This is a genomic window from Caballeronia sp. A2-2, from assembly GCF_057612605.2.
The window spans coordinates 115,343-172,678 of the sequence record NZ_CM173618.1 but is presented as its reverse complement, the minus strand read 5'-3'; the positions used below and the strand labels follow the sequence as shown (position 1 = coordinate 172,678).

Sequence of the window (57,336 nt, the reverse complement as noted above, 5' to 3'; positions counted from 1 at the left end):
GTTGAAATACCCTCCTCCCGAGTCATCCATACGCAAGGCAGAAACGTTGATCTAAAGAATCGAACGACACAGAGACCAAAGCGATGCGCGGCCCCGACGGCTATACCGAATCGATGTTTACGATGTCCAGACTGGACGATTTCGTTCCGGCCAATCATCCGCTGCGACCCATTCGCTTGTGGCTGAACGAGGCGCTCACGCGCATGGACGCGGTGTTTTCGCGCATGTACGAGAGCGAGGCCAAGGGCGGTCGCCCGAGCATCGCGCCGGAGAAACTGATACGCGCGCTGTTGTTGCAGGTGCTGTATTCGATTCGCAGCGAACGCATGCTGATGGAGCAAATCTCTTACAACATGCTGTTTCGATGGTTCGTCGGACTGGCGATGGACGATGCGGTCTGGGACCACTCCACCTTCAGCAAGAACCGCGACCGGCTGATGGTCCACGATGTCATGGTCAGCCTGTTCAACGAGACTGTCGAGACGGCGCGCGGGCGAGGTCACCTGTCGGGCGAGCATTTCAGCGTCGACGGCACGCTCATTCAGGCGTGGGCGGGGCACAAGAGTTTCGTGCCCAAGACGAAACCGGATGACGATTCGCCGCCTGAGGGCGGAGACGGCTCGCAGGAGAACTGGCGCGGCGAGAAACGCAGCAACGACACACACGAATCCAGCACGGACAATCAGGCACGACTGTTCCGCAAGAGTCGTGGCACGGGCGCGGTGCTTTGCTACATGGGTCACGTGCTGACCGATAACCGGCATGGTCTCGTGGTCAACGCGCAGGTCACGCAGGCCAGCGGCACGGCCGAACGCGACGCTGCCGCGCAGATGCTTGCGGATGCTGCGCAATGTGCCGGTACGACCATAACGGTCGGTGCCGACAAGAACTACGATACGGCTGGCTTCGTGGCGACGTGTCGCGCGAACAACGTGACACCGCACGTGGCGCAAAACGATGCACGCGCGGGCGGTTCCGCGATCGACGCTCGAACCACGCGATGGCCCGGCTATGCAATGAGTCAGTGCAAACGCAAATGCATCGAGCAGGTGTTCGGATGGGGCAAGACCGTCGGGCGGATTCGGCAGGCGATGTATCGAGGTCTGAAGCGAGTCGACCAACTTTTTCTGCTGACTCAGGTGGCGTACAACTTGACCCGCATGCGAACGCTTGCTGCTCGGGCAGCTTGAAAACGTAAGCGAGAAGCAAAGCGGCATTGGCAGCAGATGAATCAAAGAAAAGTTGGCGTCAATTCATTTGAAACACTGCATCGTGCTAGCTCTTGCGGATAAACGAGCGCGCGTTCATTCAGGGATATTTCAACGGGCTGTTAGTGGACCGCAGTCATTCTTTCGGCCATGCGCTACGCGCGCCGAGAGAGTAAGAACGGAATCCCGCAGCGTATTGGTGCCCAGCTACCTCAGGCAACATCGCTGTATTGCTATTCGGCCGTACCTTGGCTGGAGCGTGCGGTTGATAGGAAAGCATTTGTGAACATGCGCTCGAATAGAGCATAGAGTTTTCATGGAAGCGCTAGCGAGCGTAGGGCCGAATAACAAGTCTGTGGGGAGGTGTGATGTGGCAGGACACGAGCATGCTGCGGGATTCCGTTCTTACGTTCTCGGCGCGCGCAGCGCATGGCCGAAGGAATGAATGCGGTCCACCGCGCGTTGTTTATTTGAGAGCGTGATCGCGAGGTTGCCCACGCGCTTAACTAACCGAGGGAAGTCCTATTGCGGCCACTGCATGGTTAATCCAGACCAACACTTTCCAGCCATCGTGCATGGGGTAAAAAGCTGCTTTCTTTGGTGACTTTCTTTGCAGCAGCAAAGAAAGTTACCCCCCGCCGGGGAGGCGGCTACTGAATAAACAACACAAACACCAGCAGCCCTTTGCACGACAAAACGCAACCCCAAACACGGAGCAAAAAAGCAAACCCATGATCATCGACATCCACGGCCACTACACCACCGCCCCCAAGGCATTGGAAACCTGGCGCAACCAGCAAATCGCAAGCATAAGCAACCCAAAAGAAAAGCCCAAAGTCACCGACTTAAAAATCACCGACGATGAACTCAAAGAATCGATAAAAAAAAACCAACTCCGCCTGATGAAAGAACGAGGCCTGGATCTCACCATCTTTAGCCCAAGGGCCAGCTTCATGGCCCACCACATCGGCGATTACGAAATCTCGAGCACGTGGGCCGCGATCTGCAACGAACTTTGCCACCGCGTGAGCGAACTGTTCCCGCAACATTTCATCCCTGCGGCGATGCTGCCGCAAAGCTCCGGCGTCGACACGAAAACCTGCATCCCCGAACTGGTGAAATGCGTCGAACAATACGGCAATGTGGCAATCAACCTGAACCCGGACCCATCGGGAGGCCACTGGACCAGCCCGCCGCTGTCGGACAAATACTGGTATCCCATCTACGAAAAGATGGTCGAATACGACATCCCCGCGATGGTCCACGTCAGCACGAGTTGCAACGCATGTTTCCACACCACCGGCGCGCATTACCTGAACGCCGACACAACCGCATTCATGCAATGCCTGACCTCGGACCTGTTCCGCGATTTCCCCACGCTCAAGTTCGTGATCCCGCACGGCGGCGGCGCAGTGCCCTATCACTGGGGCCGTTTTCGCGGCCTCGCGCAAGAGCTAAAAAAGCCCTTGCTAAAGGATCATTTGCTCAACAACATCTTCTTCGATACCTGCGTCTATCATCAACCGGGCATTGATCTGCTGACACGCGTGATCCCCGTCGACAACATCCTCTTCGCGAGCGAAATGATCGGTGCTGTACGCGGCATCGACCCTGAAACAGGGCATTATTTCGACGATACAAAGCGCTATGTCGAGGCGGCCAGCATTGAGCCCGAAGCGCGCTACAAGATCTACGAAGGCAATGCGCGACGCGTGTATTCGCGGCTCGACGCAACACTCAAGGCACAAGGACGCTGATCATGGTCGAACTCGGTGTGGTCTATCGCAACATCAATCGCGCGGATGGCAACGTCGCGCAAAAACTCGCCGCGCTCGGCTCGGCGACGGTGCACGAAGCCATGGGCCGCGTCGGCCTCATGAAGCCCTACATGCGGCCCATTTACGTCGGCGCGCAGGCGGGCGGCACAGCGGTCACCGTGTTGCTGCAACCGGGCGATAACTGGATGATGCACGTCGCCGCCGAACAAATCCGTCCCGGCGATATCGTCGTGGCTGCATGCACGGCGGACAACACCGATGGCTTCTTCGGCGACTTGCTCGCGACGAGTTTCAAGGCGCGTGGCGCGCGTGGACTCATCATCGAAGGCGGTGTGCGCGATGTGCGCGTGCTGACCGAAATGAACTTTCCCGTGTGGAGCCGCGCGATTTCCGCGAAAGGCACCGTCAAGGCGACGCTCGGCTCGGTGAACATTCCCGTGGTGTGCGCGGGCGCGCTTGTGACGCCCGGCGATGTAGTCGTCGCGGATGACGATGGCGTCGTCGTGGTGCCATCGGCATCGGCGGAAAAGGTGCTGGAGAAAGCCACTGCACGCGAAGCACTCGAAGCCGACAAGCGCGCGAAACTCGCGGATGGCGTGCTCGGCCTCGACATGTACAACATGCGCGGACCGCTGGAAAAAGCGGGATTGCGCTATATCGACTGACCATGAGCGACGTTGCGATCACCGGCATTTCGTCGATGGCCACGCGACAGGTGTTGGCCGATATTACGGATGCCTATGCTTTGCGAACGGGCCGGCGCGTGATGATCGAATCCGTCGGCGGCGTGGCGGCGCTCAGGCGCGTGGAGGAGGGCGAGGCTTTTGATTTCGTCGTGCTCGCGTCGGGTGCTATCGATAAGCTTGCGGTTGGAGGTCGTATCGATGTGACCAGCCGCGTGGGGCTTGCGCGTTCGGGTATCGCGATGGCGGTGGCCGCGGGCGCGGTGCGGCCTTCGATCGGCAATGCAGCCGATGTCCGCGAGGCGGTGCTTGCGGCGCGCAGCATCGGTTATTCGACGGGACCGAGTGGCGTGCATCTTATGCAATTGCTCGAACGCTGGGGCATCAAGGAACGCGTCGTGGCGCGTATTGTTCAGGCGCCGCCGGGCGTCGCGGTGGGTACGCTGATCGCGCGTGGTGAGGTTGCGCTTGGGTTTCAGCAGATGAGCGAATTGGTGGGCGTGGGGGGCATCGAGATACTCGGGTCTTTGCCTGACGAGGTTCAGGCGATTACCGTGTTTCAGGCGGCGATTTGTACTCGGGCATGTTCGCCGTGGGCTGCGCGTGAGTTGTTCGGGTTTATGACTTCGGGTGAGATGGATGCGGTTAAGATTGGGCGCGGAATGGAAGCGGTCTAGAGAAGGGCTGCTTCTGTTTGTGTTGTTTATGCAGTAGCCGCCTCCCCGGCGGGGGGGTGACTTTCTTTGCTGCTGCAAAGAAAGTCACCAAAGAAAGCAGCTTTTACCCCTCCGCACGCTGGCTGGAAAGGGTGGTCTGGATTAACGATACAGTGGTCGCAATAGGACTTTCCACGCGTAACGAGTCGCTTAGGCAACCTAGCGATCACGCGCTCGAAGAATCAACGCTCAGTGGACCGCATTCATTCTTTCGGCCATGCGCTACGCGCGCCGAGAACGTAAGAACGGAATCCCGCAGCGTATCAGCGCCCAGCCACATCACACCGCATCGCACCTCTCCCATTGCGCCCTACCTTGGTAAGCGCTTCCGGGCAAATCGCGCACACCAACGCAAGTCACCTTTTAGTCGGAGCACTAACCAAGGTTGGACCGAATAGCAATAAAGCGGGGAGGCTTGATGTGGCTGGGCACGAGCACGCTGCGGGATTCCGTTCTAAAGCTCCCGGCGCGCGCAGCGCATGGCCGAAAGAATGACTGCGTTCCACTAACACTAAAGAATTCGAGCGCGAAATCGTCAGGTTGCCCAAACGCTAAACCAACCGAGTCAAGTCCTATTACGGCCATTGCATCCGTTAATCCAGACCAACCCTTTCCAGCCATCGTGCATGGGGGTAAAAGCTGCTTTCTTCGGTGACTTTCTTTGCAGCAGCAAAGAAAGTTACCCCCCCGCCGGGGAGGCGGCTACTGCAATAAAAGCCCAAACACCAGCAGCCCCTTGCACAAAAAAAGCCACACCTCAACTACCAGCCAATAAAGAACCTCAAGCCTCCTGAAGACGAAACGTCTGCACCGCACTCCGCAACACACCAGCCTGATCCTCAAGCGATTGCGCCGCCGCCGCCGCTTCCTCGACTAACGCCGCGTTCTGCTGCGTGACCTCATCCATCTGCGTGACAGCCCGCGCCACTTGCTCGATACCGCTGCTCTGTTCCTCGGATGCCGCAGCAATCTCACCCATGATATCCGTCACCCGCTGCACCGCAGTGCTGATCTCGCTCATCGTGCGGCCTGCTTCGTCCACCAGCGAAGCCCCCGATTGCACTCGCTCCACAGATGTATCGATCAGTTCCTTGATCTCCTTCGCCGCCGCCGATGAACGTTGCGCCAACGTGCGCACTTCACCCGCGACCACGGCAAAGCCGCGTCCTTCTTCACCCGCACGCGCCGCTTCTACCGCCGCATTGAGCGCGAGAATATTGGTTTGAAAAGCAATGCCCTCGATGATAGTGATAATGTCCGCAATCTTCGACGAGCTTTGATTGATCTCGCCCATCGTCGTGACCACCTGCGACACGACATGGCTTCCCTTGCCCGCGATATCCGATGCATTCGCCGCCAGCAAGCTAGCCTGACGCGCGTTATCCGCGTTCTGCTTCACGGTGCCGGTGAGTTGATCCATGCTCGATGCGGTCTGCTGCAACGCAGACGCCTGCTCTTCCGTGCGCGAAGAAAGATCGACGTTGCCCGCCGCAATCTGCTTGGTCGCGGATGCAATCGATTCGCTGCCCGAGCGCACCGAACGCACCGTATCGACGAGACTTGCTTGCATGGTCGCGAGGCCGCGCAACAACGCGCCCATTTCATCGTTCGAGGTGATCGTGATATCGCGGCGCAGATCGCCTGCTGCAATCACGCCGAATTGCGCCAGCGCGATATCGAGCGGACCCATGATTCGGCGGCGCAGCGAGAACCACGTGAAGAACGCGGCGACCAGACCGACCAGAATCGCGGCAATGCTCATGGTGCGGAACCACGCGAATTGCGCCTGACCGGCTTCGTACGCGGCCTTGCCTTGCTCGAACTGCATCGTGCGCAATTCGACGCCGGTTTTCGCGAGGTCGGTGAAGGCGGCCTGCATGGCGTTGGCATCGGCATTGATCTTCGCCTGATCCTTCGCGCGGATGTCGGCATAACCGCCGTCGATCAGCTTTTGCAGCGCGAGGCGTTGTTCGTTGAACTTGTCGGCGAGCGCTTTTTCATCGGCTTCCTGCGGCAAGGCGGCGTATTTCGACCAAGCATCGTCGGATGTCTTGCGCATGAGCGCGCCACGGTCGATGGCTTCGTCGGCGGCCGGCGTGCCCGTGTTCAGCGCTGCACGGTCGAAACTCAGACGCTCGCGCGCCGTGTACATTTCGGCATTGCCGACCGACACCGCGCTCGGCATCTGATTGGTGAAAAGCTCGTAAGTCACGCCGTTGGCGCGCGTCATGCCGATCAGACCGACCAGACCGATGCCGATGAGAAGCGCGCTCAGGAGCGCCATCGCCAGTGCCAGGCGGCCTTTGATTGTCGAAAACATAGGTATTCCGAAGTCTTTTCCGAAGTGGTTTGCGCAAGGCGCGGCGGCGCTGCGCCTGCGAAAGGTATATCGGCGGATGCGGCGGGGTCTTTAGAAGATGCTCAAAAACACGACGCCGGTGAGCATCGTCAGGACGCCGACGGCTTTGGCAATGTCCGCGCCATTCGGTGCGAGCCGTTCCGCATTTATGACGATCGTCATCAAAAGCATGATCCATGGGTTCATCGCGCCGGTGACGAGTAGAACGGCCGTAAGCGGCGCGCAGCTCAGAACGCAATGCAGGCCGTAAATAAAGCCTCCTTTTGCCGATGCAGCACGACAGCAAGCCAGCCGCCGCGCCTTCCATTCGCTCGCCTGTACAAAACCCGCCAATATGACCACGCTCATCGACATGAACGGAAGCAACGGCGCGCACGCGTACACGACTGCACCGAACGCGGCCCACACGCCGAAATACGCCATGCTCATGCGCACTCGCGCTTGCAAACCACGCACACGCAGCAAAACCGGCGCGAACGACGGCAACATCATCGCGGTCATCATGGCGATGAACGATGCCGCCCCGCGCAGCCACGAGCGGCCGCAGGGCTGCATCCACATCGGAGAAAATACGTAGACGGGCGGCGACATCGAATGAGCAAGCATGAACACGAGCACGGCGATCATGAAAATCACATGCGCTCGCCGAACGAAAAAACCGCAAACCGTCTGCATGATGCGTCCCTCGCCCGCAGGCCGATAGAAAACACGGTGTTAGATTAGGGCCGGGTTTATCCACCGAGGGAGTGACAAGTGTGACGGGAATCGCTTCATGGACTCGCTGATTACCGCAGCGGCGCGTGCGCTCGCCATGGGCGATCCGCTCGGCGCGCTGAACCGCGTCGCGCTGCGCGACGATCCGCCCGCGCTGGCGTTGCGCGGCATCGCGATGGCGCAACTCGGCGAATTCGCTCGCGCGAAAGCGCTCGTGAAGCGCGCGGCGCGTGCGTTCGGCGCGAAGGAAGCGGTGGCGCGGGCGCGTTGCGTGGTCGCGGAAGCGGAGATCGCGCTGGCCTCGCGCGAACTCGCGTGGCCCACGAAAGCGCTCGACCATGCGCGCATGACGCTCGATGCTCACGGCGATCATCTCAACGCGGCGCACGCGCGCGCGTTGGAAGTGCGGCGGCTGGCGTTCATCGGCAAGCTCGATGAAGCCGAACGCCTGCTTTCTCAACTCGATGCGAACGCGCTGCCGCCCGCCGCGCTGGCGGTGCAATCGCTGATCGAGGCGGGCATCGCGATGCGGCGATTGCATACGGCTTCGGCCCGCGATGCACTCACTCGCGCACACGCGGCCGCGCGGCGCGCGCGCATTCCCGCGCTCGCGGCGGAAGTGGCGCAGGCCGCAGCGCTGCTCGACGCACCCGCCGCGCGCGCGATCCAACGCGGTCAGGAACGGCTCCTCACGCTCGAAGCAATCGAAGCGTGCCTCGCGTCAAAAGCGTTCGTCGTGGATGCGTGCCGCAACGGCATCCACGAAACGGGCAACACGGTGTCGTTCGCGACGCGCCCGGTGCTGTTCACGCTGTTGCGCACGCTCGCCGAAGCATGGCCCGCCGATGCCGCACGCGATACGCTCATCGAGAAAGCATTCCGCATTCGGCACGTGGACGAGACGCATCGCGCGCGGCTGCGCGTGGAAATGGGACGGCTACGCGCCATGCTGCGTGCCTTCGCCACGGTGAATGCCACGCCGCGCGGCTTCGTGCTCGCGCCGCGTCATGCGGTGGAGGTCGTCGTGCTGGCGCGGCCCACGGAGGACGCCTACGCGCCGCTGCTGGCCTTTCTCGCCGATGGCGAAGCGTGGTCCAGTTCGGCGCTCGCGCTGGCGCTCAACGCCAGCCAGCGCACGGTGCAGCGCGCGTTGGAGGCGTTGTCATCGGCGGGCAAGGTGCAGGCGCTCGGGCGCGGCCGCGCGCGCCGCTGGATGATGCCGCCCATGCCCGGATTCACGACGGCCTTGTTACTCCCGGCGGCGTGGGCGGGCGAATAGCATGGAGCTTCGATCAAGCCAAAGGGAGAAGCCGACATGAAACACGTGAAGGCGGAGATCATCCGCGAATACGGACCGTTCGACGATATCGAAGGCGTGCACGGCGTGACGTGGGACGGCGAGCGCGTCTGGTTCGCCTCCGGCGATGCCCTTAACGCGCTCGACCCCGACACCGGCGAGCGGCCGCGCCGTCTGGATGTCGCCGCGCACGCGGGCACGGCCTTCGACGGCGAGCATCTCTATCAGATCGCGGAGAGCCGCATCCAGAAGATCGATCCGCAGACGGGCCGCGTGCTCTCGACCATTCCCGCGCCGGGCGGCGGCGCGGATTCGGGGCTGGCGTGGGCGGAAGGCACGCTGTGGGTCGGGCAATATCAGGCGCGCAAGATCCATCAGGTCGATCCGCGCGATGGCGCGGTGCTGCGCACCATCGAATCCAATCGCTTCGTGACGGGCGTGACGTGGGTCGAGGGCGAACTGTGGCATGCCACCTGGGAGAACGACGAGAGCGAGTTGCGGCGCATCGATCCCGAATCGGGTGAAGTCATCGAAAAGCTTGATATGCCCGAGGGCGTGGGCGTGTCGGGACTGGAAGCAGACGGTGCGACGCGGTTCTTTTGCGGCGGCGGACGTTCGGGCAAACTGCGAGCGGTACGCAGGCCGAAGCATGAATGAGCGCGCAGCGGGGTTTCAAGTCGGCGGCGTCCGTGCCGTAATAGCGGGCATGCGCACGAACGCGCTTTTTCGACGCGCTCAGGCGAGCGATTTGCTGCGTACGTCTGACAAACCGCTTCATCGCCCGAAACCCGCGAAATTCTTACCAAGGACGCCCGCTTTTGACACCCCGTTTCTCCGATCAACTCCAACTCGATTCATGGATCGGCGAAACGGCGCGCGCCATTCGTGGCTTCGACTGGCGCGGGACGCCGCTCGGCCCGATCGAACAGTGGCCGCAACATCTGCGTTCGGTCGTGCAGGTGATGCTGAGCAACGCGCTGCCGATGGCGCTGCTCTGGGGCGAAGAAGGCACGCTGCTCTATAACGATGCCTACGCGCGCTTCTCCGGCGCGCGGCATCCGCACATTCTCGGCATGCCGATTGCCAAAGCGTGGCCCGAAGCGGCGGATTTCAATCGCACGGTTGTCGAAGCAGGATTGCGCGGGGAATCGCAGTCGTATCGCGATATCAGCTTCGCCTTGGCGCGCAATGGTCAGCCCACCGAAGCGTGGCTCGATCTGCACTACAGCCCGGTTGCGTCCGATGAAGGCGTGCCGGTCGGGACGCTCGCCATCGTCGTGGAAACGACCGAACGCACGGTGCTGGAACGCAATCGCGCGGCGGCGGAAGCAGCGTTTCGCGAGGCCGATGAACGCTTGCAACTCGCGCTCAATTCCGGCGCGGTGCGCGGCGCGTTCGTGTGGGAAATTCAGGAGAACCGCGTGAAGGGCGACGAGCGTTTCGCACGCACGTTCTCTTTCGACATGCGCGAGGCCGAGATCGGTTTTCCGATCGAGCGCGCGCTCGCGGTGATTCATCCCGATGACGTGGAGCGCGTGACGGCGCTCATCGCGCGCACGCTGGAAAACGGCGCGCCGTTTCGCGCGGAATACCGCGTTCGTGCCGAGGACGGCGACTGGCTGTGGATTCTCGCCTCGGGCCGCTGCGAATACGACGCCGAACGCCGCCCGCGCCGTTTTCCCGGCGTGATCGTGGATATTCACGATCGCAAGATCGCCGAGGAAAGTCTCAGGGAACTGACGCGCGGGCTGGAAGGCAAGATCGCGGAGGCGGTGGCGGCGCGCGTCGCGGTGGAGGCGCAACTGCGCCAGAGCCTCAAGATGGAAGCGCTCGGCGCGATGACCGGCGGCGTCGCGCACGACTTCAACAACACGCTGCAGGCGATCAGCGGCAACCTGCAACTGCTGCAATATCTGCCGCCGACCGACCCGCGCGTGCCGGAGCGCGTTCACGCCGCGATGGAAGCGGTGCAGCGCGGCGCGAAGCTCGCCTCGCAACTGCTTTCGTTCGCGCGGCGGCAGCCGCAGTCGCCCGTGGTCATCAATCCGCGACGGCTGTTCGACGAACTACACGAACTCTTGCAGCACGCGCTGGGCACGCGCGTGGGCATCGCGACCTTGCGGCCCGATCAGCCGTGGAATTTCCGCGTGGACCGCAATCAACTCGAAAACGCGCTGCTCAATCTCGCCATCAACGCGCGCGATGCCATTCGCGGCGAAGGCAAATTCACGCTCGTCTGCGCCAACGAAACGCTCGATGCCGCCGCCTGCGAGGGCAAGGACATCCATCCCGGCGATTACGTGCGGCTCTCCGCATCCGACACCGGCACCGGCATGGCGCCCGATGTGCTGGAACGCGCGTTCGAACCGTTCTTCACGACCAAGCCGGAAGGCCACGGCACCGGACTCGGCCTGTCGATGGTGTTCGGCTTCGTCAAGCAGTCCGGCGGGCATATCGCGGTGTCGAGCACGGTCGGCGTGGGCACCACGGTGGAGATCCTTTTCCCCCGCAGTTTCGACGATGAAACCGCGCCCGCCGAAGCCATCGCGCTCGCCACGCCCGCCGAAAGCGCCACCGTGCTCGTGGTGGACGACGACCCCGCCGTGCTGGCATCGACCGTGGCGATTCTGGAAGCGATGCAATACGTCGTCCTCAAAGCCGCCAGCGGCGATGCCGCCATGAGCGTGCTGGAAAGCGGCATCGACGTGGACGTGATTCTCACGGACGTGGTGATGCCCGGTCGCGTGAAATGCGCCGATCTGGCCGAATGGGCGTTCGCGCAAGTGCGCCCGGTGCCGGTGATCTACGTGTCGGGCTACACGCGCGACATCATCTCGCGCGATGGCGTGCTGCGCCCGAACGTCACGCTGCTGCACAAACCGTATCGCGCGGAGGCGCTCGCCCGCGAGATTGCCGCCGCGCTCAAAGGTGCATCGCAAGGGTTCTCGTCCGAACCGTGAATGGTGCGCTAAAGCCCTGTCGCGTCTAAAGAAAACGCCTTTGCCGCCGAAAAACATCCTGAGCGTCCAATCTTTGAAGAACGGGCGAAACTGAGCGATCACAGGGGTTTGTGCGGTGCAGGGAAGAGCAACCGATTTTCTCGGACACATGAGCGACACCGTCGCCAGAAAGCTGCCGTACCTCGAATGGGCGTTGCGTCTGGACCGGCTCGGGCTGGCGTTCGTCGGTGCGGTGGGCATGGCGGGCGTCTCGCTCTCCGTGCATCATCCCTATAGCGACATGCTCGCCACGGGCGCGGCTTGCGTGATGCTGCTCGTGCTTCAGGGCCAGCGCGCGCGCCGCAAGATTTTCGCGGCCAGCCAGCTTTCGCACGGACTGCTGTCGATTGCCGAGGACTGCATCAAGCTCATCAATCTCGACGGGCACATTGTCTGTATCTCCGAAACCGGACGACGGCTGATCGAGGCGAAATGCGCCGACGATCTCGTCGGTCTCGACTGGCTCTCGCTGTGGGAAGGACCGGACGCGCGCGACGCATTCGAACGCGCCAAGTCCGGCGAATCCACTTCGTTCTCCGGACCATGCCGCACCTTCGGCGGCGCGCTCAAGTGGTGGACTTCCAGTTTTGCGCCCGTGTATGGCGAGCATGGTCTCGTCACGGGCGTGTTGTGCAAGTCGCGCGATATCACGGCGGAAGTCTCGCTGATCGACGAACTGCGCGGCAATGCGCGCGTGCAGAAAGACATGGAAGATCACGTCGATGCCGTGTTCTGGACTGCGAGCGCCGACTTCCGCGAACTGCTGCATGTGAGTTCCGCGTTCGAGCGCATGTGGGAAATGCCGATGTCCGCGCTCGATGAAGATCAGACTTCGTGGATCGAGCGCGTGCATCGCGACGATCTGCCGGACTTGCGAATCAAGATGCGCAGCGCCGTGAATACCGGCGCGCCGAGCCAGAGTTATTTCCGTCTGGCATTGGCCGACGAGCGCACGCGCTGGGTGCGCGCGGACATTTATCCGGTGAGCGAGAACGGCGCGGTGTCGCGCGTGGTGAGCGTGTGCGTGGATGCCACCGAGGAACGCGAGCGGCTGCAGGAATTGCATCGGCTGGCGAACATCGACAGTCTCACCGGCCTGCACAACCGCAATTCGATGACCGAAGCGCTGAATCAGCGATGCGCGTCGGGCGAGGCGCTGGCGTATCTGTTCATCGATATCGATCGCTTCAAGTCGATCAACGATACCGCCGGCCACACGGCGGGCGATACCGTGCTGACCGCGATTGCCGAACGCATTCGCGCGGCCTTGCCCGAGGATGCGATCGTCGCGCGCCCCGGTGGCGATGAGTTCACCGTCGTGCTGCCGGGCGTGTTCGATCAGGAGCGTATCGAGCGGGCGTGCCGCAGGCTGTCGCTCGCGTGCCATCGGCCGATCAAAATCGGTTGCAAGAGCGTGTCGATGACGTGCTCCATCGGCGTGGCGCTTTTTCCGGAGCATGGACGCACGCCGGAGGAATTGTTCATCAGCGCGGACATGGCCATGTATGCCGCCAAGCGTGCGGGACGCAATACGTTCCGCGTGTTCGGCGAGCGCGAGAAGAACGATCTGGCGCGCGCACATCTCGAATCCGAATTGCACGATGCCATTCGCGACGATCAGTTCGTGCTGCATTATCAGCCGCAATATGTGGTGGAAACGGGCGAACTCGCGGGCGTCGAGGCGCTCGTGCGATGGAACCATCCGAAGCTGGGCTTGATTCCGCCGGGCGCGTTCGTGCCGGTGCTGGAGGAGAGCGCTTTGATTATCGAGGCGGGACACTGGATCATTCGCGAGGCGGTGCAGGCGGCGGGACGGTTGGCCGAAAGCATGCCGGCGGTGCGGTCGATGGCGGTGAATGTATCGCCGAAACAGTTTCGCGATCCGCGGTTGGTGTCGGTTATCAAGCATGCGATTCGGCGCAGTGGGATTCCTTCGGAGCGCATTACGTTGGAGATCACGGAGTCGGCGCTTATCGAGAATGTGGACGATGCGCAGTCGGTGCTGTCGCAAGTGCGTGAGATGGGTGTGCGGATCGCCATCGACGACTTTGGGACGGGGTATTCGAGTTTGAGCTATCTCGCGCGCTTCCGGCCTGATTTGCTTAAGCTGGACAAGAGTTTTGTCGATAATATCGCGACTGATGCGACGGCTTATACCGTGGTGGAAGGGGTGATCGATCTGGCGCACAAGCTGGGGGTGACGGTTGTCGCGGAAGGGGTGGAGACGCGTGAGCAACTGGAGAAACTGCGCGCGGCGCGGTGCGATAAGGTGCAGGGGTATTTGTTGAGTCGGCCGGTGCCGATGGAGAGGTTGGTGGTGTTGGAGGAGGGGTTTGTGCAGTGAGCAAGTCGTCGTTTTTGTCTTTCGGGGCGAGGGGTGGTGGTTATATGCACGAAGGAACAAACAAACCAAAGTTCCAGTGCTGCTGTCCACAAGTCAGCGCCTCCTCACTTCACGTTTCCCAAACATCACCATATCCCGCACCACCCACTCCAGCAACACCCGCGGCCCCATCGCAAGCGGTCTCCCCAACTTCACCAACACCCGCGCCTGCGCCCCTTCAAAAAGCGGATGCGCGATGCGAACCGTCGCCAGCTCCCCGCTCTCTAACTCACGATAAGCCGCAAACTCACCAATCAGCGTGACAAAATTCCCCGCGCTCACCATGCGTTTGAGCGCGCTCAGCGAATTCGTCGTCAGACTCGCGCGAATGCTCACATGGTCGGTCGTTTCCAGCATCTTCACGACATGACCGATGCCGAAATCCGGCGGCATGAGCGCGAGCGGATAGTTGGCGAGATCGTGGACCGTCACCGCACGCCTGCGTCGAACGAGCGGATGATCGCGGCGCGCAAGCAGCATCACCGGCTGCGCGGAACTCGCCCGCACCTCGATGCGCGGATGCGGCGGCGGGTTGTACGCCAACCCGATATGCGCGCGGCTCTGCGCGACTTCTTCGAGCACCGCATCCACCGCGAGCATGTCCACGGCGATATCGAGGTCGGGATAACGCGCGCAGAACGGCGCGAGCACATCGTCCACGAGCGTATCGACATAACCTTCGCTCACCGCGATACGAATGCTTCCCTGCTGTAGCCCGTTCAACGCATGAAGCTGATCTTCGAGCGTCTCCTGATGCGCACGATAAGTTCGCCAGAATTCGAGCAGATGAAACGCCGCCTCGGTCGGACGCACGCCGCGCGCTTCGCGTTCGAACAACGTGGTGTCGAGTTCGTTCTCCAGCAATTTGATTTGCCGCGCGATCACCGATGGCGATGTATTCAGATGATCCGCCGCGCCGCGAATGGTGCCGTGTGCAAGCACTTCGTTGAAGTACCGAAGCCGTTGATGATTGAGTTCGCGCATATTTTGAACGTTCGAAATGGTGTTGCTCCGTAAGCAACGATACGTGAACTTTGTTGCTCTTTCCAGCACGCGCTGATAAGACGAGAATGCGCTTCATCGACGAACAAGGAGCGACATCATGACGGAATCGATCAACGCGAAGCGGCGGCGCTTCGTCGGCGCGGCGATAGCGGGCATCGGGGCGATGCAACTGGGTTTGAGCGGTATCGCACGCGCACAAACGGCATCTTTCGACGATATCCGTCAGATCGATGCAGGCGTGCTCAACATCGGCTACGCGCAGGTCGGGCCGGAGAACGGACCGCCCGTGATCCTTCTGCACGGCTGGCCGTATGACATCCACAGTTTCATCGATGTCGCGCCGATCCTCGCCTCAGCCGGTTATCGCGTGATCGTGCCGTATCTGCGCGGTTACGGCAGCACGCGTTTCCTCTCTGCCGACACACCGCGCAACGGGCAGCAAGCGGTGGTGGCGGTGGACATCATCGCGCTCATGGATGCGCTGAAGATACAGAAAGCGCTCATCGCCGGTTTCGACTGGGGCGGCCGCACCGCCGACATTCTCGCAGCGCTGTGGCCGGAGCGTTGCCGTGCGCTGGTGTCGGTGAGCGGCTATCTGATCGGCAGTCAGGAAGCGAATCGCGCGCCGTTGCCGCCGAAGGCCGAACTCGCGTGGTGGTATCAGTTCTACTTCTCAACGGAGCGCGGACGTGCCGGTTACGAAGCCAATCGTCACGACTTCAACAAGCTCATCTGGCAACTGGCCTCGCCCAAATGGAGTTTCGACGATGCTACCTTCGAGCTCACCGCGCAATCATTCGGGAATCCGGATCATGTGGCGGTGGTGATCCACAACTATCGCTGGCGGCTCGGTCTTGCAGAAGGCGAGCCGCAATACGATGCGCTGGAAAAGCGCCTCGCCGCGTTCCCGCCGATCACCGTTCCGTCCATCACCATGGAAGGCGATGCCAACGGCGCGCCGCATCCGCAACCGGCGTCGTACGCAAAGAAGTTCACGGGGAAATACCGGCATGTCGATGTGGGCGGCGGCATTGGCCATAACTTGCCGCAAGAAGCGCCGAAGGCATTCGCGGATGCGGTGATCGAAAGTGATCGGATGGCCGGCTAATCTTAATATTACTAAAGCCTGTCAAATACATTTCACAAATATTCAATAGAGTAACGCGTCAACCGGAACTGCAATCCGGTTCAAACCCATAAAACACAGGACGCGAAACCCCACATGGCGCAGTTACTCGACCTTTCCCGTCGCCGGGCTTTGAAAATTCTCGCCAGCGCGCCGATGCTCCCGCTCGGCGCCGCCGCTTCGGCGTCGCCGCTGCTGGCGGCGTGCGGCGGACACGACGACAACGCGCCCGCATCGACGGCAGCCTTCACGACCGCCGCCTTCACCAGCATGGCCGCGCCCACGCTGACCGACGCCGCCGCCATGTCGAAAACCACGGTCGCCTCGTCGATGACGGCCAACTTCAGCGACGGCAGCGCGCGCACCTACAAGCTCGCCTATCAGCCGTTCTTCATGACGGGCGATACCGTGCCGAACACCGCGGGCGGCACGATCCTCGCGGGCGGGTATTTCGACATCGCGAACAAGCCGATCATCGATCGTTCGATGACGGGGCAGGAGCGTCAGTTCTTCTCCGATTGCCCGGACGGTACTTCGCTCATCCGCCTCGATAACCCAACTGTGAAGGGCATCAAGGGCAACGCGGTGTTCGCCGTCGTGCAGTTCGAATACACCACGCGCGATGCATCGAGCGAGGACATGTACGGCCGTTTGCCGTCGCCCATCGCGGTGCTGACGCTCGATCAGGACCCGGCCACCGGCAAGCTCGCGCTCGTGAGTTACGCGAACGTCGATACATCGAAGGCCAATGGGTTGTGGATCACCTGCGGCGCGAGTCTGTCGCCATGGAACACGCATCTGTCGAGCGAAGAATACGAGCCGGACGCGGCCACGCTTTCCACGAACTCGCAATTCAAGGCCTATAGCCAGAACCTTTACGGCGATCCCGCCAAGGCACGCGCGTATCACTACGGCCATCTTCCCGAAGTGACGGTGAATCCGGACGGCACCGGCACGGTCAAGAAGCACTACTGCCTCGGCCGCATCTCCCACGAACTCATTCAGGTTATGCCCGACCGCCGCACCGTTTTGATGGGCGATGACGCCACCAACGGCGGCCTGTTCATGTTCATCGCGGACAAGGCGGCGGACTTGTCGGCGGGCACGCTGTACGTGGCGAAGTGGGCGCAGACCTCGTCTTCTGGCGCGGGCTCGGCCACGCTCACATGGCTCAATCTCGGCCACGCGACGAGCGATGAAATCGAAAATCTGGCGAACACGCTGACGATTGCCGACATCATGGATATCGTCACCGACGAAAAGAATCCGCCGACGGATGCGAGCTTCACGCGCATTAACTACAGCGGCAAGTACAACTGGATTCGCATCAAGCCGGGCATGGAGAAAGCGGCTGCGTTTCTGGAGACGCATCGTTATGCGGCGCTGCGTGGCGCGAGTCTGGGCTTCACCAAGCTCGAAGGCACGACCGTCAACGCGAAGGACAAAGTGCTTTACACGGCGATGTCGCAGATCACCGCATCGATGATAAAAACCAGCAAGTACACGATGGATATCGCATTGGACAAGCAGATTTCGTCCGGCGCCGTGTACGCGCTCAACATGAAAAGCGGCCAGCGCGATCTCGCGGGTGCGGCCATCGACAGCGAATGGGTGCCGGTCGACATGAGCGCGCCCGCCGCGCTCGTCGGCGAAGACCTCGCCTCGGCGGATGCGCTCGGCAACACCGCGAACCCGGAGAAGGTGGCGAACCCCGACAATCTCAAGTTCTCCGAGAAGCTGCGCACGCTCTTTATCGGCGAGGACAGCAGCATGCACGTCAACAACTTCCTGTGGGCGTACAACGTCGATACGAAGACGCTCTCGCGCATTCTCTCGACGCCTGCGGGCGCTGAATCGACCGGCCTTCACGCGGTCGACGAGATCAACGGCTGGACCTACATCATGAGCAATTTCCAGCATGCGGGCGACTGGGGCAGCGTGCATGCGAAGGTTCAGACGACGCTCGACCCGCTCATCCGCGCGAACTTCAAGGACCGATACGGCGCATCGGTGGGTTATCTGACGGCGGACCCGACGGCGGTAAAGCTCGCCTGACGTTGGCAAACGGTGAGGCGCAGATCATCGCGCTTCATCGAAACGCCCGCATCTGCGCCGTCATCAACTGCAGCATCTTGTTCGATGCCACCGACAGCCTGCGTCCCGCGCGCGTGACGAGATGCGCTTCGGCATCCGCGAGAATGGGGTGATTGATATCGATGGCGAATAACTCGCCCGCTTCCATTTCCGTTGAAACCGCGAACGCGGGCAGCACCGTGATCCCCAGCCCCGACTTCACGAACTGCTTGACGATGGCAATCGAATTCGTCGTCACCACCGGATCGAGCCTGAGCTTCTCCGCATACTCCACGGCCTGAAGCATCTGACGCGTGCCATACGAAGCGTGCGTCACCGCGAGCGGATGATGCGCGAGTTCCTGCGCCGTCATCGCGCGGCGTTCCTTGCGCGGAAAATCCGGGCCGACAATCGCCATCATCGGCTGACGTTTGATCGCGCGCGACACGAGCTTCGGCTCCTGCGGCGGGTTATAGACGAGGCCGATCTCGCCTTCGTCCTCGCTGATCTTGCGGATCACGTCATTGGTGCCGCCGAGGTCCAGATTCACCTTGATGCCCAAATACAGCTTGCAGAACGTCTGCATCGGCCCGGACAGCAAATCGGACACGAAACCTTCGCCGAGCACGATATTCACTTGCCCCGTGCGCAGCCCGCGCAATTCCTGAAGCCGCGACAGCAGATCGTCGCGATGCGCCAGTTGTTCCCGAAAATATTCGATGACGCATTGCCCGGCTTCCGTGGTCTTGACGCCGCGCGCGTGCCGTTCGACGAGCGTCGCATCCAGTTCCTTCTCCAGCAATCCGATCTGCCGACTTACCGCCGATGGCGCGACGTTGAGGTAATCCGCGGCCGCGCGAATGGTGCCGCAGCGCACGGCCTCGAAGAAATAAACGATGCGGCTGTCAGTCAGGTTGTCGCTCATTTCGGTGTCCCGCGAGTGTTCGAATTATTAGAACACATTCAATATTGGCGTTGATTGATTGCACGGCTCCCTCGCGTGAATATGACGTCGAGATGAACGAAAGGAGCCAGGGAATGACGACGGTAGGCGTGATCGGTTTGGGCAACATGGGACGCGGCATGGCGATGTGCGCGAAACGCGGCGGCTTTCGCGTGCTCGGCTTCGATGCCGCGCCGGGCGTGGCGGACACGCTCGCGGCGGAAGGCATCGAGCCGCGTGCATCCATCGCGGAGATCGCGCGCGAGGTCGATGTGCTGATTCTTTCGCTGCCGACATCGGCCATCGTGGAAGACGTGGTGCTGGGAACTGGCGGCGTGGCGCAGAGCGCGAAGCCGGGGCTGATCGTCGTCGATACGACCACGGCCGATCCGAACAGCACGCGGCGCGTCGCCGCCGCGCTGGCGGAATGCAAGGTCGGTTTCGTCGATGGCCCGGTGAGCGGCGGCCCGAAAGGCGCGGCCACGGCCACCATGACGATGGTGCTCGGCGGCTCGGAACAGGATGTCGCGACCGTGGAACCGGTGCTCGCGGTCATCAGCGCGAAGCGCGTGCATGTCGGGCCGGTGGGCGCGGGGCACGTCACGAAGATCATCAACAACATGCTCACGGGCGTGCATTTGCTTGCGGCGAGCGAAGCGGTGCGCGCGGCCGAAGCGAACGGCGTCGATCCGGAAAAGCTCGTCGAGGCATTGAACGGCGGCTCGGGCCGCAACAGCGCGACGCTCGTCAACTATCCCACGTGGATCTTCAACGACACGTTCGACTCCGGCTTCACCATGAAGCTCATGCGCAAGGACGTGCGGCTGGCGCTGGCGCTGCTCGACAGCGCGAACGTGAACGCGCCGATCGCGACGGAATCGGGGCGGCTGTGGGCGGCGAGCGAGACAAGCATCGCCGATGCGGAGGACTTCAACCGCATCGTGCAATTTCAGGAACCCAGGTAAGGAATAAGCGGACATGGAACACAACGCAGCGGAACACCTTCTCGCGGCCTTCGCGCATTTCTTCCCGAACGCGAAGACCATCGGCTCGTATGTCGGCGGGGAATTGATCGAAGGCGCGGGCGAAACCATCCAGCTCTACGATGCCGCCACCGGCAAGCCAAGCCTCGCCTACAAGGACGGCGGCGCGGCGGTCGTCGAACAGGCGGCGGCAGCGGCCCTGCGCGCGCAGAAGCAATGGTGGGCGCTCACGCACGCCGCACGCGGTCGCGTGATGTTCGAGATCGCCCGCGAGATTCGCAAGGAAGCGGAAGCCATCGCGCGGCTGGAATCGCTCGGTTCGGGCAAGCCCATTCGCGATTGCCGCGGCGAAGTGGCGAAGGTCGCGGAAATGTTCGAATACTACGGCGGCTGGGCGGACAAGTTTTACGGCGATGTCATTCCCGTGCCAAGTTCGCATCTGAACTACACGCGCCGCGAACCGGCGGGCGTGGTGTTGCAGATCACGCCGTGGAACGCGCCGGTGTTCACCTGCGGCTGGCAGGTCGCGCCCGCCATTTGCATGGGCAACGCGGTGCTGCTGAAGCCCTCCGAACTCACGCCGTTCACGTCGCTCGTGGTTGGCTTGCTCGCGGAGCGCGGCGGCGCGCCGAAGGGGCTCATCAACGTGCTCGCGGGACTGGGGTACACGGTCGCGCAGTCGGCCATCGCGAACAAGGCGGTCAAGAAGGTCGTGTTCGTCGGCTCGCCCGCGACGGGCGCGCGCATCGCGGAAAGCGCGGCCAAACGCGTGCTGCCGTGCGTGCTGGAACTCGGCGGCAAGTCGGCCAACATCATCTTCGCCGATGCGGATCTCAAACGCGCCGCGCTCACCGCGCAAGCCGCGATTTTCGCGGGCGCGGGGCAAAGCTGCGTGGCGGGTTCCCGGCTGCTGGTGCAGCGCGCCGTGTACGATGAATTCGTCGCGATGGTCGCGGCGGGCGCGCGGCAGATCAAGGTCGGCGCGCCGCTCGACGACGCCACCGAAGTCGGCCCGATCAACAATCGCAAGCAATACGATCACGTCATGTCGATGATCGACAAGGGCATCGCGGCGGGCGCGACTTTGGCGGCGGGTACATCGATAAGAACGGAAGCCGGTTATTTCGTACCGCCGACGGTGCTTGCCAACGTCAGCAACGAGATGGCTGTGGCGCGCGAGGAAATCTTCGGGCCGGTGGTCGCGGCCATTCCGTTCGATACGGAGGAAGAAGCCATCGCGATTGCGAACGACACGGAGTTCGGTCTCGCCGGTGCAGTGTGGACGAACGATGTCGCGCGTTCGCATCGCGTCGCGGCTCAGGTCGATGCCGGCACGTTCTGGGTCAACGGCTACAAGACGATCAACGTGGCGTCGCCGTTCGGCGGCTATGGCTTGAGCGGCTACGGGCGTTCAAGCGGCGTCGAGGCGCTCTACGAATACACGCAGACCAAAAGCGTGTGGGTCGAAACGGCGAAAGACCCGGCCACGACGTTCGGCTATCTATGATCGAAGCGCCCGCGCCGATCCTTCGAACGAGAAGCGCGGGCAACAAGGGGAGAGAAAATGGAAAACACGCTGAGCGCGGGACACCGGGAAAGCGGCGGCCTCAGAACCGCCAAACTCTTTTTCTATGCGGCGGTCATTCTGGTGATCGCGGAATTCATCGGCTCGTTCACGTTCAAGATCGGGCCGGGCAAGGTCATTCTCCTGCCGATGATCTGGGCGCTGCTGCTCGGCGCGGCGCTGGGTCTCGCAAGCGAGCGCTGGAAAAGCAGCGCGCGGCTCGATGTGCGCAGCCAGTTCCAGGCCGCCGCCATCCTGCAACCGGCGTTGTTGCTGTTCGTCGCCAAGCTCGGGCTGATGGTCGGCAGCGCGTTGCCGAAACTCGCGGCGGCGGGCTGGGCGCTGGCGTTTCAGGAACTCGGGCATTTCGTCGGGACGATTCTGCTCGGCTTGCCGCTGGCGCTGATACTCGGCATCAAGCGTGAGGCCATCGGCGCGACGTTTTCAGTGGGACGCGAGCCGAGTCTTGCGATCATCGGCGAGAAATACGGCATGGATTCCGCCGAAGGGCGCGGCGTGCTGGCCGAATATCTGACGGGCACGGTGTTCGGCGCGGTGTTCATTGCGATTTTCGCGGGGTTCGTGGCGAGCCTGCATGTGTTCCATCCGCTCGCGCTGGCGATGGGTTCGGGCGTCGGTTCCGGCAGCATGATGGCGGCGGCTTCCGGCGCAATCGCCGCGCAGCAGGACCCGGAAACGGCCAAGTCCGTGCTGACCTTCGCGGCGGCGAGCAATCTCATCACCACGACCGTCGGCACGTATTTCACGCTGTTCATTTCTCTGCCGATGGCGCTGTTCGGCTACCGCGTGCTGGAGCCGCTGATCGGCCGCAAGACGCGCGCATCGAACGCCAGTGATGCCGCCGCGCCCGCCCTCGGCGATGTCAAGACCGAAGCGCCCGAACTCGGCTATTCCGGCAAGCTGCTCGCGTGGGCCGTGACCGCCATTCTGGCGCTCGTGTGCGACTGGATCACGCACGGCACCACGCCCATGCAGGGCTTGCCCGGCATGCTCGTGATGGTGCTGGCGACCATCGTGGGCGACGCCATTGCGCAGGTCACCGGACGCAAGATTCCGGCGGTGTGCTGGGTGTCGATCGTCGCGATGTTCCTGACGTCGCCGTGGTGCCCGTGGGGCGCGCAGATCGCGCAGATCAGTTCGGTGAACGACTTTCTCGGCGTGACCACGCCGATGCTGACTTTCGCCGGGCTTTCGATCGCCAAGGACATTCCGGCGTTTCGGCGGCTGGGCTGGCGCATCGTGCTGGTGTCGTTCTTGGCGAACGCGGGTACGTTCCTGGGCGCGGCCATCGTGGCGCAGCTTTTCCATATCTGAATGACGAACGGACGACGTGCGCGCGGGGGTATAAAATTGGCTCTATATCTCTCGCGCTGCCGGACAGCCTGTCGTCATCATGGAAACACCATCGAGCAAGGAGCCGCCGAAAAAGCGCATGTCACCGGCGATGCTCAATACCCTCACCGCGTTGATCGGCATTGCGACGCTGGCGGCGGGCATTGGCTGGCTGGTGTATAGCTGGTTTGTGGATCTCGAAGTGCCGTACTTCGCCATTCCGCTCGTGATGACCGTGCCGGTGATCGTCGCGGTGGCGTTTCGGAACTGCTTCGACTGAACGTTTTCCTCGATGCAAAAACAAAAGCGCCGCGTGTTGCGAAACACGCGGCGCTTTGCTTTGATGCGGCTGAACGACGACTTCGAATGCGTTGGTAGGCTCGATTGGATTCGAACCAACGACCCCCACCATGTCAAGGTGGTGCTCTAACCAACTGAGCTACGAGCCTAAGAGGCGCGAATTATAGAGAGCGGTTCCGCAAAGCACAACCCCACGCGTGAATTTTCTTGAGGCGGCTGCACGAGCGAGAACGGGTAGGGGATTTCACCATCTCTAGGGCAAGTCCCGATCCGCATTTAACCGGCCATTACCCGGCCGCAACGCGCCTCCCTAAACTCGGTTTCGAAAGGAGGGACGCCCCCATGTCGAAACTGATTCACACGATGATCCGCGTCAAGGATCTGGACAGCTCGCTGCGTTTCTATCAGGACGCGTTGCAACTGGGCGTGGCGCATCGGCTGGATTTTCCGGACTTCACGCTCGCTTATCTGCGCAATGACGAAACCCACGCGGAACTCGAACTGACCTGGAACAAGGGCCGCGCCGAGCCCTACACGCATGGCGACGGTTACGGGCATATCGCGGTGAGCGTGCCGGATGCGAAGGCCGAGCGCGAGCGTTTGATCGAACTGGGTCTGAAGCCGCTCGACCTGAAGGAATTCAAGGGCGACGACGGCCAGTTAATCGCGCGTTTCTTCTTCATTCTGGACCCCGACGGATACAAGATCGAAGTGCTCGAACGTCACGGACATTACGAGTAAAACTGAAGCATCGAAACGTACATAAATAAGAAGTTGCGGCACCCCACAAGGAGAGAGACATGCGAGACACGATCATTCCGATCGTCGCGTCGAAGCACGCGCACGATCCAGAGCACCATCATGCCGATGAAGCGCCGCCGCGCATCGCGCTCACGCGGCGCGAGTTTCTGCGCGGCTCCGGCGTGTTGTTCGGCACGCTGGCCTTCGGCTCCGTTTTCGCGACGCTCGCGCCCAGCCGCACGTGGGCGCTGGAAATGCAGGGGTTGGACACGCATCAGGGCGAAGTGCTGCTGGCGTTCACGCGTCAGGTCTTTCCGCATGCGACGCTCGATAACGCCGTCTACGCACTCGCCGTCAAGGATCTCGATGCGAAGGCCAAGGCCAATCCCGCGGTGCATCAACAACTCGCCGATGGCGTGAGCAAGCTCGATGCAACCGCGGGCTCCGACTGGAGCAAACGCGCGCCCGATGCGCAAGCGGCAGACGTCGCCGCGCTCGCCGGCACGCCGTTCTTCGAGACCGTGCGCAGCACCGCCGTGGTGTCGCTCTACAGCAATGCGATGGCCTACACGCACTTCGGTTATGGCGCGGGGCAAGGTGACGGCGGTTATCTCTATCAGGGCTTCAACAATCTCTCGTGGTTGCCCGATCCGCCCGCCATCGACAGTGGCCCGATTCCGAAAGACAGCTAAAACCAGACACCCTCGGATATCGGAGACAGGACATGTACACAGAGAACAAGGTGCAGTTCAAGCATGGCGACGATCATGTGGTCGTCGTCATCGGGTCGGGCGCGGGCGGCGGGACGCTGGCGAACGAACTGGCGCAGAAGGGCATCGACGTGGTGGTGCTCGAAGCGGGCGCCATGCACACGCAAGGCGATTTTTCGACGGAAGAGTGGAACGCGTTCCAGCAGCTTTCGTGGCTCGACAAGCGCACGACTTCGGGTTCATGGCGCGTGGCGAAGGACTTCCCCAATCTGCCTGCGTGGATCTGCAAGACAGTGGGCGGCACGACGGTTCACTGGGCGGGCGCGAGCCTGCGCATTCGGCCCTACGAATTCAAGGCGAAAACGACGTACGGCGAGATCGCGGATGCCAACCTGCTCGACTGGCCGATCACGCGCGCGGACCTCGACCCGTACTACGGCCGCGCAGAAAAGAAGATGGGCGTGACGCGCACCAACGGCTTGCCGGGGCTGCCGGGCAACAACAACTTCAAGGTCATGTCGGCGGGTGCGACAAAGGTCGGCTATAAGGAATGCAACACCGGCCACATGGCGATCAACAGCACCGTGCGCGATGACCGCACGCATTGCTTCCAGCGCGGCTTCTGTTTTCAGGGCTGCCGCATGGGCGCGAAGTGGTCCACGCTCTACACCGAGATTCCGCATGCGCAGATGACCGGGCATATGGAATTGCGTCCGCAATCGCATGTCGTGAAGATCGAACACGATGCGCGCGGCAAGGTCACCGGCGTGGTTTATTACGATGCGAAGGGCGTCATTCAGCGCCAGAAAGCGCGCGTGGTCGCGGTGGCGGGCAATTCGATCGAAACGCCGCGTTTGCTGCTCAATTCGCAGTCGAGCAAGTTCCCGGATGGGCTTGCCAATGGGTCGGGGCAAGTGGGCCGCAATTATATGAGGCATACCACGGGTTCGGTCTATGGCGTGTTCAACGACAAGGTGGAGATGTTCAAGGGCACGACGATGGCGGGCATCATCGAAGACGAGGCGGTGTTCGATCCCAAGCGCGGTTTCGCGGGCGGCTATCACATGGAGACGATCTCGCTCGGTCTGCCGTTCTATGCCGCGTTCCTCGATCCGGGCGCATGGGGGCCGAGCTTCACGGCGGCGCTGGATCAGTATCCGTACACGGCGGGGATGTGGATCGTCGGTGAGGACATGCCGCGCGAGAGCAACCGCATCACGTTGAATAACGACGTGAAGGATCAGTACGGCATACCGGTTGCGAACGTTCATTTCGACGATCATCCGAACGATGAAGCCATGCGCTCGCATGCCTTCAAACAAGGTAGCGCGGTGTACGAAGCGGCGGGCGCGAAGGGGACGTATATCGTGCCGCCGTATCCGTCGACGCATAACTTGGGCACGGCGCGCATGAGCGCCAAAGCGGATGATGGCGTGGTCAATGCGCATGGACAAACGCATGAGGTGTCGAACTTGTTTGTTTCGGATGGGAGTCAGTTCACTACGGGCGCGGCGGAGAATCCGACGTTGACTATCGTCACGCTGGCGATTCGGCAGGCGGATTTCATTGCTCAGCAAATGAATGCGCGAAGGGTTTGAATGGATTGTGTAATGTGGCTTGCGGGAGTAGGTTTTTGTGTTTAGCGCGATGCCCGGGCTTGGGTTGGCCGGGCGGCGCGGTTCCTTGAATCGGGAGGTTTCGTATGTGCGGTGTTTATATCAATGCGGACCCGATCCTTTATGAATCGCGCACGCGCTCGCTGCGTATTCATGGGGTGATTACCACGGTCAGGCTGGAAAATTTGTTCTGGGATGTGCTGCAGGAAATTGCGGAACGGGAGAGTCTCACGACGAGTCAGTTTGCGGTGAAGCTTTATGATGAATTGATTGCGTTGAGGGGGGAGATGCCTACTAATTTTGCTTCGTTTTTGAGGGTGTGTTGTTTGAGGTATTTGGCGGTGGGGGAGGGGAAGGGGAGTTTGGTTGAGGCTGGGGGTGGTGGGGAGGGGAAGTTGAGGGTTTTGAAGGTGGGGTGAGGCGGGTGTGTGTGGCTTCGCTGCGGCGGCCGATTGGGCCGAGCCGACGTTCGACTGGGCCGCTTCGAACGCATGCAACATGGCAGTTTGCTTACAGTCGCGCGCCGAGCGGCGGGATGACCGTTCGGGCATGTGTCACCATAAAGTTTCGACCCGAAGCGGTCCTTGCCAGTTTCCCAATGTGGCTCTTAAGTTCAGCGTCGACGCTCACCGACATGGTCAGGAACGGATGCCGGTTCCTACCTTCTTAAATCGTACTTAATCCATCGTAGCCATGCCGCCAGGCCATCGAAATCCGGGAACAGTGACTTTCTATTGATTCCGATAAGATTTAGTCCGTGCTGAATCATGGAGCAATATTTCCGCGGGATTATCACCCTCGCCACGATATTGTCGTTCATCGGTTCGGTAGGATCAGGATGAATAGTGAATAAACCGCTCTGAGCCCGTATCCTAGGCGTCACGTGACGCGGCAAATAGGCAACAATTGTTTGCCAACTCAAGGGATCGCTATTCTGTTCTTCTAAAGTGGTCAGAAATCTCACGTCGGCATCCAGCACATAGACAACCGCATCATTTGATCCATGAGCCTCTACCGCGAAGAAAAGCGCAACGGCTGCACTGTAGCTCCAATCAAGAAGCCGTGTCGGCAATCCATGATGTTGTGCGATTGCAAGCCATTCCCAGTAATTATCCGGTTCATAGCCAAGGCCTTCTTTAGCTTCTCTATAGAATATGCGAAATGCGTTCGTTTCTCCCTCGATTAACTCGTTTTTTGTTTTGCCATGGTTCTGAAAGTCAGATAGATATCTTCCAACCGTTGGTGTGAGCTTATAGTCAACGACATTCGACATACCTCTATACATGTAACCGTAACGAAAGTTGGACTGAATATAGTCCACATATTCCCCAAGACTGTTTACGGTCCATTCTTTCATTTTCATAAGCAATGCCAAGCTATATTAATTTCCGTTGCATAAAGACCGCCTGCGATCAGAGCGTCATTCATTGACTTGTGCGCCCTTTCGCTTCGATGCACGACTTGATTTTTACCTGCGATGAGGACGTTCATAACGGCCTTCATTCCCGAGATCCGAGTCTTGAAACGATCCGCGTCAATCTCGATCAACCAACACTTTGCGTCATCAACGATGAGCGCTAGAGTAACTGGATATCATATTACTATTTCCATAGACAAAGGAATTGAATTTCGATCTTTGTCCGATGGCCGATAACCTATCGGTCCATGCCATTCGCGTATTACTCAACGCGTCGTAAAGCTGATACAGCGAAACCCTATGAAATGTCTGTAGGCAATCAAGCAAAGCGAAAGAAGATCCAAGCCTTCTAGCTAGGAAAAACATATGTAATCTTCGAACAAGGCATCGTTAAAAGCCGTCTTTGCCTGCCCGACATTTTCTCCTCCTTGCCTCTCCCACAACCTCCCCACCCTCATTCCCCCACCATCCCCACTCTTGAGCGAAAATACGCAAGCCTCCATCCCGCCCGTCCGCCATGCCCCCCGCCCTCCAAACCCACCACCTCCACAAAACCTACGGCCCTCACCGCACCATCCTCTCAAGCCTCGACCTAACCCTGAGCTCCTCAGAATTCATCGCCATAATGGGCGACTCCGGCGTCGGCAAATCCACGCTCCTCAACCTGATTGCCGGTCTAGACACACCCGACAGCGGCGACGTCCAAATCGACGGCATCTCCATCAGCACACTTTCCGACGATGCCGCCACCCGCCTGCGTCGACAAAAGCTCGGCTTCGTCTTCCAAGCGTTCCACGTCCTCCCGCACCTGACGCTCGCGCAGAACGTAGCCGTCCCACTGCTCCTGAACGGCCTCGACCCAAAACCAGCCGAAGCCATGCTAACCGCAGTAGGACTAAGAGGACGCGGCAACGATCTCCCGCGCCAACTCTCCGGCGGCGAACTACAACGCGTCGCTATTGCACGCGCATTGGTCCATCGCCCGCGCCTGATTCTCGCCGACGAACCCACCGGCAACCTCGACCCGCAAACCGCCCACGAAGTGCTCGAACTGCTGCGGGCCGAAATGAAATCGAGCGGTGCCGCCGCCGTGATGGTCACGCACTCGGAAGCCGCCGCTGCCTTCGCGGACCGCGTGTTGATCCTCGCCGACGGCACACTGCACCCCGCACGATGACCCGTCCCACAACCACGCTCACCCGCTGGCTCCTGAGCGCCCAATGGCGCAGCCAACGCGGCCGCGCGCTCGTCGCCATGCTGACCATCGCGCTTGGCGTCGGACTCGGCTATGCCGTGCAGCTCATCAACGGCGCGGCATTCGGCGAATTCTCCGCAGCCGCACGCAGTCTCTCCGGCCAGGCCGATCTGCAAGTACGCGGCGCGCAACCCTTCATCGATGAATCCCTCTACCCGCAACTCGCATCGCGCCCGGAAGTTGCATCGGCAAGTCCGGTGCTCGAATTCGATGCCGCCGTGCCGAACCGCACCGCCGCGCTCAAGGTGCTCGGCATCGACGTATTCCGCGCGAAACGTATCGCGCCGGATCTGACCGGTGTGCCCTCGTCAGACGCGCCGCTCGATGTGCTCGATACCGACGCCATCTTCCTTTCGACTGCCGCTATGCAATGGCTCGGCGCGCGCAACGGCGCATCCGTCACGCTGCAAAGCGGCACGTCGCCGGTACGGCTGCGAGTCGCGGGCGGCATCGCGCGGGCGTTGCCGGGACAGCGCATCGCGGTGATGGACATCGCTGCCGCGCAGACGCACTTCGGCATGACCGGCAAGCTGTCGCGCGTCGATCTGCAACTGGCGCGCGGCGTCGATCGCGAAGCGTTCCGGCGCACGTTGCAGGATGCGCTCGGCGCGCGCTTCGTCGTCACCGAGACGCGCGATGTCGAAAGCCGCACGGACCGTCTCTCGCGCGCGTATCGCATCAACATGAACGTGCTGGCGCTGGTCGCGTTGTTTACCGGTGCGTTTCTCGTGTTCTCGACGCAAGCCGCTGCCGTCGTGCGACGCCGCGCGCAGTTCGCCATGCTGCGCGTGCTCGGCATGACGCGCGCATCGCTCGTGCGGCAGATCATGCTCGAAGGCGCGTTGCTCGGCGTGACGGGCGGCGTGCTCGGCATCGCGCTCGGGTTCGGTGTGGCGGCGCTCGCGTTGCGATTCTTCGGCAGCGATCTCGGTGGCGGATATTTTCCCGGCGTGCGTCCGCATGTGGGTTTCGAGCCTTGGGCAAGCGCGATTTTCCTCACGCTCGGAATCAGCGTGGCGCTGGCTGGCACGCTTGCGCCCGCGCTCGAAGCGGCCCGCACGCGGCCCGCGCCTGCGCTTAAAGCCGGTAGCGAGGAAGCCGCGCTCACGCCGTTATCTACACCGTGGCCCGCGCTCGCGTGCCTCGCATTGGGCGCGTTGCTCACGCAAGCACCACCTGTTTTCGATGCCCCCATCGCCGGATATGTGGCCGTCGCGTTGCTGTTGATCGGCGGCATCGCGCTGATGCCGCGCATGACGGCGCTCGTGTTCCGCGCGGCCAGCGCACGGCGTCCGGCGCGCACCACACGTCCGCGTCACGCGATGACCACGCTCGCGCTCGCGCGTCTGGCCAACGCACCGGGACAGGCATCCATCGCGATGGGCGGCGTGCTGTCGAGCTTCACGCTGATCGTCGCGATGGCGATCATGGTCGCGAGCTTTCGCGTGTCTGTCGTGGACTGGCTCGAACATCTGCTATCCGCCGATTTATACGTGCGCATGGCTTCGAGCGGCGACACGGGCGGGCTGTCGTTGCCACAACAGGCGCAAATGTCGAACGCGCCGGGCGTGGCGCATGCGGCGTTTCTGCGCGCATCGCCGTTATCGCTCGATGCCGCGAAGCCAGCCATCACGCTCATCGCGCGCGAACTCGATGCGAACGATCCCGGCGCGACCCTGCAAATGACAGGCGCGGCGTTGCCGCCGTCATCGTGGAATGCGAACGAAACGCCCGTGTGGGCATCGGAAGCGATGGTGGATCTCTATGGCTATCGCTTAGGACAGCGCGTGAGTTTGCCGGTGGGCGGCGCGGGAGAACGCTTCGTCGTCGCGGGCATCTGGCGTGACTATGTGCGGCAGACCGGCGCGTTGCAGATACGCGCATCGGATTATCGTCGTCTGACCGGCGACACGAGCGCGACCGATGCCGCCATCACGCTGCGCGCGGGCGCATCTCCGGCGCAAGTCATCGACGCACTCAAGGCGCTTCCTTTCGGCCAGGCGCTCGAATTCTCGCAGCCGGGCGATATCCGCGCGCGCACGCTGACCATCTTCGATCGCAGTTTCGCCGTGACGTATCTTCTGGAAGCGGTGGCGATCGTCATCGGTCTGTTCGGCGTGGCCGCGACGTTCTCGACGCAAACACTCGCGCGCTCGCGTGAATTCGGCATGCTGCGGCACGTCGGCGTGACGCGCGGGCAGATTCTCACCTTGCTCGCATGCGAGGGCGGCTTGCTCACGCTCGTCGGCATCGCGATGGGTTGCGTGCTCGGCTTCGCGATCAGTCTGATCCTCGTGTTCGTCGTCAATCCGCAGTCGTTTCACTGGACCATGTCGCTGCATATTCCGTGGACGATGATCGGCATCATCGGCTGCGTGATGCTGCTTTCGTCTTGCGCGACGGCAGTGCTGGCGGGACGTCGCGCGGTGTCCATTGATGCAGTGCGCGCAGTGAAGGAGGATTGGTGATGCGTGTACTCGCCTGTATTTTTGCGCTGATCGCTTCGACAGCATTCGCCGATGAAAACGCGACGTTCGCGCCCGTCGTGCCTGGCCACGCAATCGCATGGCCGCAGGATAGCGGCGCGCATCCGGCGTATCGCACGGAATGGTGGTACGCCACGGGTTGGCTCGAAACGCCGGAACATCAACCGCTCGGGTTTCAGATCACGTTCTTTCGTTCGAACACGGGCAAGGACGGTACCCATGCAAGCGCGTTCGATCCATCGCAACTGGTCATCGCGCATGCGGCGTTGAGCGATCCCGCGTATGGCCGGCTCGTGCACGATCAGAACATCGCGCGGCAAGGTTTCGGCCTCGCGTATGCAAAGACCGGCAATACCGATGTCAAGCTCGACACATGGCGCATGACGCGTCTGCAAGACGGCCGCTATTCCATCGATGCTGATGCATCTGGCTTCGCGCTGCATCTCGTCTTCAAGCCGACTCAACCGCCGATGATTCAGGGCGATGCAGGCTATTCGCGCAAGGGTCCGCTGCCGCAGCAAGCGAGCTACTACTACAGCGAGCCTCAACTGAGCGTGAGCGGCCGTGTGACGCGTCCGGGCGCGAAGGCGGCGCGTGTCGAAGTGAAGGGCACGGCATGGCTCGATCACGAATGGTCGAGCACGCTGTTGTCTCCCGATGCCGTCGGTTGGGACTGGCTCGGCGCGAATCTCGACGATGGCTCCGCGCTGATGGCCTTCAAGGTCCGCGCACGCGATGGCCACGCCGTCTGGGCCCACGCCGCCCTGCGCGATGCTCAAGGCCACACCACGCAATACGGCCCCGCCGATGTCGATTTCACGCCGACGCGGCAATGGCGTTCGCCGCGAACGGGCACACGCTATCCCGTCGCCATGACCGTGCGCGTCGGCACGATGCATTGGTCGCTTGCACCGCTCATCGACGATCAGGAACTCGATTCGCGCGATTCGACCGGCGCGTTGTATTGGGAAGGCGCGGAGCGCATGAGCGGCAGCAGCAACGGCCGCGCGTATCTCGAACTCACGGGCTATTCGAACAACGTGGAGATGGAGAAACGCTAAGGTTCACGCCATCGGACCATCTTCGAGCTTTCGTTGCCACGCGACCGCAACCGCGCTTCCCACGATCAGCGCGATGCCCGCCATCGACAGCGCGGCGATGGTCTCGCCCCACAGCACATACGCAAACAGCGCCGCCCACGCAATGCTCGTGTAATTGAACGGTGCGAGCGCGCCCGCTTCGCCACGGCGGAATGCGATCGTCATGAGCAGTTGCGCGGCGGTCGCCATGCAGCCCATGGCCGCCATGATGCCGAGTGCCTCGAGCGTCGGCGTTTTCCAACTGAATGGCAGCGTGCAGGCGGTCAGCAGCGTGCCGACCGTGGTGAAGAACAGCACCGTGGTGCGCGAATCGTCGCTCTCGCGAATGCGCTTGATCTGCAGGATGGACAACGCGCCGCACATCGCGCAGGCGAGCAGCAGCAGCGGCCCGAACCACGCGGATTCGCCGCCGCCCGGCCGCACGACCAGCAACACGCCGATGAAGCCCACCACCGCCGCCCACGCGCCACGCCGCGAAAGCCGCTCCTTCAACACGAGCGGCGCGAGCACGACGACAATCAAGGTCTCCGAATAAGCAATCGCCACCGCCTCGCCGAGCGGAATATACGGCAGCCCCGCGAAGAAGAACGACGATGCGCCGACCAGCGTCACCGCGCGCAATGTCTGTCCCTTGAGATCGAGCGTGCGCACGCGATCGACGAACGAACGCCCGCCGCCGACGCACATCGCGATGGCGGGAATCAGGCCGAACAGCATGCGGAAGAAGGTGACTTCGTTGGGCGGATAGTGCAGCGAGACGGCTTTCGCGAGCGTATCGACGACGGCGAAGCAGAACATCGCCATGAGCATGATGCCGACGCTTTCGAGCGTGAGCGGAGTGGGACGCGCGGTGGCGGAGGAGGGCATGAAAGAGACGACGCGGATCACGGGAGTCCGAATGATCGCACGCCGTCGCGAAGGCTTGCCGCCTTCGAAGCGTTTCTCAGCAACCCGTAACCCGGTCGATGAACTCGAACGCTGCCGAAATCGAATAGCGAATCGCCTCTTCGACGCACGAAAACTCGCCGGGCAATCTTACCGAGCGTTGTCGGCCATCTACATCCTGAATGTGCGCCAACGCGGCAAACATTTCTCCGTGCGAAACGGCGGCGGGCGTGACCATCATGTCCCTGTAGCTGAAAACCATCGCGTTCTTACTCCTGCCGATGCTCGCGACGGTCATCCCGCCGCTGTTGTTCTTGGGGCTGGAAGGCACGCCAGATAAGCGTTTGGCGAGCTTCTTGCATCGGATTACGGCGCGATGTGTCGTTTCTTTAGGCTATTTTTTCATATGGCTGTCATGCACTTTCCGGCGCGTTTCGATTATTTCGTGTTGCTTCGGATGAATGTTGCGGTTGCTACATACTCGTTACTAGTTGTTACTCACACCGATTTAGAAGCGCTCGACGCCGAACAAAAAAACGTTGCAGCGATGGAAGGGCGGCTGGCGGCGCCAGCCGCCCCTTTTTTCGGGGTCAACGTCCCGGAAACGGCGTGAACGCCATGCTGCAATCCACCGGTCCGATATCTTGCGATTGAGTTGCACGCGTCACCGTCACGCCATTACTCGATGCAAACGGCAGCGACGTTCCACCCGCGCCGATAGCGACATTCGCATCCGCGACCGTGAACGCCAGCGGCGCAACATCCGCGATCACGTTATCGAGCGTGATGCCCAACGGATTGATGACAGGCGGACTCGGAAAGCCAACCGTGCCCGCTGACCATCCGCTGCCGCTCAGAACCGAACTCGACGAATTGAACCCCTGAAACGTATAGCTCGACGCATTCACGATCCGCACGCCACTCAACGCAATACCCTGAAAGTTCGGATAAAGGCCGCCGTTCGCCGTCGGGCTGTAATACGGCGAGAAGATCAGCGCTTGCGGCGCGCCATCCGGCGAGGCATCCGGCGTGCGAATGCACACGTTCGAATAGCGAATGTTCGAAATCAGCCCGCTGCGGCTCCAGTCCGACTTGATGCGCAGCCCGTTGTCCGCTCCATCGATGACGAGGTCATACACATTCACATTGCTCACGCTCGGCAGCACGCCGTTGACCGCGACGACATCTGGGTTCGGTGCACCGTTGTCCGTGCCCGCAGTCTCGCTGCCGATCGACATGCCGTGCCCGCTATAAAAATGGCTATGCGCGACGGTGATGTTGTACGTGCGCCCGTTCACGGTGCCGGTGCCGCCCTTGATCGCCATGTTGTCGTCGCCGGTGCGGATGGACGTGTACGCGATCAGCATGTTGCTGGCATCGCCCGCGAGGCGGCCGGGGTTGCCGGGATTGCTCGTGATGACGCCGGAACTGCCGGGATCGATGCCGTCCGTGTTCTTCGCCGTCGCCGGGCTGTAGGGCATGCCGAGGTAGTTGGTCATGGCTTCATAGGCGGCAGTCGGCGTGTAGATTTTCACGCTCCACGCCGTGAAGCCATCGATGCCGCTCGGCACCACATGAAACTTCGGCGCGTTCTGCAAGGTCACGCGGTACAGCGTGAAGTTGCGCCCGTTGCTGATCTGAACGAGGCGCGGATTGTTCTGCGCTTTGTTGAGCACCTTGTTCGCCATCCAGCCGATATCCCACCAGCTCATGGCGGTGCCGTCGGGGCGCATCAGCAGGTTCGGATCGTTGGCGACGCTGCTCTTGAGCGGACTGCCGCCGCGCCCGTCGATGACGCCATCGCCCATCACCGCACCGTAGCTGATCTTGCTCGCGTTGATGAGCGCGAGACAGCCGTTGTCGCTCGCGGTGATCGTGCCGCAAGTCGGCGTGCCCTTCGTCTTGTCGAACTGACGCGGATCGCGCGAGGCGAAAAGCGTCACGCCCTGATCGATCCATAACGTGACGCCGCTTTGCATCGTCAGCGCGCCGGCGAGGAATGCGTTTTCGCCGTTGGGGCCGGGGACAAGCCGTACCGCTTTGTTGGTCGCGAGGCTCGTGCTCGATGCGTTCTTGCAGGCATCGAGTTGTGCCTGAATGCGTGATGTGTCGGGCGCGGTGTTGATGGCATCGGCGCTGTCGGGAAGAAGGCCGTTTGCTTGCGCGGTCAGGCTTGCCGTGAGGGTCGCGCAAATTTGTGTGCTGGCGGCAGGGCAGGTTCGGGCGGGAGATTGGGATCGAAGGTCGTGGTGCCGACTTGGAAGCCGGGCGGCGGCGTGACGGCGGCGCTGCTTGCAGGCGTGGCATCCGAAGCAGGCGTGGCATCCGAAGCAGGCGTTGCGTCCGAAGCAGGCGTTGCGTCCGAAGCAGGCGTTGCGTCCGAAGCAGGCACGGCATCCGAAGCAGGTTTATCCGGCGTCACCGCCGACGCCCCGTTATCCGCCACCGCGCCGCTCGAAGCGCTTGCTGAATGCGGTGACGAAGAACCCCCGCACGCCGTCAACATCAAAACCAAAGAAACCGCCGCCAAAGCCCTCGCGCCGCGCTGCATGTCAATCGAATTTCGCATGTCCGAATACTCGCCTCGTTGAAGTGATGACGCGCGTCGGGCAGCGTTTCCCCGACGTCGTCGTACAACCGCGCGGCAATGTTAGCGATCCGAAGCAAGCATTCGATATCGGGTGACTCCCTTAAGAAAAAACTGAGGCGCTTTTTAACCGGCCGAAGGCAACAAAAACCGGTCAACGATATCCACGATCTGCTTGCGCTTGGCAGCAAAAAACGCCTCGCTGCTCATGTCGATATCGAACAGCGTGCCGAATGTATGCCTGTTGGCAATACAAAAGAACGCAAGACTGCTAATTGTCATGTGAACATCCTTGGCATTCACATCGGTGCGAAACACGCCTTGTGCGCGGCCACGCGTGAGAATCGAATCGAGCAAGCGGATGATGCCTTGGTTACGTTCGCGCATCACGCTGGATTTGGCGAGAAACGCGCCGCCTTCGATGTTCTCGCTCGTCACGAGCCGCACGAAGTTCGGATGGCTCACGTAATAATCGAACGTGAAAAGACAGATATCCGCGAGCGCCTTGCGCGGTGGCGTCGAGCTGTCAACGAGTGCTTCTTCTTCCTTGCGAATGCGCTGATAAGCCGCTTCCAAAGCAGCGATATACAGCTTTTCTTTCGAGTCGAAGTAATAGAAAACGAGCCGCTTGGTAAGACCGATGCGTCGTGCGATATCTTCCACGCGCGTGGATGCGTAACCGTTCAGGGCGAACTCATCGGCGGCGGCTTCGAGCAGCGCGTTCTTGGTACGCTCGGCGTCTCTAACTTTTTGTGTTGTCATCGAACGGAGAGTGCAGGTAATCGAACAAGAGGGCGATTGTATGCCGAACTCACCATCGATCGCGACCGCATGCATCAAGCGATCCGTGCGATTTGTGCAGGTTCTGCCGGATAGTGCTACGTTCCCGCCTACGGTTTCCCGGGCAAGGTCCGGAACCCCGACATGAGGAGGCAAAAAGAATGAAAGCCATGCATATTCGTCGATGCGCGGCGGCGAGTTTCGCCCTGTTCGCATGCGCCGGCGCGTGGGCGCAATCGACCGTCACGATGTATGGCCGCCTCGATGGCGGCATCGAATATCTGAATCACGTGGCCACGCCTCAAGGCGGCAACTCCACGCGATGGAGCGCCGAAGGCGGCGACTGGGGCACCAGCATGTGGGGCCTCAAGGGCAACGAAGATCTGGGCGGCGGCACTTTCGCCATCTTCGATCTGGAAACCGCGATCCAGATCATGAACGGCACCACGGGCGGCGGGCGCGAGTGGTCGCGCCGCGCGTATGTCGGGCTGACCTCGAAGGAGTGGGGGCAAATTCAGGCGGGCCGCAATCTCTTTATCGACAGCGACGGCGTGTGGGAATTCGATCCGTTCGTGCAGCAGGCGGTGTCGTCCGCATCGCTGGTGAGAGGGCGCAACTGGCAGCAGTCGAGCAATAACGTCGAGTATCACAGCCCGGTGTTTCATGGGCTTGACGTGCAAGGGCAATATGCGTTCGGCAATCAGCCCGGCTCGTTCAATTCGGGCGCGCAGGGCGAGTTCGGCCGCTCCGACGGCATCATGCTCACCTATCATTCGCCGATGCTCGATGTACGCGGTATCTACGATGAACTACGCTCGCAGGATGGCCGGCTTGACAACATCTTTCAGGCATCGCGCGAGTATTTCGTGGGCGCGAACGTGAAGGTGGACAAGTGGAAGGTGCAGGCCGCGTACACGCATTACGCCGCGCCGGATACGCCCGCAGGAATGGCGGATAGCGCCGATCACTACTGGCTCGGCGCGACCTATCAGGTGACCCCCGCGTGGGCCGTCACGGCGGCGGGCTTTTATATCCACGTAGGCGAAGGTTCGGGCGATGCCGCGCACGACCCGGCCAGCCACGCCACGCTCTACGCGCTCGGCACCACGTACAACTTCAGCAAGCGCACCTTCCTCTACAGCACGGTGGCTTACGTGCGCAACAGCGCGAACGGCACGTTCTCCGTGTTCGCGACGCCGCGCGACACCGAGCCGACCACCAGCCCGCTCGCGGGAGAATCGCAAACGGGCGCGTATGTCGGGTTGATGCACATCTTCTGATCGTTGGCGTCTTGGCTTACGCTTCGACGCTGTTCAGCCAAGCGTCGAGCGAGATGTGGCCGAGCCGTGCATCGCCGAGCGGCACGAGGGAATCTTTCTGCACGGTGCCGCCGAAGTAGGTGGCCTTTTCATCCGCGATCACTTCGCGCGTGTCGCCGCGCGCCTTCAGATACGCGCCGACGATCTCCGCCAGCGGCACACGCACCGGCCCGGCGATATCGACGATGCCGTTCAGCGGTTTTGCAAGCGCCACGTCCGTGACGATCTGCGCCACTTCATCGGCGGCGATCGGCTGAAACTGCCCGGTCGGAAGATGCGCGCGGCCATCGACCGTGCCGACATCCGCGATGGTGCCGAGGAATTCTAGGAACTGCGTCGCGCGCACGATGCTGTACGGCACGCCGGATTCCTCGATCAACTTCTCCTGCGCCACCTTGCCCCGGAAGTAGCCGTTGTCCGGCATGCGGTCCGTGCCGACGATCGACAACGCAATGTGATGCTTAACGTTCGCTTCGGCTTCGGCCTTCATGAGATTGGTCGTGGCGGTGCGGAAGAACGCCATCACGTCGTCCGGCACGAAGGAGGGCGGGTTCGTCACGTCGATCACGGCCTGCGCGCCTTTCAGCGCTTGACCGAGACCTTCACCCGTGACCGCATTCACGCCCTTGCTCGGCGATGCCGCCACCGCCTCGTGTCCCTTCTCGCGCAACAACGTGACGACCTTCGTTCCGATCAGACCCGTACCGCCGATGACGACGACTTTCATGATGCACCTCGTGTTGGTTGGTCAGTTGGTGATTCATTGTGTGAGAATCATGGCTTGGTGAGAAGGGACAAGAACTGCCGTTCGAACTAGGCCAAGATTCGGGAGGGGCGTCATGTCATCGCAGGGCAGTGGGTTGACCATCGACATAGACCGGCGGCACGCGCAGCCGGTTTATCAGCAGATTTGCGAGCGCTTCAAGAATGCCATCGCGGCGGGGCATCTCAGACCGGGCGATCGCGTGCCTGCGCTGCGCGGTCTTGCGACACAACTGAACCTCGCACGCGGCACGGTGCAAATGGCGTACGACATCCTCGTCGATGAAGGCTATTTGCAGATGCGCGGCGCGGCGGGCACGTTCGTGTCGTCATCGCTGCCGGGAACGCTTGCGGGCAAGAGCCGCGAACGAACGTTGTCCGGTCCTGCGCTGCCGCGCGCTTCGGCTGCGATGGATATCGACAACGATGCGAAGCCGCTACGTCCCGGCCTGCCCGCGCTCGATGCGTTTCCGCGCAAGGTGTGGAGCCGGATCGTGGCGCATCGGGCGCGCACGGTCGAAATCGCGGCGCTGACGTATCCCGATCCTGCGGGTTATGGGCCGCTGCGCGAACGTATCGCGACGTATGTGGGTTTGTCGCGCGGCGTGGAGTGCGCGCCGGAACAGGTGTTCATCACCAATGGCTATCGCGCCGCGCTCGAACTCATTTTGCGATGTCTCGCGCAACCGGGCGACAGCGCGTGGTTCGAGGAACCGGGCTATCTGCTCGCGCGCCGCTTTCTGGTCGAGGCGGGACTGAAGCTCGTGCCCGTTCCAGTCGATCACGAAGGACTGGATGCCGATGCCGGACAGGCGCTCGATGCGAACGCGCATTTCGCTATCGTCACGCCTTCGCATCAGAGTCCGCTGGGCGTTACGTTGTCGCTCGCGCGGCGCATGAAGCTGCTCGACTGGGCGCGGCAGAAGGGAAGCTGGATCATCGAGGACGATTACGACAGCGAGTTCCGCTATGTGGGCCGTCCCTTGCCCGCGCTCAAGAGTCTGGACCGCGACGACCGCGTGATTTATTGCGGCACCTTCAGCAAGGTGATGTTTCCAGGCCTGCGCTTGTCCTATGTCGTCGTGCCGGGGCGAGCCGTCGCGCGCTTCGATCAGTTGACGCGCGGCATGAACGCCGGGCCGCCGCATCTGTTGCAGGCGGCGGTGGCGGACTTCATCGCGCAGGGGCATTTTGCGCGGCATCTCAAGCGCATGCGTGCGTTGTACGCGGAGCGGCGCGCCTTGTTCGCGCGTGCGGTGCTCAAGGCATTCGGCAACAAGGCGAGCGTGGAATTGCCCGCGGGCGGCATGCATCTGGTCGTGTTGTTCAACGCCGATGCAAACGGCCCGGTGGATGATCTTGCGGTCGCCGCTCGTGCGAGAGAAATGGGCCTCGCGGTGATCGCGCTTTCTGCGTGGTATCTGCATGCAAGGACGAAACGTACCTTGCGCGGATGCGTGCTTGGATTTGCGAACGTACACGATCAGGCCGAAGCCACGCGGCTTGCGCGCATGCTTCGGCGGGCGTTTGATACTTCTTAAAGCGTCGTGAGGTTCTCGTCCGGTGCGAAGAGCGCATGGCGTTCGAGTTCGCGCCTTGCGTGGTCGAGTTCGCGCTTCACGATGTCATCGCCCATGACGAGGCCTTGCAGCAGCACGAAATGCACATCGCGGATGCCGATGGATTCCAGCGCGTACCTTAAATAAGGCGTCAGAAAATCCGGCTGACGCGCGTGCTCGCCGTGATGAACGCCGCCTGATCCGACGATCACGAAAGTGGGACGGTCGCGCATGACGCCGATCTTGCCTTCGGGCGTGGACTTGAATGTGCGATGAATCCGCAACACGTAATCGATCCACAGTTTGAGCGATGCGGGCACCGTGAAGTTGTGCATCGGCGTGTTGATGATGAGTGCTTCAGTGGTCTCGATCTCGTGGATCAGTTCTTCGGGGATATCGAACTGGCGTACGTCCGGTTCGCGTGATGTGATGGCGCGCGCGTAATCGGCGGAGATCGGCGGCAACGGATGCGCGGCCAGATCGCGTTCGATCACTTCCATTTGCGAAGCGCCGATCATTTGCTTCGCGAGCTTGTAGCCGTGACTTGCCGCGCTATGCGGGCTTGCGTTGATGAAGAGGGTTTTCATTGCGCGGCGTTCCCTTCGGACGATAACGTTTCGACGAAATGCATGCCCTTTGCGAGCAGCCCCTTGCGATAGTAGAAGCGCTGCGCCAGCGCCATGTGCAGGCCTGTATCGAGCACGAGATGCGCACAATGCGCTTCATGTGCGATGCGCCGCACGCCGTCGAGCAAGCGCGCGCCGATTCCGCTGCGTTGCAAATGTTCCGTCACGATCAGATCGTCGATGTAGACGAAGTCGCCGTAAAGCGTGTTCGTCTGGAAGCGGAAACCGGCAAGGCCGAGCATGGATTGGCCGTCGCACGCGGCTAAAAGACGATAGCCTTGCTCGCGCTGCTTTCGTACTTGCGCGCTGAATGCCTGCGCGCTTTCGAGATGCGGCCTCAGTTCCTTCATGATGTCGAATGCGAGCGTCCAGTCTTCCGGCGAATTTAGCAGCTGGAGTTCGATTGGTGGGTTCATGCGGATTCTCCTTTTCATGGCTGGCACGATACGGGAGGAATGGTCTAAGACATAGAGCCAAGACGCGTTGATTCGACTAGACCATTCTTGACACGCCAGCGCGTAATATATCGGCAAGCTAGAATCACTTCATGCCACTCAATCCCGCTTCCCCACTTTCCCGTCTGATGCTCGCGCCCGTGAACCCAGGCCGCGTCGTCTGGATCGGTGTTCGACACGCACGGCGCGCACCGCTTATCGAAGTGAATGACGTGATGGCATCGGACAAAGAAGGACTCGAAGGCGATCACTACAGCCGCAAGAACGGTAACCGTCAGTCACGCTGATTCAGTTGGAAAGCCTGCGCGCGATTGCAAGTCACCTCGGCCTAACGGAAGTATCTCCAGCCGATCTAAGGCGCAATATCGTCACCGAGGGCATTAATCTAAACGCATTGAAGGACCGTCGTTTTCGTATCGGCAATGCAGTGTTGGAAACGACCGGCGAATGTCATCCGTGTTCGCGCATGGAAGAAAGGTTCGGCGTCGGCGGCTATAACGCGGTGCGCGGATTTGGCGGTATTACGGCGCGTGTAGTGGAGGGTGGACGGATAGCACTCGCAGATTCCATCGAACCGTTGATCGTTTAAGATGGCCCGCTTAATTCAACTATGAAGTGGAGCGATTTCGTGATTCAGCCGGGCAATGACTTCAAGAACAATCTCGCGCAACTGCCGGGTATCGTTCTTTCGTGCAAAGGGCCGCTCTTGTTTGTGTCTTTATGGCAGTAGCCGCCTCCCCGGCGGGGGGGTAACTTTCTTTGCTGCTGCAAAGAAAGTCACCAAAGAAAGCAGCTTTTTACCCCATGCTCGCTGGCTGGAAAGGATTGGTCTGGATTAACCACTACAGTGGCCGCAATAGGACTTTCCACGCTTAACTTGCGCTTAGGAAACCTAGCGATTGCGCGCTCGAATACTCAACGCTCAGTGGACCGCAGTCATTCAATCGGCCATGCGCTACGCGCGCCGAGAACGTAAGAACGGAATCCCGCAGCCTTTAAGCGCCCAGCCACATCACACTTCCCCGCAAGATTGCTATTCGGCCCTACCTTGATTAGTGCTCCAACTGAAAATGACTTGCGTTGTGTGTGCGCTTTGCTCAGAAGCACTGACCAAGGTAGGGCCGAATAACAATATAGCGGGAATGTTTGAGGAAGCTGGGCGCTGATACGCTGCGGGATTCCGTTCTTACGTTCTCGGCGCGCGCAGCGCATGGCCGAATGAATGAATGCGGTCCACTAAGACTCAAGGATTCGAGCGCGAAATCGTTAGGTTGCCCACATGTTTAACGAACCGGGGGACATCCTATTGCGGCCACTGTATCGTTAATTCAGACCACCCTCTCCAGCCATCGTGCATGGTGTAAAAAGCTGCTTTCTTTGGTGACTTTCTTTGCAGCAGCAAAGAAAGTTACCCCCCCGCCGGGGAGGCGGCTACTGCAATAAAGACACAACCAACAGCAGCCCTTTGCACGACAAACCACCAACACATAACCCAACCCCAAGCATCGGCAAATACCCAGCTCTAAGCCCGCTTCAACTCCACACGTTTAATATCCTTCACAATCACCAAATAACTGAACACCGTAATCAGCGCATTCACCCCAACAAACGCCAACGCTCCATTGAACGAACCGCTCCGCGCCACCAGATAACCGATGACGATCGGCGTCACGATCCCCGCCGCATTGCCGAACATATTGAACAGCGACCCCGACAATCCAATGGCTTCACGTGGCGACGTATCCGCGACCACCGCCCATCCCAGCGACCCGATACCCTTGCCGAAAAACGCCAGCGACATGAGCGCGACCACGAGCCAGTCCGCATCCACGTAATTGCATCCGATGATGCACGACGACAGCAGCATGCCGCCCACGATCGGCACCTTGCGCGCCATCGTCAGCGAATGTCCGCGACGGATGAGCGAATCCGAGAACACGCCGCCGAGCACGCCGCCCGTGAAGCCGCAGATTGCGGGCAGCGAGGCGATGAGACCGGCCTGCAGAATCGTCATGTGACGCGCCTGCACGAGATAGATCGGAAACCACGTCAGGAAGAAATACGTCAGCACGTTGATGCAGAACTGCGCGAGATACACGCCCAGCAGCATGCGGTTTCCCAGCAATTGCCTGACCGCATCCCAGCCAAGCGGACTGCCTGCATTCGATGCCGCACCGCGTTTATGTCCGTGCGTGAGCCCGCCGCCTTCCTCGATATATTCAAGCTCCTGCCGGTTCACGCGCGGATGATCGGCCGGAAACTTCATCACCGAAAGCCACGTCATGGCGAGCAGCAACCCCGCCACGCCCATCACGATATAAACGTGATGCCAGCCGAACATGTGCGTCAACCACGCCATGAGCGGCGTGAACACGACTGCCGCGAAATACTGCGCCGCATTGAAAATGGCCGATGCCGTGCCGCGCTCCTGCGTCGGAAACCAGCTTGCGACGACCTTCGCATTGGCCGGAAACGCGGGCGCTTCCGCCGCGCCCATCATGAAGCGCAGCACGAACAACGCGGTGACGGCGGTGGCCGCGCTGCCGAGCAGACCGATCGTGCTTTGCAGCAGCGTGAAGAGCGACCACAAGAAGATGCTCGCCGCATACACGCGTCGCGCGCCGAAGCGGTCGAGCAGCCAGCCTGCGGGAATCTGCGAAAGTACGTACGCCCAACTAAATGCCGAGAAGATGTAACCCATGCGGATGGCGTCGAAACCGAATTCCGCGCGCATGGCCGTGCCGGTCACGGATAACGTCGCGCGGTCCGCATAGTTGAAGGTCGTGATCACGAAGATCAGCAACAGGATGACGTAGCGTACCTTCGTGCGCTTCGTGACGTCCGCTTGACTCGCGGCGTGGCTCGACGACATGAAACTTCCCCTTGTTCCCGTGGTGCATCCCAAAATTCGGATGCAAAAAGGGCCGCCTGAAAATCCCCTCTCAAGCGGCCCTGGTCATGCGAGGCAATACGCTCCTACGCTTAAGGCTTACTGCGAGCCGAGCTTCTTGATGAGCGCGTCCAACTGGCCGAGTTCTTCTTCGGTCAGATCGGTGAGCGGCGCGCGCACCGGACCTGCGTCATGTCCAACGAGCTTCGCGCCCGCTTTCACGATGCTCACCGCGTAACCTGCACGGCGATTGCGGATCTTCAGATACGGCAAGAAGAATTCATCGATGAGAAGGCCCGTGGTCGCGTGGTCGTCGGCGGCAATGGCGCGGTAGAAGTCCATCGCCGTCTTCGGAATGAAGTTGAACACGGCCGACGAATACACCGGCACGCCGAGCGCCTTGTAGGCGGCGGCATAGACTTCCGCAGTCGGCAGGCCGCCGAGATAGGAGAAGCGGTCGCCCAGACGGCGGCGGATCGTCACCATGTTTTCGATTTCACCGACGCCGTCCTTGAAGCCGATCAGGTTCGGGCAGGAATCCGCGAGTTGCTCCAGCATGTCGGCGTTGAGCTTCGAATTCGCGCGGTTATAGATGATGACGCCCATCTTCGGCACGGCGCGGCAGACTTCTTCCGCGTGACGCGCGATGCCTTCCTGCGACGCTTCGGTCAGGTAATGCGGCATCAACAGGACGCCTTGCGCGCCTTGCTTTTCCGCTTCCTGCGCGAACGCGATGGCCGTGCGCGTCGGGCCGCCCGCGCCGGCGAGAATCGGCACCTTGCCCCGGCAGACTTCGGTGGCCGTCTTCACGATCTGCGAATATTCAGGTTGCGTGAGCGAGAAGAATTCGCCCGTGCCGCCCGCGACGAACAGCGCCGTAGCGCCGTAAGGCGCCAGCCATTCGAGGCGCTGCGCGTAGGTGTCCGCGCGGAAGTTGCCTTGCGCGTCGAAGTCGGTGACCGGGAAGGAAAGCAGGCCTTCGGAAACGATTTGCTTGAGTTCTTGCGGTGTTGTCATGGTGTTTGTCTCGGTGAGGGCGGCCGGAGGTTGCAGCGCTTATAGGTCATCGTACAACATGAGTTTTCGATTCACAATAGATTTGACGCCTTGTAGAGAACTTAGCGGGTAAACACTGACCCATCTATATTGCCTATGTTGTAGGATGACATAACTCTAAAACGCAGCCTGTGTTGTGGCATTCGCCCCAAGGATCATCAGAATGAATCAAGCCCCGCTCTATATTCGCGTCCATCCGGACGACAACGTGGCCATCGTCGTGAACGACGGCGGTCTGGGCGAAGGCGCGACCTTCGCGGACGGTCTCGTGCTGCGCGAACGCGTGCCGCAAGGTCACAAGGTCGCGCTGAAGGATCTGGCAGAGGGCGAGGCCGTCATTCGCTATAACGTGACGATCGGATATGCCAACAAGCCGTTGCCGAAGGGAAGCTGGATCAACGAGCATGTGCTGCGCATGCCGACGCCGCCCGAGTTGCATGACTTGCCGATTGCCACGATCAAGGCGCCGGACGAATCGCCGCTCGATGGCTTCACGTTCGAGGGTTATCGCAACGCGGACGGTTCGGTCGGCTCGCGCAATATTCTGGCGATCACGACCACCGTGCAGTGCGTCGCCGATGTCGTGCAGCATGCGGTCACGCGCATCAAGGCGGAATTGCTGCCGCGCTTTCCCAATGTCGATGATGTCGTGAGCCTTGGGCATACGTATGGCTGCGGCGTCGCCATCGATGCGCCGGACGCGATGGTGCCTATTCGCACGGTGCGCAATATTGCGCTGAATCCGAACTTCGGCGGCGAGGTGATGATGGTGAGTCTCGGCTGCGAGAAGCTCCAGCCGGAGCGCCTGATGCCGCCGGGGACCATTCCGATTGCGGCCGCTGCCGCGCAGACTGAAGACGTCGCGGATATTGGCGATCTGGCCAGCGATGAGAACGGTGGCGCGGTCGTGTTGCAGGACGAAGCGCATGTCGGGTTTGGCTCGATGATCGAATCCATCATGCGGATGGCGGAGACGCATCTCAAGCGCTTGAATAATCGTCGGCGTGAGACTTGTCCGGCTTCCGACCTTGTAATTGGCGTGCAGTGCGGTGGCAGTGATGCGTTTTCCGGGCTTACTGCGAATCCGGCTGTGGGGTTTGCTACTGATTTGCTCGTGCGTGCCGGCGCGACTGTGATGTTCTCCGAAGTTACGGAAGTGCGCGATGGTGTTGCGCAACTTACCGCGCGCGCTGCTAACGGTGAGGTCGCGGCGGCGATCATCCGCGAGATGGCCTGGTATGACGACTATTTGAAGCGCGGTGGCGCGGATCGGAGCGCCAATACTACGCCGGGGAATAAGAAGGGCGGGCTTTCGAATATCGTCGAAAAGGCGATGGGGTCGATCGTTAAGTCGGGGTCTTCTACTATTTCGGGTGTGTTGTCGCCGGGGGAGAAGGTCAAGCAGAAGGGTTTGATTTATGCCGCAACGCCTGCGAGTGATTTTATTTGCGGGACTTTGCAGTTGGCGGCGGGGATTAATTTGCACGTGTTCACCACCGGGCGTGGGACGCCTTATAGCCTTGCCGAAGTGCCGGTGATTAAGGTCGCTACGCGGTCGGATTTGGCGCGGCGGTGGCATGATCTTATGGATGTCAATGCGGGTGTTATTGCTACTGGTGAGGCTTCTATTGCTGATGTGGGTTGGGAGCTTTTTCGGCTGATGCTCGATGTGGCTAGTGGGAGGAAGGAGACTAAAGCTGAAGCGCTTAAGTTGGCTAATGCGTTGGTTTTGTTTAATCCAGCGCCGGTGACCTAAGGGTTTTTGTCGTGAAAGGGGCTTCTCTTGGTTGTGTGTTTATTGCAGTAGCCGCCTCCCCGGCGGGGGGGTAACTTTCTTTGCTGCTGCAGAGAAAGTCACCAAAGAAAGCAGCTTTTTACCCCTCCGCACGCTGGCTGGAAAGTGTGGTCTGAATTAACTTCGCAGTGGCCGCGATAGGACTTTCCACGCATAACAAGTCGCTTAGGCAACCTGGCGATTGCGCGCTTGAGTAGTCAACGCCAAGCGGACCGCACTCATTCATTCGGCCATGCGCTGCGCGCGCCGAGAGAGTAAGAACGGAATCCCGCAGCGTATAAGTGCCCAGCCACCTCACACGACATCGCACCCGCCCCATTGGGCCCTACGTTGGTTAGGGATCCGACTAAAGAACGCGCGTTAGCGTGACCCACTTGCCGAAAACAGGGTTATGACTTTGGCTTGTGTTGCCATGCGCTTTTGCCGGAAGCACTGATTAAGGTAGGGCCGAATAGCAATATAGCGGGGAGGTATGAGATGGCTGGGCGCTGATACGCTGCGGGATTCCGTTCTTAAGTTCTCGGCGCGCGTAGCGCATGGCCGAAAGAATGAATGCGGTCCACGAACGCTTAAGTATTCGAGCGCGTTATCGCCAGGTTGCCTATGCGCGTTGCCAACCGAGGGAAGCCCTATTGCGGCCACTGCATCCGTTAATCCAGACCAACCCTCTCCAGCCATCGAGCATGGGGTAAAAAGCTGCTTTCTTTGGTGACTTTCTTTGCAGCAGCAAAGAAAGTTACCCCCCCGCCGGGGAGGCGGCTACTGAATAAAAAGCACAAACACCAGCAGCCCCTTGCACGACAGACAGTAAAACACTCACTCACTCACACCACGACAAACCCTCCACCACGAACCCCGCACCGGCAATGCCACTTCCTGCGAAACATCCCGCCACCACCGCTCCCCACGATGCGGCGCCTCAAGATCCAGCCTCTCCCCCATACGTGGCGTAGAAAGCGCCACCCCCCGCACAAGCGCAAGACCGCTCACACGTTCAAAAGGCTCCTCCCACCGATGCATCGCCAGATCGAACGTACCGTTGTGAATAGGCACAAGCCAGCGTCCACGCAAATCGATATGCGCCTGCACGGTTTCTTCGGGCTGCATATGAACATAAGGCCATTGCGAATCGTAAGCGCCGGTTTCGATCAGCGTGACATCGAACGGACCGAGCCGCTCGCCAATAGCGCGAAAGCCATCGAAGTAACCGCCATCGCCGCTGAAGAACACGCGCAGATCGTCATCCACGATCACCCACGATGCCCACAGCGTGCTGTTGCCGTCAAAAAGACTACGCCCGGAAAAATGCTGCGCAGGCGTGGCCGTGAACGCGACACCATTCACTTCGACGTTCTGCCACCAGTCGAGTTGACGCACCCTCGCCGCATCGATGCCCCATTCGATCAGACGATCGCCCACGCCGAGCGGCGCAAGAAACATCTGCGTGGTGGACGCGAGCGCGAGCACGGTATCGCGATCCAGATGATCGTAATGATCGTGCGAAAGCAGCACGCCACGCAGCGGCGGCAAATCTTCGAGCGCGATAGGCGGCGCATGAAAGCGCTTCGGCCCCACGCGCCTGAACGGCGATGCGCGCTCGCCGAACACCGGATCGATCAGCCAAAATTCGCCGCGCAATTTGAGCAGCAAACTGGAATGGCCAAGCCGATAAAGACTGCGGTCCGGCGCATGATCGAGTTGCACACGCGTGATGGTCTGAACAGCGGGCGCATGCACCGGCACCGTGCCGCGCGGCTTTTTGAAAATCATGTTCCACATGATGCGCAGCGTCTTGCCCATGCCCTCGGCCGGACGCGGCTTTACATTGCGAAAGCGCTGTCCATCATGCTGCGACGACATGCCCGAGAGCGTGCGTGAGCGTCGTGCTGCCGTGAAGCCGAGCATGCGGCTCATGGTTTCGAAAGGCGAGTTCATAGGTCTGCTTTCCATCGGAATGTGAAAGTACACCGTGGAGTGTAGTTTATTTTCGAGAAAGAAGTAAACCGGTCAGTGTAAAATCTCAGAATGAACACAGAGACTTCACCGCAACGCCTGACAGACCGTAAGCGTGCCGCGATCATTAACGCGGCCGTGGAAGAATTCATTGCGTCCGGTTTCGATGCAACCAGCATGGACCGCATCGCGGCGCGCGCAGAAGTATCCAAGCGCACCGTCTACAACCATTTTTCGAGCAAGGAAGTTTTATTCGCGGAAATCCTGCATGCATTGTGGGATGCGAGCCGCGCGGTAGACACACCTGTCTACCGCCGCGACGAACCCTTGCGCGCGCAGTTGATCGACGTGCTCATGAGAAAGTTAAGCATCCTGAACGACAAGAACTCGCTGGCGCTGGCGCGCGTGGCGATTGCGGCGGGCATGCATTCGCCCGAGCGCGCACGCGATACGGTCGCGCGTCTGGCTGAACGTGAGGAGGATCTGTCGATATGGATTCGCGCGGCAAAGGCCGATCGCCGTCTCACACTCACAGACGTAGCGTTCGCCGCGCAACAGATGCACGGTCTGGTGAAGGGCTTCGCGTTCTGGCCGCAGATCACCATGGGACAACCGCCACTCAGCAAACGCGAGCAAAAGAAGGTGGCGGAAGCAGCGGCAGATATGTTCCTCGCAACCTACGAGCGCAAATAATCAGGCGCGGCGATATCGCACCCACACCACATCATGTTCGAGCTTTTCGACGGATTCGAGCTTGAGATACGCAGGCTTCTTCCATTCGTCCATGCTCACTTCGAACGATGACGTATGCGCCTCGCGTCCATCGACCAAGGGCACGAGCAGCACGCTGACTTCATCCGCGAGCCCTGCATTGACGAACGCGCCCGACACGTGGCCGCCGCCTTCCACGATCAGCTTCTCGATCTTGAGTTCGCGTTCGAGTGTTTCGACCACACGCGCGAGTTCGATATCTTCCTTTCCGCCGAATACATACGAAACGCCGATAGATTGCAGATACGCAAGATAATCGTCATCAACATTCTCGGCGACGACTTCGACGATATGCGATTCAAGCGCGGTGTCGCTTTTCCACGCGACCTTGCCGCGCGGATCGATTGAGATGGCGTATTGACTTGCGTCGCGCTTGGCGAAGTGATCGGTACGCGGGACTGGGCCTTTGGCAAGACCGCGCGGATAGTCCTTGCCATGCGATATTTCCTGCATGGTCACCCGTCCGCACGCCCACGCATTCGCTTCGAAGGAAGCGGCGGTTTCTTCATAACAAGGCGAGGCGAAATCGAGATTCCAGTTGTCGGTCAGGCTGCGGCCATCGACCGATGACATCATGTGGCAGACGATATACATGGATTGCTCCCGGCGCGTACGTTGGACGAGCAATGCCGCAAGTCTCATGCCTCAGATTTAGGGCGCGGTGTTCGCCGCTGCAAACGACTTTGCCGCGTCCAGAAAATGCCGCCATGTCGAAGGCTCCGGCGCAGCGCTCGCCACCGCTTCCACCTTGCTCGGCGCTACACGTGCCCTCGCGGCATCCTGTACCTGCTTCACGCTGTTATCGAGCGCATGCTGCGTCTCCGCCGAAAACTTCTCCCGCGCGATGATCTCCTGCGCAAGCTCGGTCTGCCCGCTCGAAAGCAGATACAGCACCACGTTCTTCTGAACCTTCACATTGCCGCGCGCCAGTTCCGATGCCTTCATGAGCGGCACGCGTGCATCGTCCACATTGCCTGCGCGAAGCAACGCATAGCCGAGATCGGAAAGAATGAGCGCATCGGTGGGTTCGAGTTCGGACGCTTGACGGAACTGGCGCGCGGCATCGTCGAAATTGTTTGACTGTCCCGACAGCAGACCGAGGCCGCGATACCCGCGTGCCGCGAGCTTCGTCTTCAGCAATGCTTCGTATGCCGTATGACTGGCGGCGGCCTGATCCGTCTGACGCAGTGCATCGGCGCGGCGCAACGTGGAATCGGGCGACGTGCCGTAGCGCTTTTCATAAGCGTCGATATGCGCGAGCGATGCGTAATACATGCCCTCCGACTGCATCTTGTCGATCAGCGCGAGGTACATGCCCGGCGAATCGGGCAACGCAGCTTCGCGGCTGCTGCGGTCCAACGCGGCTTCTTGTTCCGCCTGCGGCCCGAGACCGTAGCCACGGTCCTGCTTGCTCAACGCGCCGCACGCGCCGAGCGTCGTGCACAGCAAAAGCAACGCGACGCGCGCGCAGACAAAGTTCGTCGTAGATTTCATGATACGTCTCGTCATCAAGATAGGTTGAAGCTCATTTATGCAGGCCGCCGAGCGAATGAAACACGGCGATGAAGCCCGGCCCCGCAGTCATGATGAGCAGCGCGGGCAGGAGCGTCACCACCATCACGCCGGTCATCTTCACGGTCAGCTTGCCAATGCGTTCGCGCAATTCCACGCGGCGCACTTCACGCAAGCGGTCGCCGAATTGACGCAAGGGTTCTTGCACCGCGCCGCCGTGCTGATCGATCTGCACGACAAGACGTAGCACGGCGGAAAGGTCATCGCATTCATAAAGCGAGGCCAGCCGCTTCAACGCCTGTTCGCGCGTGCGGCCCGTGGCGTATTGCGCCTGCGCGATTGCGAGTTCGTGCGCCAGCACCGGCAACACCACCGGAAAGTCGCTGACGATGATATGCAAGCTCTGATCGAGCGACAGTCCCACGCCCTGCAAAATGCGCAGCAAGTCGACGAACATCGGCAATTCGCCGATCACCGCGCGCCGCCGCGCAGTGGCTTTCTGGCGCACGATCCACTTCGGTCCCATGAATCCCGACACCAGCGCGCCGAACAGAATGAACGAGAAGCGCATGCCGTGCGTGTCGCCGTGCGTGGCGAACACGGCGATAGAAGGCAGCAGCACCGCGCCTGCAATCCGCGCCGTCAGAAAGCGGGCGCGGGTGCTAGCATCGGTGAAGCCGCTGCGCTCCAGCAGGCGCGCGTCTTCTTCCGCGACGATCATCTTGCCCAGACGCGTGTCGAGCCACTTCACGCTCACCTTGTCGGTGCGTCGAAACAGACCGGTGCGCTTCGGCTTATCGGCGACGGATGCTTCGTTCGTGGCCTTTCCATCGAGCGCACGTTCGAGAATGGTCGACGCAATGCGCGCGCGGCGTGCGTGCGTCATCGAACTTGCGCCCATCAACACACAGCCGAGCGCCATGGCGAGTGCTGCAAATGCGATTGCGAATTCGAGTGGCATGACGTGTTCCCCGTTATCTCAGACGCGCAAGGCGATACAACAGATACGCGCCGAGTGCTTGCAGCCCGAACGCGCCATACACGAGGTTCTTGCCGAGCGCATCGCCCCACATCGTCTGGAAATAACTCGGGCTGATGACGATGACACCCACCCCCAGCACCACCGGCAACAAGCCGAGCACCCACGACGAGAGCCGCGTTTCCGTCGACAGCGCGACCAGTTCGCGATCCGCCTGCTCCATGTCGCGCATGAACGACGCCATGCGGTCGAGCATGACATCCGAGCGTCCGCCGAATTTCGTGGAGATGCGCAACACCGCGCCGATCAGTTCGAACTCGCGCACGCGATAGATACGCGCCGTGCTCGCCAGCGCCTGATCCACATCCACGCCCGTGCGCAGGCGCGGCAACACATCGTCGAGACATTCGCGCAGGGGCGCTTCCGCGCTTCCACACGCCGCGAGCAGGGCAGCCGGAACGCTGTTGCCGATGGCGACCATCCGCACGATGCTGTCCAGAAACGAAGGCAATTGCCGCACGATGCGCTGATTGCGCTTCTGCGCGCGCCAGTTGAGCAGCGCATAGAAGCACAGCACGCCGACCACGATGGCAGCGGGCGCCATCGCGACACCGACACGCGTCGCGCCGACCAGCGCGAGGACGCCGGTCAGCATGGCCCAGACCGTGATGGCCCGACGCGGCTTGCGCACATCCGCGCGGCGCATGAGGCTCTCGATTTCAACGACGAGATTCGACAGCGCGCGCCACGGTTGCGCACGTTCGCGGTTCGCCTCAGCCGCTTGCCGTTGCGCGCGGCGCTGCTGCGAACGCGCGACGCGCGCTTCCATCGGCTCCGTGATCGTGCGCGTGCCGGCGGCATCCATCTGACGCGCGAAGAAGCGTTCCGCGAGCAACGTATCGCGTTTCGCGGCCGCGCGGCTCCAGACGAGCACGCCGCTCGCGCCGCACAGCACGGCCACCATGCACACGAACGCGATGCCGCTAGACACCGAAGCCTCCGCCGAAATCGAAGCGTCCGCGTGGCGCGGTGAAGTCGTCCTGCATCGCGGTGCCGACGAGCGTCTGGCGGAACTTCGCGAGCTTCGGCGAATTCGGATGAATGCCGAGCGAGGCCCAGCGATCCGTTTCTTCTCCATCCGGCGCGGTATGCGTCTCGTGGCGAAACAACTCTTGCGTCGCGATGATATCGTCCGACATGCCGGTTACTTCGGTAACCGAAGTAATGCGGCGTCGTCCGTTGGGCAAACGCCCGATCTGCACGATGAAGTCGATTGCGTTGGCAATCTGCCGACGCAGGCTCGATTCGGTGCCCTGAAAGCCCGCGAAACCCGCGAGCATCTCAAGACGGTAAAGGCATTCGCGTGGCGAACTGGCGTGCACCGTGCCCATCGAGCCATCGTGGCCGGTGTTCATCGCCTGAAGCATTTCGAGCACTTCGCCGCCGCGCACTTCTCCCACGATGATGCGGTCCGGCCGCATCCGCAAGGTGTTGCGCAAGAGATCGCGGATGGACACCACGCCCGCGCCATCGAAGCCGCCTGGACGGCTTTCGAGCCGCACCACATGCGGATGGTTCAGCGAAAGCTCCGCCGTGTCTTCGATCGTCACCACGCGTTCACGTTTCGGAATATAGAACGCAAGCGCGTTCAGCAAGGACGTCTTGCCCGAACTCGTGCCGCCCGACACGAGAATATTGCAGCGTCCTTCGACCGCCGCTTCGAGTATGTTCGCGATATCGCGATCGAACGTGCCATTGGCCAGCAGATCGTCGGGGCGCAGCGGTTCCTTGCGGAATTTGCGGATCGAAATCACGGGACCGTCGATGGACAGCGGCTCGATCACCGCGTTGAGCCGTCCGCCATCGGGCAGACGCGCATCGACCATCGGATTGGATTCATCCAGACGGCGCCCGATGGGCGCGAGAATGCGCCGCACGATCCGCAGCAAATGCGCGTTGTCCGCAAATCGCACCGGGCTTTTTTCCAGCATGCCGTGACGCGACACATAAATATCGCTGTAACCGTTGACGAGAATATCCTCGACGGCGGCATCGGAAAGCAGGTCTTCCAGCGGACCGAAACCGGCCAGTTCCTTCGTCAACGCCGCCGCGACCAGACGCACTTCGCTTTCGTTCAACGGCACGCGGCGCAAGCGCACGAAGCTGTCCATCTCCAGATCGACGAACTGCTGGATGGCCTGACGCGACCAGCGCCCGAACTCCGCGCCGAGTTCCTCGATGCGCGTGAGCAAGTGTTCGTGCGCGGCGCTCGCCACGTCCTGATACTGCTGCGAATGCGCGAACGCGACGCTGTCGGTTTGCGCGTCGCTGGCGAAGGAGACGTCGTAGGCGAAGTCGGCGCTCATCGATCAGCCTCGCTTGAAAAGTTTGCCGGAGAGGCGCGCGAGGCCTGAGCGCATCGCATTGCCGGAAGCGGAAGCTGAGTCGCCGATGATCTGCGCGGCGAGTGCATCGACGGCGCGCACGTAGGGATCGTTCGGTTCGGCATCGCTCAGAAGCTGGCCTTGGTTGACCGCGCGATTGAGCGTCTGCGCGCGCGCGGGCAGCACGGCGGCGAGCGCGAGGTCCAGACGCGAAGCCAGCGCTTCCGCCGCGAGATGGCCGGTCGGGTCGTACTTGTTGACGATCAGTTCGGGCTTGCGGCGGCTGCTTGCGTGCTCGTCGTGCGCGGCATCGAGCGACTTGCACAGGCTTGCCGCGGACACGGCCGAGGCCACGTTCGCATCGCAGACGAGCCACACGGTGTCGGCGGCATCGACGACATGGCTCACGAACTCCATGTTCGAGAAGCCGCCGAGATCGACGATCTGATAGTCGAAGAACGCGCGCAAGGCATCGAGCGTGCGCACGGCGGCGGCGTAGGAGATCGTGCGCATTTCCGCGAGATCGGCGGGCAGCGTCATCAATGCAAGGCCGCTGGTGTGGCGCGCGAACGCGGTGTGTACGAAAGTTTGATCGAAGCGGCGCAGGTTGCGCACGGCATCGTGGAAATGCAGTTCGCTCGGGGTGTCGAGCAGGAGCGTGCTGTCGGCGGCGGGCAGGCCGAGATCGAGCAGTGCCGCGCCTTCGTTGCCGGTGCTGCGTTTGGTGAGGCGCTTTTGCAGCAGCACGGAGAGATTCGCCGCCAGCGTGCTCGCGCCCGCACCGGCACGCGCGCCGAGCAACACGATGAGCTTGCCGCGCCGCGCAGGCGTTTGCGCCGCGACGGGTTCGGCGATCAACCGGCTCACGCGATCCAGCGCGCGCACGGCTGCGATATGCATGGCTTCGGGCGCGGCCCCTTGCGGCTCGATATCGAGCAGATCGCGCGCCCCGGCACGCATGGCGGTCAGCGCGACATCACCGGCCGCTTCCGAGCCGAGCGCGACGATCGGCAGCGCCGGATAAGCACGACGCACGGCCTGCGCGATGCCGGGCGAATCCACGGCGGCATCGAAATCGAGGAACAGCAGCGCGGGATGCGCCGCCGCGATCTGTTGCAAGAGCGGCGCGATATCGAGCGGCGCGGGCGTCACGCTGCCCGTTGCCGCCAACGCCGACGAAAGCCGCGCGATCCGCGAAGGCTGCGCGCTTGCGCAGAGAAAACATGTCCGCTCTTCCTGCTCACGGACAATGCCGGGTGCCTGGCTCACTGTGCTCATTTGGAGAATCCCGGTGCGTCGTCGTTTGATGCCGCGCCCGCCGCGAACGAGCGCCAGACGGGCCCGTCGCGCTGTTCGGATTGCGCGCCCGGCAGCGGCGGCAGGGACGCGCCCTTCGCAATCGGCGCGACCAGATGCGGCGTCACCAGAATCACGAGTTCGCGGTCCGTCTGCGAATACTGCAAGGTCTTGAAGAAGGTGCCGATGATCGGCAAATCGCCGAGAAACGGCACCTTGTTGACGTTCGAGGCGGTCTCGCGATCCACGAGTCCGCCGATCACGAAGCTCTCGCCATCGCCCAGTTCGACGGTGGTTTCCGCGCGGCGCGTGGTGAGCGCGGGCACCGATACGCCATCGAGCGTGATGGCGTGGGCGAAGTCCAACTGGCTCGCTTCCGGCGCGACCTTCAGCGCGATCCGATGCGGCCCGAGCACCGTTGGCGTCAACGTCAGACCCACGCCATACGGCTTGTACACGATGGTCGTCGTGCCGAGCGATTGCGGCACCGGCACCGGAATCTCGCCGCCTGCGAGGAAGTTCGCGCTTTGTCCCGACAGCGCGACCAGCGTCGGCTGCGCGAGCACGCGCGCGAGATTGTTGCCTTCCAGAAGGCTCAGATTGGCGAACAAGCCGTGCGAACTGGAGTTCAGCAGCAGATTGAAGGCCGCGCCGATGGGCGAGGTCGATTGCACATCGAGCGTGCCGTTCGAATTGCGCGAGGCGCTGCCGAGCGCGCTCGGTGCGAAGGTGCCGAACGCGAAGCCCGCATTGTTCTGCGAGAACAGATTGAAACCCGCCTGTTTGAGCACGGCCTTGCTGAATTCGACCACTTTCACATCGACCTGCACGACGCTTTTTGTCGCGACGGTCGAAGCATCGACGATCGAACCGTCCTTGCCCGCCGATGCCTTCGCCGCCGCCACCGCGCGCTCGTGC

Annotated in this window: 51 protein-coding genes and 1 tRNA gene (1 of these 52 running past the window's edge); 30 read left to right on the top strand and 22 right to left on the bottom strand. The window is 61.3% G+C overall.

Annotation, left to right across the window (positions count from 1 at the left end):
• Positions 1–83 precede the first annotated feature (83 nt).
• From ACZCWR_RS24395 to ACZCWR_RS24380, 4 genes are all read left to right on the top strand, one after another.
• Positions 84–1,190 (top strand): IS5 family transposase, encoded by a 1,107-nt coding sequence (locus tag ACZCWR_RS24395; protein ID WP_487302694.1) that lies wholly within the window; start codon positions 84–86, stop codon positions 1,188–1,190.
• A gap of 749 nt (positions 1,191–1,939) precedes the next feature.
• Complete coding sequence (locus ACZCWR_RS24390) at positions 1,940–2,965, top strand: amidohydrolase family protein (RefSeq protein ID WP_487305616.1); 1,026 nt, start codon at positions 1,940–1,942, stop codon at positions 2,963–2,965.
• A 2-nt stretch (positions 2,966–2,967) separates the two neighbouring features.
• Complete coding sequence (gene ligK / locus ACZCWR_RS24385; protein ID WP_487305615.1) at positions 2,968–3,651, top strand: 4-carboxy-4-hydroxy-2-oxoadipate aldolase/oxaloacetate decarboxylase; 684 nt, start codon at positions 2,968–2,970, stop codon at positions 3,649–3,651.
• A 2-nt stretch (positions 3,652–3,653) separates the two neighbouring features.
• Positions 3,654–4,346, top strand: coding sequence for a substrate-binding domain-containing protein (locus ACZCWR_RS24380; protein WP_487305614.1), 693 nt, complete (start codon positions 3,654–3,656; stop codon positions 4,344–4,346).
• A gap of 820 nt (positions 4,347–5,166) precedes the next feature.
• Here the strand turns inward: ACZCWR_RS24380 and ACZCWR_RS24375 are convergent.
• Complete coding sequence (locus ACZCWR_RS24375; RefSeq protein ID WP_487305613.1) at positions 5,167–6,705, bottom strand: methyl-accepting chemotaxis protein; 1,539 nt, start codon at positions 6,703–6,705, stop codon at positions 5,167–5,169.
• 90 nt (positions 6,706–6,795) lie between these two features.
• On the bottom strand, positions 6,796–7,371 hold the full coding sequence (locus ACZCWR_RS24370; RefSeq protein WP_487306134.1) for a copper chaperone: 576 nt from the start codon (positions 7,369–7,371) through the stop codon (positions 6,796–6,798).
• 145 nt (positions 7,372–7,516) lie between these two features.
• On the opposite strand from ACZCWR_RS24370, the gene ACZCWR_RS24365 reads away from it, so the two are divergent.
• From ACZCWR_RS24365 to ACZCWR_RS24350, 4 genes are all read left to right on the top strand, one after another.
• The gene (locus ACZCWR_RS24365; protein WP_487305612.1) at positions 7,517–8,737 is read left to right on the top strand and encodes a helix-turn-helix domain-containing protein; all 1,221 of its coding nucleotides are present in this window, start codon (positions 7,517–7,519) and stop codon (positions 8,735–8,737) included.
• A gap of 36 nt (positions 8,738–8,773) precedes the next feature.
• Positions 8,774–9,412, top strand: a complete 639-nt coding sequence (locus tag ACZCWR_RS24360; protein WP_487305611.1) for a Vgb family protein — start codon at positions 8,774–8,776, stop codon at positions 9,410–9,412.
• 161 nt (positions 9,413–9,573) lie between these two features.
• A complete protein-coding gene (locus tag ACZCWR_RS24355) occupies positions 9,574–11,715 on the top strand; it encodes an ATP-binding protein (protein WP_487305610.1) in 2,142 nt (713 codons plus the stop codon).
• Between the two features lie 148 nt (positions 11,716–11,863).
• Positions 11,864–14,098, top strand: a complete 2,235-nt coding sequence (locus tag ACZCWR_RS24350) for an EAL domain-containing protein (protein WP_487305609.1) — start codon at positions 11,864–11,866, stop codon at positions 14,096–14,098.
• Between the two features lie 93 nt (positions 14,099–14,191).
• Here the strand turns inward: ACZCWR_RS24350 and ACZCWR_RS24345 are convergent, their stop codons facing one another.
• Entirely contained in the window at positions 14,192–15,121 is a 930-nt protein-coding gene (locus tag ACZCWR_RS24345; protein ID WP_487305608.1) for a LysR family transcriptional regulator, read from the bottom strand.
• Positions 15,122–15,239: 118 nt separating this feature from the next.
• Here ACZCWR_RS24345 and ACZCWR_RS24340 point away from each other — a divergent pair, with 118 nt between their 5' ends.
• Together ACZCWR_RS24340 and ACZCWR_RS24335 are read left to right on the top strand one after the other, a co-directional pair.
• Positions 15,240–16,250, top strand: coding sequence for an alpha/beta fold hydrolase (locus ACZCWR_RS24340; RefSeq protein ID WP_487305607.1), 1,011 nt, complete (start codon positions 15,240–15,242; stop codon positions 16,248–16,250).
• Positions 16,251–16,364: 114 nt separating this feature from the next.
• Positions 16,365–18,323 carry a PhoX family protein gene (locus ACZCWR_RS24335; protein WP_487305606.1) on the top strand — a complete coding sequence of 653 codons (1,959 nt, stop codon included), beginning with the start codon at positions 16,365–16,367 and terminating at the stop codon, positions 18,321–18,323.
• A gap of 34 nt (positions 18,324–18,357) precedes the next feature.
• Here the strand turns inward: ACZCWR_RS24335 and ACZCWR_RS24330 are convergent, their stop codons facing one another.
• A complete protein-coding gene (locus tag ACZCWR_RS24330; RefSeq protein WP_487305605.1) occupies positions 18,358–19,266 on the bottom strand; it encodes a LysR family transcriptional regulator in 909 nt (302 codons plus the stop codon).
• 113 nt (positions 19,267–19,379) lie between these two features.
• On the opposite strand from ACZCWR_RS24330, the gene ACZCWR_RS24325 reads away from it, so the two are divergent.
• From ACZCWR_RS24325 to ACZCWR_RS24310, 4 genes are all read left to right on the top strand, one after another.
• Positions 19,380–20,249, top strand: coding sequence for an NAD(P)-dependent oxidoreductase (locus ACZCWR_RS24325; protein ID WP_487305604.1), 870 nt, complete (start codon positions 19,380–19,382; stop codon positions 20,247–20,249).
• A gap of 13 nt (positions 20,250–20,262) precedes the next feature.
• Complete coding sequence (locus tag ACZCWR_RS24320; protein ID WP_487305603.1) at positions 20,263–21,774, top strand: aldehyde dehydrogenase family protein; 1,512 nt, start codon at positions 20,263–20,265, stop codon at positions 21,772–21,774.
• Between the two features lie 57 nt (positions 21,775–21,831).
• Positions 21,832–23,166, top strand: a complete 1,335-nt coding sequence (locus ACZCWR_RS24315; RefSeq protein ID WP_487305602.1) for a DUF3100 domain-containing protein — start codon at positions 21,832–21,834, stop codon at positions 23,164–23,166.
• A gap of 79 nt (positions 23,167–23,245) precedes the next feature.
• A complete protein-coding gene (locus ACZCWR_RS24310) occupies positions 23,246–23,464 on the top strand; it encodes a hypothetical protein (RefSeq protein WP_487305601.1) in 219 nt (72 codons plus the stop codon).
• 92 nt (positions 23,465–23,556) lie between these two features.
• On the opposite strand, the gene ACZCWR_RS24305 is transcribed toward ACZCWR_RS24310, so the two are convergent.
• A tRNA-Val gene (locus ACZCWR_RS24305) sits at positions 23,557–23,633 on the bottom strand.
• A gap of 193 nt (positions 23,634–23,826) precedes the next feature.
• On the opposite strand from ACZCWR_RS24305, the gene ACZCWR_RS24300 reads away from it, so the two are divergent.
• From ACZCWR_RS24300 to ACZCWR_RS24285, 4 genes are all read left to right on the top strand, one after another.
• Entirely contained in the window at positions 23,827–24,225 is a 399-nt protein-coding gene (locus ACZCWR_RS24300; RefSeq protein ID WP_487305600.1) for a VOC family protein, read from the top strand.
• A 59-nt stretch (positions 24,226–24,284) separates the two neighbouring features.
• A complete protein-coding gene (locus ACZCWR_RS24295; RefSeq protein ID WP_487305599.1) occupies positions 24,285–24,917 on the top strand; it encodes a tat (twin-arginine translocation) pathway signal sequence in 633 nt (210 codons plus the stop codon).
• Between the two features lie 32 nt (positions 24,918–24,949).
• Positions 24,950–26,533 carry a GMC family oxidoreductase gene (locus ACZCWR_RS24290; RefSeq protein WP_487305598.1) on the top strand — a complete coding sequence of 528 codons (1,584 nt, stop codon included), beginning with the start codon at positions 24,950–24,952 and terminating at the stop codon, positions 26,531–26,533.
• Between the two features lie 104 nt (positions 26,534–26,637).
• Positions 26,638–26,970: a ribbon-helix-helix domain-containing protein gene (locus tag ACZCWR_RS24285; RefSeq protein ID WP_487305597.1), complete on the top strand. Its 333-nt coding sequence runs from the start codon at positions 26,638–26,640 to the stop codon at positions 26,968–26,970.
• Between the two features lie 239 nt (positions 26,971–27,209).
• Here the strand turns inward: ACZCWR_RS24285 and ACZCWR_RS24280 are convergent, their stop codons facing one another.
• A complete protein-coding gene (locus ACZCWR_RS24280; protein WP_487305596.1) occupies positions 27,210–27,914 on the bottom strand; it encodes an FRG domain-containing protein in 705 nt (234 codons plus the stop codon).
• A 571-nt stretch (positions 27,915–28,485) separates the two neighbouring features.
• On the opposite strand from ACZCWR_RS24280, the gene ACZCWR_RS24275 reads away from it, so the two are divergent.
• The 3 genes from ACZCWR_RS24275 to ACZCWR_RS24265 are packed head-to-tail and all read left to right on the top strand — an operon-like array spanning position 28,486 to position 32,770.
• A complete protein-coding gene (locus ACZCWR_RS24275) occupies positions 28,486–29,145 on the top strand; it encodes an ABC transporter ATP-binding protein (protein ID WP_487305595.1) in 660 nt (219 codons plus the stop codon).
• Positions 29,142–31,691 carry an FtsX-like permease family protein gene (locus ACZCWR_RS24270; protein ID WP_487305594.1) on the top strand — a complete coding sequence of 850 codons (2,550 nt, stop codon included), beginning with the start codon at positions 29,142–29,144 and terminating at the stop codon, positions 31,689–31,691. Before ACZCWR_RS24275 ends, ACZCWR_RS24270 begins: the two co-directional genes overlap by 4 nt.
• Positions 31,691–32,770, top strand: coding sequence for a lipocalin-like domain-containing protein (locus ACZCWR_RS24265; protein WP_487305593.1), 1,080 nt, complete (start codon positions 31,691–31,693; stop codon positions 32,768–32,770). The genes ACZCWR_RS24270 and ACZCWR_RS24265 overlap by 1 nt, the downstream gene beginning before the upstream one ends.
• Before the next feature lie 3 nt (positions 32,771–32,773).
• On the opposite strand, the gene ACZCWR_RS24260 is transcribed toward ACZCWR_RS24265, so the two are convergent.
• Positions 32,774–33,676 carry a DMT family transporter gene (locus ACZCWR_RS24260; RefSeq protein ID WP_487305592.1) on the bottom strand — a complete coding sequence of 301 codons (903 nt, stop codon included), beginning with the start codon at positions 33,674–33,676 and terminating at the stop codon, positions 32,774–32,776.
• Here ACZCWR_RS24260 and ACZCWR_RS24255 point away from each other — a divergent pair.
• Entirely contained in the window at positions 33,675–34,034 is a 360-nt protein-coding gene (locus ACZCWR_RS24255; RefSeq protein ID WP_487305591.1) for a hypothetical protein, read from the top strand. The two genes, ACZCWR_RS24260 and ACZCWR_RS24255, sit on opposite strands and share 2 nt — an antisense overlap.
• Positions 34,035–34,100: 66 nt before the next feature.
• Positions 34,101–34,307, top strand: coding sequence for a hypothetical protein (locus tag ACZCWR_RS24250; protein WP_487305590.1), 207 nt, complete (start codon positions 34,101–34,103; stop codon positions 34,305–34,307).
• Here the strand turns inward: ACZCWR_RS24250 and ACZCWR_RS24245 are convergent.
• On the bottom strand, positions 34,285–35,673 hold the full coding sequence (locus ACZCWR_RS24245) for a glycoside hydrolase family 28 protein (RefSeq protein WP_487305589.1): 1,389 nt from the start codon (positions 35,671–35,673) through the stop codon (positions 34,285–34,287). The genes ACZCWR_RS24250 and ACZCWR_RS24245 overlap by 23 nt on opposite strands.
• A 270-nt stretch (positions 35,674–35,943) precedes the next feature.
• Between ACZCWR_RS24245 and ACZCWR_RS24240 the strand changes: the two genes are divergently transcribed.
• Positions 35,944–36,285 (top strand): hypothetical protein, encoded by a 342-nt coding sequence (locus ACZCWR_RS24240; RefSeq protein WP_487305588.1) that lies wholly within the window; start codon positions 35,944–35,946, stop codon positions 36,283–36,285.
• A gap of 122 nt (positions 36,286–36,407) precedes the next feature.
• On the opposite strand, the gene ACZCWR_RS24235 is transcribed toward ACZCWR_RS24240, so the two are convergent.
• A complete protein-coding gene (locus ACZCWR_RS24235; protein WP_487305587.1) occupies positions 36,408–37,043 on the bottom strand; it encodes a TetR family transcriptional regulator in 636 nt (211 codons plus the stop codon).
• A gap of 188 nt (positions 37,044–37,231) precedes the next feature.
• On the opposite strand from ACZCWR_RS24235, the gene ACZCWR_RS24230 reads away from it, so the two are divergent.
• A complete protein-coding gene (locus tag ACZCWR_RS24230) occupies positions 37,232–38,341 on the top strand; it encodes a porin (protein ID WP_487306133.1) in 1,110 nt (369 codons plus the stop codon).
• 16 nt (positions 38,342–38,357) lie between these two features.
• Here the strand turns inward: ACZCWR_RS24230 and ACZCWR_RS24225 are convergent, their stop codons facing one another.
• On the bottom strand, positions 38,358–39,107 hold the full coding sequence (locus ACZCWR_RS24225; RefSeq protein ID WP_487305586.1) for an SDR family oxidoreductase: 750 nt from the start codon (positions 39,105–39,107) through the stop codon (positions 38,358–38,360).
• Positions 39,108–39,219: 112 nt separating this feature from the next.
• Here ACZCWR_RS24225 and pdxR point away from each other — a divergent pair, with 112 nt between their 5' ends.
• Entirely contained in the window at positions 39,220–40,683 is a 1,464-nt protein-coding gene (pdxR, locus tag ACZCWR_RS24220; RefSeq protein WP_487305585.1) for a MocR-like pyridoxine biosynthesis transcription factor PdxR, read from the top strand.
• Here the strand turns inward: pdxR and ACZCWR_RS24215 are convergent.
• Positions 40,680–41,288 carry an FMN-dependent NADH-azoreductase gene (locus tag ACZCWR_RS24215; protein ID WP_487305584.1) on the bottom strand — a complete coding sequence of 203 codons (609 nt, stop codon included), beginning with the start codon at positions 41,286–41,288 and terminating at the stop codon, positions 40,680–40,682. The two genes, pdxR and ACZCWR_RS24215, sit on opposite strands and share 4 nt — an antisense overlap.
• Positions 41,285–41,743: a GNAT family N-acetyltransferase gene (locus ACZCWR_RS24210; RefSeq protein WP_487305583.1), complete on the bottom strand. Its 459-nt coding sequence runs from the start codon at positions 41,741–41,743 to the stop codon at positions 41,285–41,287. Before ACZCWR_RS24210 ends, ACZCWR_RS24215 begins: the two co-directional genes overlap by 4 nt.
• A gap of 131 nt (positions 41,744–41,874) precedes the next feature.
• On the opposite strand from ACZCWR_RS24210, the gene ACZCWR_RS24205 reads away from it, so the two are divergent.
• On the top strand, positions 41,875–42,069 hold the full coding sequence (locus ACZCWR_RS24205; RefSeq protein WP_488876513.1) for a hypothetical protein: 195 nt from the start codon (positions 41,875–41,877) through the stop codon (positions 42,067–42,069).
• A gap of 5 nt (positions 42,070–42,074) precedes the next feature.
• Positions 42,075–42,371 carry an MOSC domain-containing protein gene (locus ACZCWR_RS24200; RefSeq protein ID WP_488876512.1) on the top strand — a complete coding sequence of 99 codons (297 nt, stop codon included), beginning with the start codon at positions 42,075–42,077 and terminating at the stop codon, positions 42,369–42,371.
• 933 nt (positions 42,372–43,304) lie between these two features.
• Here ACZCWR_RS24200 and ACZCWR_RS24195 read toward each other — a convergent pair.
• Positions 43,305–44,654 (bottom strand): MFS transporter, encoded by a 1,350-nt coding sequence (locus tag ACZCWR_RS24195; protein WP_487305582.1) that lies wholly within the window; start codon positions 44,652–44,654, stop codon positions 43,305–43,307.
• A gap of 117 nt (positions 44,655–44,771) precedes the next feature.
• Positions 44,772–45,689, bottom strand: a complete 918-nt coding sequence (kdgD, locus tag ACZCWR_RS24190) for a 5-dehydro-4-deoxyglucarate dehydratase (protein WP_487305581.1) — start codon at positions 45,687–45,689, stop codon at positions 44,772–44,774.
• A 202-nt stretch (positions 45,690–45,891) separates the two neighbouring features.
• On the opposite strand from kdgD, the gene garD reads away from it, so the two are divergent.
• Positions 45,892–47,484: a galactarate dehydratase gene (gene garD, locus ACZCWR_RS24185; RefSeq protein ID WP_487305580.1), complete on the top strand. Its 1,593-nt coding sequence runs from the start codon at positions 45,892–45,894 to the stop codon at positions 47,482–47,484.
• 855 nt (positions 47,485–48,339) lie between these two features.
• Here garD and ACZCWR_RS24180 read toward each other — a convergent pair.
• Positions 48,340–49,458 (bottom strand): MBL fold metallo-hydrolase, encoded by a 1,119-nt coding sequence (locus tag ACZCWR_RS24180; protein WP_487305579.1) that lies wholly within the window; start codon positions 49,456–49,458, stop codon positions 48,340–48,342.
• Positions 49,459–49,548: 90 nt separating this feature from the next.
• Between ACZCWR_RS24180 and ACZCWR_RS24175 the strand changes: the two genes are divergently transcribed.
• Positions 49,549–50,169, top strand: coding sequence for a TetR/AcrR family transcriptional regulator (locus tag ACZCWR_RS24175; protein ID WP_487305578.1), 621 nt, complete (start codon positions 49,549–49,551; stop codon positions 50,167–50,169).
• Here ACZCWR_RS24175 and ACZCWR_RS24170 read toward each other — a convergent pair whose 3' ends face one another.
• The 7 genes in view from ACZCWR_RS24170 to ACZCWR_RS24140 are tightly spaced (at most 57 nt apart) and all read right to left on the bottom strand, a layout consistent with a single transcriptional unit that may run on beyond the window.
• Positions 50,170–50,841, bottom strand: coding sequence for a dihydrofolate reductase family protein (locus ACZCWR_RS24170; RefSeq protein ID WP_487305577.1), 672 nt, complete (start codon positions 50,839–50,841; stop codon positions 50,170–50,172).
• Positions 50,842–50,898: 57 nt separating this feature from the next.
• Complete coding sequence (locus ACZCWR_RS24165) at positions 50,899–51,741, bottom strand: tetratricopeptide repeat protein (RefSeq protein WP_487305576.1); 843 nt, start codon at positions 51,739–51,741, stop codon at positions 50,899–50,901.
• 31 nt (positions 51,742–51,772) lie between these two features.
• Positions 51,773–52,720: a type II secretion system F family protein gene (locus tag ACZCWR_RS24160; protein ID WP_487305575.1), complete on the bottom strand. Its 948-nt coding sequence runs from the start codon at positions 52,718–52,720 to the stop codon at positions 51,773–51,775.
• Positions 52,721–52,733: 13 nt separating this feature from the next.
• On the bottom strand, positions 52,734–53,729 hold the full coding sequence (locus tag ACZCWR_RS24155; RefSeq protein ID WP_487305574.1) for a type II secretion system F family protein: 996 nt from the start codon (positions 53,727–53,729) through the stop codon (positions 52,734–52,736).
• On the bottom strand, positions 53,722–55,104 hold the full coding sequence (locus ACZCWR_RS24150; RefSeq protein ID WP_487305573.1) for a TadA family conjugal transfer-associated ATPase: 1,383 nt from the start codon (positions 55,102–55,104) through the stop codon (positions 53,722–53,724). Before ACZCWR_RS24150 ends, ACZCWR_RS24155 begins: the two co-directional genes overlap by 8 nt.
• Positions 55,105–55,107: 3 nt before the next feature.
• Positions 55,108–56,400, bottom strand: coding sequence for a CpaE/TadZ family protein (locus ACZCWR_RS24145; RefSeq protein WP_487305572.1), 1,293 nt, complete (start codon positions 56,398–56,400; stop codon positions 55,108–55,110).
• Positions 56,397–57,336, bottom strand: partial view of a type II and III secretion system protein family protein gene (locus ACZCWR_RS24140; protein WP_487305571.1) — the 3' portion only. It continues 437 nt past the right edge of the window; 940 of the gene's 1,377 nt are visible here — the last part of the coding sequence; its start codon lies off the right edge, out of view — the gene reads right to left on this strand; its stop codon occupies positions 56,397–56,399. Before ACZCWR_RS24140 ends, ACZCWR_RS24145 begins: the two co-directional genes overlap by 4 nt.

Coding starts and splice junctions, on each gene's coding strand:
- ACZCWR_RS24395 (WP_487302694.1), top strand. CDS start 84: ATGCGCGGCCCCGACGGCTATACCGAATCGATGTTTACGATGTCCAGA.
- ACZCWR_RS24390 (WP_487305616.1), top strand. CDS start 1,940: ATGATCATCGACATCCACGGCCACTACACCACCGCCCCCAAGGCATTG.
- ligK (WP_487305615.1), top strand. CDS start 2,968: ATGGTCGAACTCGGTGTGGTCTATCGCAACATCAATCGCGCGGATGGC.
- ACZCWR_RS24380 (WP_487305614.1), top strand. CDS start 3,654: ATGAGCGACGTTGCGATCACCGGCATTTCGTCGATGGCCACGCGACAG.
- ACZCWR_RS24375 (WP_487305613.1), bottom strand. CDS start 6,705: ATGTTTTCGACAATCAAAGGCCGCCTGGCACTGGCGATGGCGCTCCTG.
- ACZCWR_RS24370 (WP_487306134.1), bottom strand. CDS start 7,371: ATGATCGCCGTGCTCGTGTTCATGCTTGCTCATTCGATGTCGCCGCCC.
- ACZCWR_RS24365 (WP_487305612.1), top strand. CDS start 7,517: ATGGACTCGCTGATTACCGCAGCGGCGCGTGCGCTCGCCATGGGCGAT.
- ACZCWR_RS24360 (WP_487305611.1), top strand. CDS start 8,774: ATGAAACACGTGAAGGCGGAGATCATCCGCGAATACGGACCGTTCGAC.
- ACZCWR_RS24350 (WP_487305609.1), top strand. CDS start 11,864: ATGAGCGACACCGTCGCCAGAAAGCTGCCGTACCTCGAATGGGCGTTG.
- ACZCWR_RS24345 (WP_487305608.1), bottom strand. CDS start 15,121: ATGCGCGAACTCAATCATCAACGGCTTCGGTACTTCAACGAAGTGCTT.
- ACZCWR_RS24340 (WP_487305607.1), top strand. CDS start 15,240: ATGACGGAATCGATCAACGCGAAGCGGCGGCGCTTCGTCGGCGCGGCG.
- ACZCWR_RS24335 (WP_487305606.1), top strand. CDS start 16,365: ATGGCGCAGTTACTCGACCTTTCCCGTCGCCGGGCTTTGAAAATTCTC.
- ACZCWR_RS24330 (WP_487305605.1), bottom strand. CDS start 19,266: ATGAGCGACAACCTGACTGACAGCCGCATCGTTTATTTCTTCGAGGCC.
- ACZCWR_RS24325 (WP_487305604.1), top strand. CDS start 19,380: ATGACGACGGTAGGCGTGATCGGTTTGGGCAACATGGGACGCGGCATG.
- ACZCWR_RS24320 (WP_487305603.1), top strand. CDS start 20,263: ATGGAACACAACGCAGCGGAACACCTTCTCGCGGCCTTCGCGCATTTC.
- ACZCWR_RS24315 (WP_487305602.1), top strand. CDS start 21,832: ATGGAAAACACGCTGAGCGCGGGACACCGGGAAAGCGGCGGCCTCAGA.
- ACZCWR_RS24310 (WP_487305601.1), top strand. CDS start 23,246: ATGGAAACACCATCGAGCAAGGAGCCGCCGAAAAAGCGCATGTCACCG.
- ACZCWR_RS24300 (WP_487305600.1), top strand. CDS start 23,827: ATGTCGAAACTGATTCACACGATGATCCGCGTCAAGGATCTGGACAGC.
- ACZCWR_RS24295 (WP_487305599.1), top strand. CDS start 24,285: ATGCGAGACACGATCATTCCGATCGTCGCGTCGAAGCACGCGCACGAT.
- ACZCWR_RS24290 (WP_487305598.1), top strand. CDS start 24,950: ATGTACACAGAGAACAAGGTGCAGTTCAAGCATGGCGACGATCATGTG.
- ACZCWR_RS24285 (WP_487305597.1), top strand. CDS start 26,638: ATGTGCGGTGTTTATATCAATGCGGACCCGATCCTTTATGAATCGCGC.
- ACZCWR_RS24280 (WP_487305596.1), bottom strand. CDS start 27,914: ATGAAAATGAAAGAATGGACCGTAAACAGTCTTGGGGAATATGTGGAC.
- ACZCWR_RS24275 (WP_487305595.1), top strand. CDS start 28,486: ATGCCCCCCGCCCTCCAAACCCACCACCTCCACAAAACCTACGGCCCT.
- ACZCWR_RS24270 (WP_487305594.1), top strand. CDS start 29,142: ATGACCCGTCCCACAACCACGCTCACCCGCTGGCTCCTGAGCGCCCAA.
- ACZCWR_RS24265 (WP_487305593.1), top strand. CDS start 31,691: ATGCGTGTACTCGCCTGTATTTTTGCGCTGATCGCTTCGACAGCATTC.
- ACZCWR_RS24255 (WP_487305591.1), top strand. CDS start 33,675: ATGAAAGAGACGACGCGGATCACGGGAGTCCGAATGATCGCACGCCGT.
- ACZCWR_RS24260 (WP_487305592.1), bottom strand. CDS start 33,676: ATGCCCTCCTCCGCCACCGCGCGTCCCACTCCGCTCACGCTCGAAAGC.
- ACZCWR_RS24250 (WP_487305590.1), top strand. CDS start 34,101: ATGGCTGTCATGCACTTTCCGGCGCGTTTCGATTATTTCGTGTTGCTT.
- ACZCWR_RS24245 (WP_487305589.1), bottom strand. CDS start 35,673: ATGCAAAGCGGCGTCACGTTATGGATCGATCAGGGCGTGACGCTTTTC.
- ACZCWR_RS24235 (WP_487305587.1), bottom strand. CDS start 37,043: ATGACAACACAAAAAGTTAGAGACGCCGAGCGTACCAAGAACGCGCTG.
- ACZCWR_RS24230 (WP_487306133.1), top strand. CDS start 37,232: ATGCATATTCGTCGATGCGCGGCGGCGAGTTTCGCCCTGTTCGCATGC.
- ACZCWR_RS24225 (WP_487305586.1), bottom strand. CDS start 39,107: ATGAAAGTCGTCGTCATCGGCGGTACGGGTCTGATCGGAACGAAGGTC.
- pdxR (WP_487305585.1), top strand. CDS start 39,220: ATGTCATCGCAGGGCAGTGGGTTGACCATCGACATAGACCGGCGGCAC.
- ACZCWR_RS24215 (WP_487305584.1), bottom strand. CDS start 41,288: ATGAAAACCCTCTTCATCAACGCAAGCCCGCATAGCGCGGCAAGTCAC.
- ACZCWR_RS24210 (WP_487305583.1), bottom strand. CDS start 41,743: ATGAACCCACCAATCGAACTCCAGCTGCTAAATTCGCCGGAAGACTGG.
- ACZCWR_RS24205 (WP_488876513.1), top strand. CDS start 41,875: ATGCCACTCAATCCCGCTTCCCCACTTTCCCGTCTGATGCTCGCGCCC.
- ACZCWR_RS24195 (WP_487305582.1), bottom strand. CDS start 44,654: ATGTCGTCGAGCCACGCCGCGAGTCAAGCGGACGTCACGAAGCGCACG.
- kdgD (WP_487305581.1), bottom strand. CDS start 45,689: ATGACAACACCGCAAGAACTCAAGCAAATCGTTTCCGAAGGCCTGCTT.
- garD (WP_487305580.1), top strand. CDS start 45,892: ATGAATCAAGCCCCGCTCTATATTCGCGTCCATCCGGACGACAACGTG.
- ACZCWR_RS24180 (WP_487305579.1), bottom strand. CDS start 49,458: ATGAACTCGCCTTTCGAAACCATGAGCCGCATGCTCGGCTTCACGGCA.
- ACZCWR_RS24175 (WP_487305578.1), top strand. CDS start 49,549: ATGAACACAGAGACTTCACCGCAACGCCTGACAGACCGTAAGCGTGCC.
- ACZCWR_RS24170 (WP_487305577.1), bottom strand. CDS start 50,841: ATGTATATCGTCTGCCACATGATGTCATCGGTCGATGGCCGCAGCCTG.
- ACZCWR_RS24165 (WP_487305576.1), bottom strand. CDS start 51,741: ATGAAATCTACGACGAACTTTGTCTGCGCGCGCGTCGCGTTGCTTTTG.
- ACZCWR_RS24160 (WP_487305575.1), bottom strand. CDS start 52,720: ATGCCACTCGAATTCGCAATCGCATTTGCAGCACTCGCCATGGCGCTC.
- ACZCWR_RS24150 (WP_487305573.1), bottom strand. CDS start 55,104: ATGAGCGCCGACTTCGCCTACGACGTCTCCTTCGCCAGCGACGCGCAA.
- ACZCWR_RS24145 (WP_487305572.1), bottom strand. CDS start 56,400: ATGAGCACAGTGAGCCAGGCACCCGGCATTGTCCGTGAGCAGGAAGAG.